Genomic DNA, 57,671 nt, shown 5'->3' with positions numbered 1-57,671 from the left:
GACGGAACAGGCTACAGCGGCAATATCTTCCGCACCTATTATGGCGATAATTCCAGCATGAACCGCGCCGATTTCTCCGGCGTCGACAAGTTTGACCTCACCTTTGGCTCCGGCGACGACATCATCCGCGTCGGCGACGGCGACGACAAGGTTTCCAGCGGCGCCGGCAACGACTTCATCGACACGGGCACCGGTGCCGACATCGTCGTCGGCGGGGCGGGCAGCGACCGCTGGAAGGCGGATCAGTCCGCCATGACGAGCGGTTTCACGCTCGATCTGACCGACACCACCAAGATAACGAGCTACACGGTGGCCGGACGGACGGGCTCCGTGACCGGCATCGAGATGCTGACGCTGATAACCGGTTCCGGCAATGACGTGATCACCACGCGCAGCCAGTTCTTCGAAGATCAGATCACAACCGGCCTTGGCGACGACCGCATCAAGATCGTGGGCGGCCGCGACATGGTCGATGCCGGCGGCGGTTCCGATACGCTGGTGCTGGACTGGGGCAGCGTTACTGAGAACATGGAGATCTTCAACCTCTCGAAGACGGCCGGCCTGGGCTATAGCGGCAATATCTTTCGGACATATTATGGCGACAACTCCTCGCTTAATCGGCTCGATTTTGCAGGCATCGACCATTTCGACCTGACATTTGGTTCCGGCAGCGACATCATCCGCACCGGGGATGGCAACGACCGGGTGATCGGCAAGGCCGGCAACGACTATATCAATACCGGCGCCGGCGCCGATATCGTCGATGGCGGCAACGAAACGGACGGGTCGGCCGGCCAGGACCGCTGGGAAGCGGACAAGTCTGCCGCGACTGTGGCGATGACGATCAATCTCAACGCCACGTCCTCCACCTACGTCATCGCAGGCCTCACGGGCTCCATCACCCGCATCGAGACCCTGACGTTGAAAACGGGCTCCGGCAGCGACACGATCACCACCCGCCGGGATTTCTTCGAGGACATCCTCACGACCGGCAACGGCAATGATACGGTCAAGATCGCCGGCGGCCGAGACGTGGTCGACATGGGCGCTGGTACGGATACGCTGGTCATCGACTGGTCGAATATTTCCGACAACATGGAAGTGTTCAACCTGACCAAGGCGATCGACGGGACCGGCTACAGCGGCAACATCTTCCGCACCTATTACGGTGACGCCAGTAACCTCAACCGCGCCGACTTCGCAGGCGTCAACACATTTGACGTCACTTTCGGGGCTGGCAACGACATCATTCGGACGGGAGACGGGGCCGACAGGCTTTCCGGCGGCGGCGGTGACGATAGTCTTTCGGGCGGCGGCGGGGCGGATACGTTCATCTATACCAGCGGCAAGGACACGATCACCGACTTCCAGCTCGGCGTCGACAAGCTGACAGGTTCGGGTTTCGCGGCCATCAAGTCCCTCGCCCAGCTGCTGACCATGGTCGACAAGACCGACCTGGCGAACACCGTCATCACGCTCTCCACCGGCAACGTAGTGACACTCGCAGGCGTCGGCTGGAAGTCGCTGACGGGTGGAAGCTTCGTCAATACGGCGCCGACGATCACCTCGAATTCTGGCGCTGCGAGCGTAGCGCTCAGCACGACGGAAAACAGCACGGCCCTGCTGGCTACGGTCAAGGCGACCGACCCGGAAAACCAGCCGATCACCTATGCGCTAAGCGGCGCCGACTCGGCATTGTTCTCCATCAACGCCTCGACCGGTGCTTTGAAGTTCAAGACCGGCGCGAACTTCGAAAAGCCGGCTGACGCCAACAAGGATAACGTCTACAGCGTCGTCGTCAGAGCCGTCGACGGTTTCGGCGCGAGTGACAACCAGACCTTCAACGTCACCGTCACCAATGCTGCGGATGCACCGGTCATCACCTCGAACGGCGGCGGACAGTCTGCAACGATATCGGTCGCGGAAAATGGCGCTGCGGTCACGACGGTCGTCGCGAAGGATGAAGACGCCGGGGCAAAGCTCGCCTATGCCATTTCCGGCACGGATGCCGCACTGTTTTCGATCGACAAGGCGTCAGGCAAGCTCATCTTCAAATCCGCGCCGGACTTCGAGACGCCGACCGACAAGGGCGGTAACAACATTTACGACCTGGTCGTGTCGGCAACGGACGACAAGGGCCTTGTCGACAAGCAGACGCTTGCGGTGAAGGTTGTTGACATCAAGGGCATCACCTTCAACGGACTGAGCAGCGGCGAAACCAAATCCGGCACCGTCGAAGCCGATACGCTGAAAGGCAATGGCGGCATCGACCGCCTCAAGGGTCTGGCAGGTAACGATGTTCTGGACGGAGGCGTGGGAAGCGATTTCCTCGAAGGCGGCACAGGCCGCGACACCTTCGTCTTCTCCACCGCCCTCGGAAGCAGCAATATCGATACGTTGATCTCCTTCATTGCCGCCGATGACACGATTCAGCTCAACAAGAGCGTCTTCTCGGCGATCACCGGGACGAAGGTCCTGAGCACCGACCAGTTCGTCGCGAATGTCGAGGGTGTGGCGACGGATGACAAGGACCGCATCGTCTATGACACGTCGGATGGCAAACTCTACTACGATGCCGATGGATCAAAGGCGGGTAAAGCCACGCTTTTTGCCATCCTCGATACGAAGCCCAGCCTTGCCGCGCTCGACTTCGCGCTTCTTTGAGGCCGGCCAGCGCCGTTGTAGTCCGCGGGCTCAGTCGGATCATATGGGATGAGCGACATCGGTGATGGCAATCATGGCGGATTGCACCGCCAATGCTGGACACCATGTTCCGACTGTACAATCTGCCGGACGAGACGGCCTGATTTGCCTTGACCGACCCCGCATGACGTTTGAGCGAAATCCATTGCGTCACATTGGAGACAAGCGGTCGAGCCAGGCGCAAATCGTCAACAAAAAGCGCTAGCTGGCGCTGGCGCTCGACCTGATCCGGCAGACGCAGCAGGAACGACGGGTGGATGGCAGGGTAGAGCATGCTGTGGCCCTGCATGTGGATCGGCTTGCGCTCAGCTGCACGCGCTACCGATTGTCCCCGAGCGCCGGCATTTTGGCCGGTATGGAGCAGCTGCGCCTTCGCGCAGCCGAGGTCGAAGCGCAGCGACAGGCTGCCCTGTTTGGCCGCGACATCAGCCACACCGGGATCTTCCGTGGCGCAGAGGCCGGAATGCCGATCGGACCGGCGCGCGGCTGATCTCCATCATCTGGTCGAGCACGATGGCTGGTTGCTCGCCGCCCGCATGGCCGTGGCCTCGAAGCCGACGACGTCGGCGATCATGTCGCCCAGCCTGCCGCTCTTCGAAAGGTCGATGGGCTCAAAACCGACCCGGGCCGCGCGGGCGAGACGATCCTTGTTGAAGTCGCCGATCATCACGAAGGGCGCGGGCGGAGGCCGCCGCCGCAAGGTCGACGGGGCCGGCACCTGCCACATAGACTGTTGAGCCGACGTCGACACCGGCACGCACGGCGTGAAAGCCTGTCGGCAGGATATCGAGCGGCATGGTGAGGTCGCGGATCTTGGCCGTCGCCTTGTTGTGATCCGGGACCTTCAGCAGGTTGAAGTCAGCATAGGGGATCGTGACATAGTGCGCCTGTCCGCCGATCCCGTCGCTGAGGCGACCCGTGAAACGTCTCGTGACGAAGGATGGCTGGTCTCCTGACTTCGGAGCCTACTCCCGGACGCCCTCGATGCCTTCCCGGCCTTGGCCAGTGGCATGCGTCGAGATGTTGTTCCCCTACCGTTGCGGGCAGTATCGGATTTAGACCGGTTTCCCAACTACCCTCCTCGGCGATGCCGGGATTTCTCCCGGCATCGTGTTGCTTTCGTCAGAAAAGCTCACTGCGCGGCCCGGCGCAGTTCACCGGCGGCGGCGACCATGTTGACGAGCGCCGGCCTGACCTCCTCCCATTTGCGGGTCTTCAGGCCGCAATCGGGATTGATCCAGAGCTGCCGGTCGTCAAGACGTTTCCGGGCGAGCGACAGGAGGTCGGTCATCTCCTTGACCTCAGGCACGCGCGGCGAGTGGATGTCGTAGACTCCAGGGCCTATCTCGTTCGGATACTGGAAGTTCCTGAAGGCATCGAGCAGCTCCATCTTCGAGCGGGACGTCTCGATGGAGATGACGTCCGCATCCATCGCGGCAATCGCCGAGATGATGTCGTTGAACTCCGAATAGCACATATGAGTGTGAATCTGGGTCTCGTCCGCCACGCCACTTGCGCACAGCCGGAAGGATTCCACCGCCCAGTCGAGATAGTGCCGCCAGTCCTTGTGGCGAAGCGGCAGGCCTTCGCGCAAGGCCGCTTCGTCGATCTGGATCATCTTGGCACCGGCCTTTTCGAGGTCGGCAACCTCGTCGCGGATGGCAAGCGCGATCTGGCGGCAGGTCTCGCTGCGCGGAATATCGTCCCGCACGAACGACCAGTTGAGGATCGTCACCGGCCCTGTGAGCATGCCCTTCACAGGCTTGTCGGTGAGGGACTGGGAATATTGCCACCAGCGCACGGTCATCGGATTCGGCCGTGACACGTCGCCGAAGATGATCGGCGGGCGCACGTAACGCGAGCCGTAGCTCTGCACCCAGGCATGCTGCGTGAAGGCGAAACCCGAAAGCTGCTCGCCGAAATACTGCACCATGTCGTTGCGCTCGAATTCGCCGTGCACCAGCACGTCGAGGCCGATCTCTTCCTGCCAGCGGATGGCGGCCTTCGTTTCCTCCTGCAGGAAGGCCTCATAGTCCGCGTAGCTTAAGGTGCCCTTCGCGTGGGCGGAACGTGCCTTGCGCACCTCGTCCGTCTGCGGGAAGGAACCGATCGTCGTGGTCGGGAAGAGCGGCAGCCGGATCGCCTCCGCCTGAACGGTACGGCGCGCGTCGAAGGCGCTCGCGCGTGCCTTCATGCTCTCGTCGATGCCGGCAATGCGGCCCTGCACGAGCGGGTCGGTCACTTTCGGCGAGATGGCGCGGGCGGCGACAGCCTGCGAGGCATCGTTCAATGCCTCCTGCACGGCATCCCTGCCCTGCGCAAGGGCCTTGCCGAGGGTCGAAAGCTCGCCGAGCTTCTGTGTCGCGAAGGCAAGCCAGCTTTTGAGGTCGGCGTCGAGTGCGGTTTCTTGTCCAAGGTCGATCGGCACATGCAACAGGGAGCACGAGGCCGCGACTTCCACCGCATCCGCGCCGCGTGTGGAAACAACCGGCGCCAGCCGCTCGAGAAGGGCGGCGAGGTCCGCCCGCCAGACGTTGCGCCCGTCGATCACGCCGATCGACAGGATCTGATCGGCCCGCACCGCCTGAACGACAACGTCGAGCTGGTCCGGCGCGCGCGCCAGATCGACATGCAGGCCGGCGACCGGCAGGGCAGTCACGGCGGCGAGGTTATCGGCCAGCGCGCCAAAATAGGTCGCCAGCATCACCTTGAGGCCGGGCGCGGCCTTGTCGAGGGCTTCATAGGCGACCTTGAAGGCATGGCGCTCGCCTTCGGTGAGGTCGAGCGCGAGGATCGGTTCGTCGACCTGAACCCAATCGGCACCCGCCGCCGCGAGCCGGCGGAACAGCTCTTCATAGACCGGCAGCAGTTTCGCCAGGAGATCGAGCGGCTTGAACGTAGACGGTCGCGCCTTGGCGAGCTTGAGGAAAGTGACGGGGCCGAGCACGACCGGCCGCGTGTGGATGCCGAGCGCCTTGGCTTCGAGGAAATGATCGACCGGCTTCTGCGACGTCAGGGTGAAATCCTGGTCCTCGGTGACCTCCGGAACCATGTAGTGGTAGTTCGTGTCGAACCACTTCGTCATCTCAAGCGCCGGAACGCCGTGGCCGTGATGCGCATGGCCGCAATCGGCATGGCCGTCCCCCTGGCTGCCGCGTGCCATGGCAAAATAGATGGATAGCGGCACCGCACCGCCCTTCCAGCGGTAGGCCGCAGGGATAGCGCCGACCATGACGGCCATGTCGAGCACATGGTCGTAGAGGGAGAAATCGTTGGAGGGAATCCGTGTGACACCCTGATCACGCTGGAGTACCCAGTTTTCGGCACGCAATTTCGTTGCCGCTTCGAGGAGGTCGTTTTCCGCGATTTTGCCGGACCAGAAGCCTTCGAGCGCGAACTTCAATTCGCGGTGGCGACCGATGCGCGGGAAGCCGAGGGAGGCGACCGGGAGAGTTTGCTTGGACATTGTCATACCCCATTGGTTTGTGGGGGCATGGGTAAAGCGGACGCGTGCGAACGCCGCCATTATGGACGGGCTTGCAGCAACCACCGGGACACCCCGCCCGTGGACGTTATTTTGTCCTGGCAGGTCTCCTGGCTCGCGGGTCGTCGCTATTGTCCGTCTTCCCAAGGCTTTCGCCTCAGTGACCACGCTGGACAACAACTCGCCGCTTACAGTTGCGGGGGCAGCCCCGGTTTTGCCGACGGATCGACGCACCGGATTCCCTCTTAGCCCTGGAGCGGCAAACCACCCCAGGGAACCATGACGCTGGGATTTCGTCCCACAACAGCGTCAATGTCAAGCGATATAAAGAAATGTTTATATCTTTATTTTCATGCCCGGCTGATTTCGTCGAGATACCAGTCGATGTAGCGAAGCTCGTTGTGCTCCATCGGCGCGATGGGGCCAGGCACGAAATAGTGCGACTGCACGCCGCGCGCCGTGTGCTCGATGATCGCCTTGTCTTCCGCCGTCGTGACTTTCCACAGCCAGGTGAGCTTTTCGAGGTCGTAGTCCGTGCCCTCTTCCGCCTTGCCGTCGACGAGCCAGATCAGCTCCATCTCGCAGGTCTCCGCCGTCTTCGGAATGAAGCGGTAGATCATGCCGTGGTCCGGGTAGCAGACGAGGAAGGTCGTGCCGCCGAGATGGATGGAGGTGACGCCGCCGTCGAAATCGGTGAAACGGCCCATCAGCGGCGCGACCGCCTTACCGTCCTCGCTGCCGCTCTCGACGCCTTCATAGAGCGCGTAGCGGAAGGCATGGATCGCCTCGCGCCCTTCGCGCGAGGTCTGCCAATGGTTGCCAGAGCCCACTTCGATGCCGAGCTCGCAGGTGCGCTGCTCCATCGCGGCATTCATCGCCTCGATCATGTGCAGCGGCTGCTCCAGTGCATGGGTCTGCGAATATTCCGGGTGCGCGGGGCCGCAGTGATAACACTCGACATAGTTTTCCACCGCCAGCTTCCAGTTGGCCGCGACCGGATAGGTTTCGCGATAGGCGACCTTGGCGTTTGCCCAGCCATATTGGCCGCAGGTCGCATGCAGCAGGTTCTGCACTTCGGAAAAATCCAGCGGCTGGTCTGCGAAGCAGATGAAGATCAGGCCTTCGACCACGCGCACATGCAGCGTCTTCAGACCATGGTCCTCGCGCTTGAAATCCTTCGGCATCAGGCGCGCGGCACGCAGGCTTCCGTCATTGCCATAGGTCCAGGCATGATAAGGACAGACGAAAACGCGCGCATTGCCCTTCTGCTTGGTGCACACCTCCGCGCCGCGATGGCGACAGACATTGAGCACGGCATGGACCGAGCCGTCCGGCGCACGCGTGACGATCACCTGTTCGGTGTCGATACGGAAGACCTCGAAGTCATTGGCGTTCGGGATCACGCTCTCATGCGCGATGCAGTGCCAGTGCCGCCTGAAGACACGCTCCATGTCGCGCCGGTAGATATCCGCATCTTGGTAGAATGATCGGGCAAGCCCGTGACCCGGTCGGTGCTCTCCAACAAGGCGATCGATTCTGTCATTTGAGATGTCGATTACGGATTCGGCCGTCTGTACCATGCGCGGGGACCCTAAAATACTTTTTCTGCAACACAGTATTTATGGGTGCCCGCCCGCCGACAAGAGAGCGAAATCACCTCGATTAATCGATGATGTCAATTACTGGCTTGCGCCCAGGGCCGGTTCATGTCGCGAATGAGCAATCGCGGCCTTGGGCGACAAGCCGCGCCGCGGCTAGGCCTCGTCGAGCGCCAGAGTCAAATCGGCAATCAGATCATCGGGATGCTCGATGCCGATCGACAGGCGAACGGTGGATTCCAGCACGCCGATGCGCTGGCGAACGTCGACCGGGATTCCTGAATGCGTCATCGTCGCGGGATGCGATGCCAGCGATTCCGTTCCGCCGAGGCTGACGGCGAGTTTGAAAATCTTCAGGGCATTCAGGAACTTGAACGAGGCCGGCTGGCCACCCTTGATGTCGAAGGAGAAGGTCGAGCCCGCACCGCTGCACTGGGCGGCAAAGGTGCGGCCGGCGGGCGATTCCGGGTCGTTGAAGGGCAGATAGTGGATCTGCTCGACCTTCGCATGGTCGCGCAGGAATTCCGCGACGGTCGCCGCATTGCTGTTGGCCCGTTCCATGCGGATCTGCAACGTTTCGAGCGAGCGCCCGAGCATCCAGCAGGAATGCGGATCGAGCTGCGTGCCGATGGCGCCTCTCAGCGCCTTGACCTGCTTCATGACCGCCTTGCGGCCGAGTGCGGCTCCGGCAATGAGGTCGGAATGGCCGCCGACATACTTCGTCAGCGAGTAGAGCGAGATATCCGCGCCGAACTCGATAGGCCGCTGGAAGACCGGCCCGAGCAGCGTGTTGTCGCAGGCGACGATCGGCACATGGCCCTGCTTTTCCCCGATCGCATCGGCGACCCGGCGGATCATCGCGACATCGACGAGGCTGTTGGTGGGGTTTGCCGGCGTTTCGATGAGGATGACGGACACGCGGCCCTTCTGCATGGCGACGTCGGCCGCGGCCTCTATCGAGGCCTGGTTGGTGCCATCGGCAAATCCGACGGCGGAAACACCGAGATTGAGGAAGGTCTTCGCCAGCAGGGTTTCGCTGCCGCCGTAGAGCGGCTGGGAGTGCAGCACCGCATCGCCCGGCCGCACGAAGGCGAGCAGCGTCGTGGCGATCGCCGACATGCCCGAGGAAAACAGCGCGCAGCTTTCCGTCCGCTCGTAGACGGCCAGGCGATCCTCGACGATCTCGCTGTTCGGATGGTTGAAGCGAGAATAGACGAGACCGGCGCCACGGCCTTCCGGCGGCTCCTTGCGGCCCGACACATAGTCGAAGAAATCCCGGCCGTCTTCCGCCGACTTGAAGACGAAGGTCGAGGTCAGGAAGACCGGCGGCTTGACGGCGCCCTCGGAAAGCTCGGGGTCGTAACCATAGTTCAGCATCTGCGTTTCGGGGTGCAGGGCATGATTGCCGATATGGGTTCTCGGCGGATGCGGTGCGGTCATCGGGTATCTCCCTTGCTGAATGGCGCGAATGCGTGACCGCAATTTATATCAATATTCGCGGCGTGTTCTTGCAATCTACCCCGCCATGACGTTGTCTAATGACAAATTATTGCGGAGCGAAGCCATAAATGCCGCAGAAAATTGCAGACGAAATCGACCGCCGCATCCTGCGGGAACTGTCCTGCGACGCACGTATCACCAACAATGAACTGGCCGAACGCGTCGGCCTTTCCGCCTCGGCCTGCCTTCGTCGCCTGCGACGTCTCGAGGAGAGCAACATCATCCGCGGTTACGCCGCCATCATCGACCCTGCCGTCGATGGCTGGACGATGACCGCCATCGCCTCGATCCGTCTTAGCCGCCAGCATGAGGACGAGATTCGCATGTTCGAGGAGGCCGTTCAGGGTTGGGATGAGGTGCTGGAATGCCGGCTCGTCACCGGCTCGCGCGACTATGTACTGACCGTCATGAGTGCCGGGCTCGATCACTATGAGCGCTTCATCAAAGACAAGATCGCCAAGCTGAAATGCGTCGATACCATCGAGACCAGCTTTGTGATGAATACGATCAAGGCCCGGCGGTTCTGACACGCATCACCCGGTCGCATCGCGACAAGTCAATCGAACCGTCATCGACGATGAGATCGGTACCGGCAACGGTGGCGAGGCAGCGCGCGATAGATCTCGATGATCGAGTCCATGATTCCCGCGCAGGAGCCCTTCGAGAAAGTGGATTTGGCGCGTGACGCAAACGTCGAAGGCAGCTTCGAGCGCCCGCGAATGACGATTGTGACCTTGGGCCGGGTTGCCCTCAGCCCCCGCCGCGATCGCACGGCGGGGGGCTTCTTCGTCGATGCCGCGTTAGGCGGCCTTAAAGCAGGAAATCCGAGCTGGAGACGCCGTTGATGCCGATCAGGTCGATCCGGAAGTCGGCCGTACCGTCGCCGTTGAGGTCACCGAAGACCGTCGTGTTGCCGTTTGCCTTGGTCGTCCACAGGGAGCCGGCGGAAGCGTCTGCCGGTTTGGCTGCCGTGAAGCTGAAGGCGTTGTTGCCCGCGACGGTGAGGTTGGCATCGATCGAAGAGAGGTCGATCTTGTCCAAGCCGCGTTCGAAGTCCTTGATCGTGTCCCATCCGCTGGTCGCACTGTCGGAGACGGATTTGAACTTGAACGTGTCGGCACCGGTGCCGCCCCAGAGGCTGTCGCCGAGCGCACCGCCGACCAGCGTGTCGTTGCCCGCGTCACCGTGCAGGGCGTCGATGTCGGCACCGCCCTCGATCTTGTCGTTTCCGTCGCCGCCCCAGAGTTGGTCGATGCCGACGCCGCCATTGACGAAATCGTTGCCAGCGCCACCGTATACTTCGTCATAGCCGTTTTCGCCGTTGAGGACGTCACCGCCGGCACCGCCGTCGATCTTGTCGTTGCCGGTGCCGCCCCAGATGAAATCGACGCCGTCCTGGCCATAGAGGGCATCGTCGCCGTTTTCGCCGTAGATCATGTCGTCGCCGGTGCCGCCACCGATACCGTCGTTGCCGTCGCCGCCGTGCAGCATATCGTTGCCGCCGATGCCGAAGATCGTGTCGTTGCCGGCACGGCCGTCGATGTAGTTGTTGCCATTGCCGCCGGAGAGGCTGTTGTCGTAGCGATTGCCGTAGCCGCTCTGGTCGCCGGTACCGCCAAGCGAGAGATTTTCGATATAGTCGCCGATCGTGTAGCTCGCCACCTTGGAGATGATCCTGTCGCTACCGCCGCCGCCGTTTTCGATTGCCTTGTCCGAGAGGGTATCGATGACATAGGTGTCGTTGCCGAGGCCGCCCCACATCGTATCCGCGCCGCTGCCGCCGTCGATGATGTCGCTGCCATCGCCGCCGTCGATACGGTCGGCATCGCGCCCTCCGTTGAGGTGGTCGTTGCCGGCGCCGCCATAGAGATTGTCTTTGCCGTCGTCACCCAGGAGCGTGTCGTTGCCGCTGTCTCCGAAAAGGTTGTCGTGTCCGTCCTTGCCGCTGATGTAGTCATTGCCGCCAGCACCACGGAAGGTCTCGCTGCGTCCGGCACCCGTCATGCGGTTCGCGAGATCGTTGCCCTTCAGCTCGCCGCCGCCATCCGGCGTTTCGAAATCGACGAGCGTCATCGTGGTTTCCTCGTAGACGTAGCCGTCTACCTCGAGGTTCTCGACATTGGCGCCGAGCTTGTAGTCGACGCCCAGCAGCACGCGCACGGTGTCGGTGCCGCCATTGGCGTCCTCGTGGATATGGGTGGTGAAGTCGCCGCCGACGTCGATGTAGTAGTCGTCGCCGGCACCGCCATAGAGGTCCATGGCGAAGTTGCTGCTCACGTCAGCAACGTCGAACCTGTCGTTGCCGTCACCGCCATAGGCCTTGCCGTAGCCGCCGAGAATGAACTTGTCATTGCCACCCTCGCCGTAGAGCTTGGCGCTGCTGTCGGTGTTGTTGGTGATGGTGTCGTCGCCGTTGCCCGCATAGACGATACCCTGCCCGGCCGGGAAGAAATATGCGTAGTCACCAATCTGGATGTCGTCGTTGCCATCGCCGCCATAGACCCTGTCATAGCCGTCGCCGGATTTGATGATGTCATTGCCGATGCCGCCATAGATGTAATCGTCGCCGTTACCGGTGGTGATCGTGTCGTTTCCGCCCTCCCCTTCAATGTAATAGTTGTCGTCGTCCGGTGCTTCCCACTTGTTGTCGCCGGATCCCAGTTTGATTTGATACTGACCCATCTGAAATTCTCCTTCCCATTGGTTTCGAAGATCCGCATGTCGGTTCACGCCGATCGGATGGGAGGGTTATCGTTCGTTTTTGTTTCTGTTCGAGTTCGATTCGAGTGCGAAATTGTTTCAGTTGTTTCAGTAAACATCGAATGGGACGAGCCGAAACCGTGCGGCTACACCAAGGGTTCATTCCGTAACGATCGTCGCGAGCACGCTGACGCAGTCACCGGATTTCACGAGACCCGGGAAGTGGCGGGCAACAAGGATACCATCCATCTTCGCCTTGATATCCAGCGGCTCCGCACCGGTGCGTCCGACGGGATGGATACGGGCGACGGCGTCACCGTTCCTCACCGCGTCGCCGAGATCGAAGAGAGGCTCGATCAGGCCGCCGTCCTCGGCGAAGGAAAAGCAGTTTCCGTCGGGCATGTCGAGCCACGTGGTTTGCGCGCCCTCCACGGCACCCTTCAGGATACCCGCGGCCTTCAAGACATTCGCAACGCCTGTCTTGGCGATGCCGGCGCTCCTGGCTGTCGCCGTGCCGCCGCCGCCGAGTTCGGTGGTGACGAAGACCTTACCCATTTCCTCGGCCGCCGTGTCGTACATGCCGACTGCATCGATCTCCAGCATCTTCATCGACCAGGGGGCGCCGAAGGCGCTGACGAGTTCGAAGGCCTTTGCCTCCTGCTTCTTGTCCGGCAGAATGTGGGCGGCGCAGAAGGGCAGGAAATCCAGCGTCTTGCCGCCCGAATGAAAGTCGAGAACGATATCGGCGAGCGGCAGCAGCGTGCGCTGGAAGTAGTCGGCGATCTTTTGCGTGACCGTACCGTCCGGCGCGCCGGGAAAACTGCGGTTCATATTGCCCCTGTCGATCGGCGAGGTGCGCGTGCCGGCAAGGAAGGCCGGATAGTTCATCGCCGGCACGATGATGACGCGGCCCGTCACGTCCTCCGGCTTCAGCGTCCGGGCGAGGTCGAAGAGCGCGATCGGTCCCTCATATTCGTCGCCGTGGTTGCCGCCGGTGAGAAGGGCCGTCGGCCCCTCCCCGTTTTTCACCGTCGTCACCGGGATCATCACCGAGCCCCAGGCGGAATCGTCCCGGCTGTAGGGCAGGCGCAAAAAGCCGTGCTGCACGCCCTCGGCCGAAAAATCGACCGTCGGGCTGATGGGAGAGACACGCATGGCTCAATCCTTCACGAAAAGCTTGCGCGGTACGTTGGCAAGGCACTCGACGCCGGTTTCGGTGATCAGGATGCTCTCCGTCGTCTCGAAGCCCATGTCCTCGAGCCAGAGGCCCGTCATGAAGTGGAAGGTCATGCCCGGCTTCAGCTCGCTCCGGTCGCCGGGGCGCAGGCTCATCGTGCGCTCGCCCCAATCCGGCGGATAGGAAACGCCGATGCCGTAGCCCGTGCGGTTGTCCTTCACGATGCCGTATTTCCTGAGCACCGCGAAGAAGGCATTGGCGATATCCTCGCAGGTATTGCCGGGCCGCGCCTTTTCGAGACCGGCCTCCATGCCTTCGAGCGTGGCCTTTTCCGCATCGAGAAAGGCCTGCGTCGGCTTGCCGAGAAAGACGGTGCGCGACAGCGGCACGTGATAGCGATGATAGCAGCCGGCGATCTCGAAGAAGGTGCCTTCGCCTGACTTCATCGGCCGGTCGTCCCAGGTGAGATGCGGTGCGGACGCCTCGACACCGGAGGGGAGCAGCGGTACGATCGCCGGATAGTCGCCGCCGATACCATCGACACCGCGCGTGCCGGCATCGTAGATTTCTGCGACGAGATCGCATTTGCGCATGCCCACCTCGATCGTGTCGAAGATGCGCTCGTGCATCTTTTCGACAATCCTCGCGGCATTGCGCATGTATTTGATTTCCGTCTCGCTCTTGATGGCGCGCTGCCAGTTGACGAGCGCGGTGGCATCGACGAAGCGGGCATTCGGCAGGTGTTTGACGAGTGCGGCGAAGGCGGCGGCGGAAAACCAGTAATTGTCCATTTCCACGCCGATCGTCAGCGTGTCGAGACCCCGCTCCGAGAGCTTTGCCGAAAGGTAGTCCATCGGGTGCCGCTCGGTGGACTGCACATAATGGTCGGGATAGCCGATGATGTTCTCGTGCTTCAGATAGGCGGTGAACTTTGCGCCGCTGGCGTCCTGACCGCGACCGTACCAGATCGGTTCGCCCGTCGGCGGCACCACCACACACTGGTGCACGTAGAAGGACCAGCCATCGTAGCCCGTCAGCCAGTTCATGTTCGAGGGATCGCTGACGATCAGCACATCGATGCCCTTGGCCTCCATGGCTTTCCGCGTTTTTTGCAGACGCGTTTCATACTCCGGAAGTGAGAACTTCAGGTTCGCTTGTTTCATCGGTTTTTCCTCTGTACCCGGCGAAAAGCCGGTCTCAACTCTCGAAGGTCGTGCCGGCGCCCGCCGCTGCCGCCCGGGCGGCAGCGAGCGTTGCGATGGCCGTGTCCTGGATGCCCGTGCCGGTAAGGTCCGCCACGGTGATCTGATCGGGGCCGCTACGGCCCGGTTTACGCCCGGCGACGATCTCGCCGAGTTCGGGGAAGACCGCGCCGTCCGTCACCAGGCCAGCTTCGATGGCATGGTGCAGTTCGCCGAGACGACGGGTCTGTTTCAGGCTGTCGGCGACATAGAGGCCGGCACCGGTGATGACGGCCGGCTCGATCTCGTTCTTGTGCTCGGCATCCGAGCCCATCGCGGTGACGTGCTGGCCGGGCTGAAGCCATTCGGCCTTGAGCACCGGCGTTTCCGACGGTGTAGTGGTGACGATGATGTCGGCACCATCGACCGCAGCCTTGCCATCGGCCTCGGCCCCTACCGGGAAGCCCAGCTTTACCGTCAATTCCGCCGCAATCGCCTCGGCCTTCGCCAATTCACGTGCCCAGATGCGGGCTTCACGGATGGAGCGCACGAGGCTCAGGGCCTCGAGCTGCAATTTTGCCTGCATGCCTGCGCCGAAGATAGTGGCGACCGAGGCGTCCGGGCGCGAAAGGTATCGCGCGGCGACGGCGCCGGCCGCGGCCGTGCGCACATCCGTCAGATAACCGTTGTCGAGCAGCACTGCCTGCACGAGGCCGGTCTTCGTGGAAAACAGCACCATCAAGCCATTGGTGCTTGGCAAGCCGAGCTTCGGATTGTCGAAGAAGCCGGGGCTGATCTTTATGGCGAAGCCGTCGAGACCGGGCACATAGGCGGTTTTCACATCCACCTCGGCGCGTTGCTCGGGCATGTCGAGCCGCAGGATCGGCGGCATGACCACGGCCTTGGTGGCAAGCGCATGAAACGCCTCCTCCACGCAGGCGATGGCTTCGAGGTCGAGCGGAACGATGCGCCGCAACTCCGCCTCGGTCAGTATCTTCATCCTCGTCATGCCGCCTCCTCCCGGAACGGATCGGCGTTCCCATTGATGACCCGCAGATGTTGCGCCATGTCCACGTTGCGGCCGGAGAGGACTACGGCCACGGGGCCGTCCAGCCGGCCAAGGCGGCCCGAAAGCAAGGCGGCGATGCCGACCGCCCCCGCCCCCTCGATCACCTCGCGCTCTTCGCAATAGGCGTGCCGCATGCCGGCCGCGATCTCGGCTTCGGAGAGCAGGATCACGTCGTCGAGCAGGGCATGGCAAATCGCAAAGGTCACGGCATTGCCAAGGCCGATGCCACCGCCCAGGGAATCGGCGAGGCTTGCGACCTCCTCGACCTGAACCGGCCTACCGGCATCGAGGCTCGCCTTCATCGCCGCGCCGCGTTCCATGGTGAGACCGATGACGCGCGTCCTGGGCGCTCGTCCCTTCACCGCCGCAGCGACACCCGCCGCGAGCCCGCCGCCCGAGAGCGGCACAAGCACCGTCGCCACGTCAGGCATGGCCTCGAAAATCTCCAGCCCGAGCGTGCCCTGTCCGGCGACGATGGCGACATCGTCGAAGGGCGGCACCATGACGAGGCCGTCTTCCGCGACCAACCGCTCGACTTCCGTCTGCGCCTCATCCTGCGACCCGCCGACGATGCGGACGTCAGCGCCCAGTCGGCGGATTTCGGCCACCTTGTTTTCGGGTACGAGCGTCGACATGCAGATCGTCGCGACCGAACCTTCGGCCCTGGCGGCATGGGTGAGCGCCCGGCCGTGATTACCCGTGGAGGCGGCCACGACACCCCGCAGACGCTCTTCCGGCGAAAGCGAAAGCACGACGTTTGTGGCCCCGCGCAGCTTGAAGCTGCCGGTCGTCTGGTGATGTTCTAGCTTGAGGCCGACGGGCACGCCGCAGCGCTCGGTGAGCACAGCCGAAAGCACGAAAGGCGTGCGCAGCACGCGCCCTTCGATGCGCCGGGCCGCGCGCTCGATGTCAGGCAATGTGACGGGAAGGTCGATCATGATTTAGCGCCCCGAATAGGCAAGCGTCATCAGCCGGCCAAGCTCCGGCCGGACAGCCTGGTCGCCGCACAGGCGCAGGCATATCCAGGCCGTTGCGAGGTTGCTGGTGACGACGGGCTTGCCGATGGCGGCCTCGATCTCCGCCGCCACACCTGCTGCCCGTACCGCGGTGCAGGAAATGAACAACGCATCGCTGTCAGGTGCGGTCGCCTCCTTCGCAAACGCGACGATCTCTTGCGGAGAAATCCGCGCCATCTCGCGATCATCCGTTAGGCCAAGGCAGGTGAAGCGGGCGATGTCGAAGCCGAGCGCCAGGAAGTAATCGGCCATCGGCTTGCTGGTTTCGATCGTGTAGGGCGTGAGAACCGATATGCGTTTCGCGCCGAATGCCTTGAGGCCAGAAACGGCGGCGGCGGTGGGCGTCACGACCGTGGCGGTGGGCTTTGCCGCCCTGACCGCGGCCTTGACCTCGGCATCGCCGATCACAACGGAGGCGGACGTGCAGGAATACATGACGACATCGAGCGGCTCATCCGGCAGGATGAGCGCGGCACCGGATGTCAGCGACGGCTGCATCGCACGCAAATTTTCTGGCGTCACCGGGTTGGCATAGGGGATACGGGTCGCGTAGACGCCGATCCTGTCGCTTGCCACCATGCGATGAAAATCCACTTCCGTCGTATGGTCGGTCGCAAGAATGATCAGGCCGATACGCTTTGCCAGCGGCCGGTCGTCCAGTTTTGGCGCATGCGAGGCCAGCGTAAGATCGAGCGTCTGCATCAGCGTTCCTCCATTCGGGCGTATCGTTCCTCCAGCCAGCGCAGGAAGACGACGGAAATCAGGCTCATGACCAGGAAGAACACCCCGACCAGCGTCATCGGCTCGATGTAGCGGTAGCTGCTGTTGGCGACGCTCTTCGCCTGGTTCATCAGTTCCAGCACGGTAATAGCCGAGAGCAAGGGCGTCTCCTTGAACATGGCGATGAGATAGTTGGCGAGCGCGGGGATCATCGGCGGGATCGCCTGTGGCAGGATGACGTGGATCCAGGTCTGCCGGCCGGTGAGGTTCGTCGCCTTGGCGGCTTCCCACTGTCCGCGCGGCACGTTCTCGATGCCGGCGCGGTAGACTTCCGCCGCATAGGTGCCGTAGTGCAGGCCGAGCCCGATGACGCCGGCAAGCAGTGCCGGCAGGCGGATGCCGATGTCGGGCAGCACGTAGAAGATGAAATAGAGCTGCACCAGCAGCGGCGTGCCGCGAATGAACTCCACGATGAAGCTCGTTACCCTCGCGATCGGCTTCGGCGCGGTCATGCGCAGGATGGCGAAGAGAAGGCCGACGACCGCTGCGACTGCGGCTCCGAGCACGGTCGCCAGAATGGTGATCTTCAGCCCGTCGATGAGGGTCGGCATGATCTGCCAGACGAAATTCCAGTCCCATTCCATCGTCAGCTCCTCACACCATCGAGACCGCGGGTGACCCGGCGCTCCAGCCAGCGCATGCCATGGGAAATGGCGAGTGCCATCAGGAAGTAGAGCATGAGGATGACGGCGAAGGGGATCAGCGTGCTGCCAGTCTGCGCGCGCACCACCTGCGCCTGGAACGTCATGTCGGTCAGCGAGATCAGCGAGACGACGGCCGTGCCTTTCAGCAGTTCGATTGCATTGTTGCCGAAGGTCGGCAGCATCAGCGGCAGCGCCTGGGGCAGGATGACGTGGCGCATCGCCTGCCCACGCGTCAGGTTGAGCGCGATGCACGCCTCGCGCTGCTCGCGGCCGATTGCCTTGACCGCGCCGCGCACGACCTCGGCGCCGTATGCGCCGACATTCAGCCCCAGGGCCAGCACGCCGGCCTGCAACGGCGACAGCGTGACACCGGCAAAGGGCAGCACGAAATAGACCCAGAAGAGCTGGACGAAGATCGAGGTGCCCCGGAAGAATTCGATATAGGTCGTGGCCAGCACCCGGACCGCCGTGAAGCGGCTGACGCGGCCGAGACCGGCGAGAAACGCCATGATGACGGCGAGCACCGAACCCATGACGGTGAGCTGCAACGTCACGAGCGCGCCTTGCAGTATCAACCCTATGTAGCCGGACCAGTCGGTCATGGTGTTTCCGTGTGCAAAAGGATTGGCTGTCCCCTCCCCGCACCGGGGAGAGGACGGTTTGCGGTGCGGCGCCTATTTGGCAGCGCAGAGCTTGTCGCGGCTCGTCGACATCGCAGCCTTGGCGGAAAAACCGTAGGGCTCGATGATCTTGGCGAACTCGCCGCTCTCCTTCAGCTTGGCGAGTTCCACGTCGAAGGCGTCACGCAGCGCCTCGTCACCCTTCCTGAAGGCCGCGCCATCGCAGTAGACGGGAGCCCCCTCGACGGGAGCGACGACTTCGATTTCAGGATCGTTCGCCTTGGCGACGAGGTCGTTGATCGAGAGAACCGGCAGCGAATAGGCATCGATGCGGCCATCCTGCAGCATTTTCAGGCCACTCTGGCCATCGGGCACGACGATGACGCGGTCGCGGGGTACGCCGGCCTCGAGCGCCAGCTTTTCTTCCGTACCGCCGCCCGGCGCGCCGATCTTGGCATCCGGATTGTCGGCGATGTCCTTGTAGCTCTTGAGCTTCAACGGATTGCCCTTCTTCAGTGCAAACGCCTCGGCGTCGCAGAGGATCGGCTCGGAATAGGCGACAGCCGCGCAGCGCTCCGGCTTCATGAAGAGGCCGGCGGTGATGACGTCGTGACGACCGGCCTGAAGGCCGGGGATCATCGCGCCGTATTCCGAGATCGATGCGACGATGTCGGCGACGCCGAGGCGCTTGAACACTTCGCGGGCGACATCGGGTGCCGCACCCGACACCTTGCCGTCTGCGGCAACCGCCGTGAAGGGCGGCTCGTTGGCGATGGCGACACGCGCAAATCCCTGCGCCTTCAGTTCTTCCAGCTTCGCGTCATCGGCGAAAGCGGGTGTGGCGGCGATTGCTGCCATCAGCGCGGTCGCGCCGGCGGCCATGGTCAAAATTGTCCTGATGCTCATTGTTGCGAACTCCTCTGGCTGTTCCCTGGTTGTTGCTTGGAGCAGGTTTCCGAAGGAAGCCCTTCAGACGCGGTGCCCGGCCGCGATGATCTTGCGCAGGAACGTCTGTGTTCGTTCCTGTTTGGGATTGCGGAAAATCTCGTCCGGCTTGCCTTCCTCGACGATCCTGCCGCGGTCGAAGAACAGGATGCGGTCGGCAAAGTCGTGGGCGAAGCCCATTTCGTGGGTGACCAGCAGCATGGTCATGTCGGTCTCGGCGGCGAGCTTGCGCATGACGTTCAGCACCTCCTCGACCAGTTCCGGGTCAAGCGCCGAGGTCACCTCATCGAACAGCATGATTTTCGGCGAAAGCGCGAGCGCGCGGGCGATGGCTACACGCTGCTTCTGTCCGCCGGACAGCTGGGCGGGCATGCTCTTCGCCTTGTTGGCGAGGCCCACCATGTCGAGAAGCTCCATCGCCCGCTTCTGCGCCTCGGCCTTCGGTACGCCCTTGGTCAGCATCGGTGCGAGCGTGACATTGTCGAGCACGCATTTGTGCGGAAACAGATTGAAGTGCTGAAAGACCATGCCGATCTTCTCGCGCATCCGGTGCAGGTGGCGGTCGTCCGCCGGCACAAGGCCCCCGTTCTTGGGCATATGGTAGAGCTGGTCGCCCTCGACCTCGATATGGCCGCCGCTGATCGCCTCCAGCGTCATCAAAATGCGCAGGATCGTCGTCTTGCCCGAGCCGGATGGGCCGATGAGCGCGAGCTTTTCGCCCGGCAGCACCTCCATCGACAACCCGTCGAGCACGGTCAGCGGGCCGTAGCGCTTCGTGATGTTGTCAATGCGAATGATGGGTGCGGCCATGCATGTCTCTCCCTGTTGAGACAAGTGATGGCCTAACGATGCGCGGCGATAGAAATCATGTCAATCCGAATAATAATATCAGTACAATTATTCTTCGGGCGCCCAATTGGCGAGCATTTCCATCAAATCGCAAGCAGCAGTGCTTCGGGATTTCCGCTGGCCAGCGAGGCCAGAATGCCCAGCCCCGTGCGAAGTTCCTGCTCGGTGGTCGAGCCGAGCGAAATCCGCACTGCCGGATGCCAGGGCTGATCGCAGGTGCGGAACGACGAGCCGGGGGCGATCGCGACGCCGCGCAGCCGGGCCTGCGAAACGAAGCCCTCCTCCGTATGGCCCTCCGGCAGCGGCAGCCAGACATGAAGGCTCTGCGGATGCGCGTGACAGGGCAGGCCGGCAAATGCCTCCTCCGCGATGGCGTGGCGCACGGCCAGCGCCCGGCGCTGCCAGTTCACGAGTTCCATGGCCGTGCCGTCGCTGACCCAGCGCGTGGCGATTTCGGCGATCGACGGCGTCGCCATCCAGTTGGAGACGAGGTGGCGGTTGGCGACGGCCGCGACATAGCGGTCGGGAGCGGCGAGATAGCCGATGCGAAGGCCCGGCACCGTGATCTTGGTGAAGCTGGTGATGTAGAGCGTGCGCTCCGGCGCATAGGCGGCAAGCGGAGGCGCCTCGCGCTCCACGAGCGGCCCCAGAATATCGTTCTCGATGATCGCGATGTCATGCCGCCGAGCGACATCGGCCAGTGCCTGCCGGCGCTCCGCGCTCATCAGCGTGGCGGTCGGATTGATGACGGAAGGCTGCAGAAAGACCGCGCGAATGACGCCCGTGCGGCAGGCTTCGTCCAGTGCTTCGGGGATCATGCCGTCGTGGTCGATCGGCAGGCCTTGGAGATGCAGGCCGAGATAGGTGGAGAGCGGCACCAGCGTGTGATGGCTGATCGCCTCCGTCGCGACGGTGGAGCCGGGGGGCGCTACGCTCATCAGGGCGACCGTCATGCCAGAGGTCGCGCCATTGGTGAGGTTGATGTTGAGCGGTGAAATATCGAGGCCGCAGCGGGCCAGCCATTCGGCTGCAACGGCCTTGTGGCGCGGGAAAACCATGTTCGGCCGGAAGGAAAGCGCCGAACTCGACGGCAGGTTTTCCGCAAGCCACCCGAAGGCCTCGCGCATGCGCTCCAGATGGAGCTGCTCGCAGACGGGCTTCAGGATCGACAGGTCGACCAGTTCCCCGAGACGCTCGGGGAGATAGGGCGGCTCCGGCTCCTTCGGCCGGGTCTGCACGAAGGAGCCACGGCCGATTTCGCCGGAGATGAGGCCGCGGCGGATCAGCTCGTCATAGGCGCGGCTCACGGTCTGCACGGAGAGTTTGAGGTCGTCGGCGAGCTTGCGATGTGGCAGGAGGCGTGTACCGTTCGGCAACAGCCCTTCCTGGATGGCGCGGGCGATCTGCTCGGCGAGGGAGAGGTAGGCCGGCCGGCGCAATTGGGATATATCGGGACGCCAATTTGTCATGATTTCGACAGTGCTCAAATTCAGTTCAATTGACAACGCAAAAATGCCTTTCCATTGTCTTTTTCCCTCATTTGACATGATATCCGCCCGGAGGGCGACCGCATGAAACTCGACGCCATAGACCTGCGCATCCTGGAAGCCATCCAGGAGAACGGGCGCATCACGAAGCTGGCGCTGGCGGAAAAGGCGGGCCTGTCGCCGACGCCTTGCTGGCTGCGCCTGCGCAAGCTGGAAAAGGCGGGCATCGTCTCGGGCTATCATGCAAGGGTCGCGGTGCGGCGCCTGGCGCCGGTCGCAAGCGTGATGATGGAGGTGACGCTCGCCAACCACCGTCAGGCGGATTTCGAGCGATTTGAACGCGCGGTCGCGGCAACGCCGGAAATCGTCGCCTGTTGGTCGGTCGGCGGCGGCGTCGATTACATTCTGAAGATCATGACGGCCGATATCGACGCCTATCAGCGCCTCGTCGACAGCCTGCTCGACCGCGAGCTCGGCATCGACCGCTACTTCACCTACATCGTCACCAAGACGGTGAAGGAGGAAACGGTCCTGCCGCTTGCAAGCCTGCTTCCCACCGCAGGATAGAGAGATTGTCTACGGCCGCCGGCACCTTTGGTCAAAATCTCTGCCCTCAGCCGCTGCAATAGAGAATCTGCCGCCCGTCCTCTGACAAACTCCTCCCCATCCCAGAGGAGGCCGACATGACCGCTCTATTTGCCCGCACGACTTTTCACGACGCGCTTGCCCGCCTTGCCGACCCGCACCTGCTGCGCGAACTCTCCTATGCCGGCGGTCGCTGGATCGCCGGCCAGGATGGTGCGAGTTTCGAGGTCAAGGACCCCGCGTCGAATGCCGCGCTCGCCTGGGTCGCATCCCTCGATGCCGAGCAGACGGGCGAGGCCATCTCGGCCGCAAGCGAGGCCTTTCCCGCCTGGCGGGATATGCTGCCGCAACAGCGCGGCGCGATCCTGCGCAAATGGCACGGCCTGATGCTGGAGCATCGCGAGGATCTCGCGCTGCTGATGACGCTGGAACAGGGCAAGCCGCTTGCCGAATCCCGCGGCGAGATCGACTACGCTGCCTCCTTCATCGAGTGGTATGCCGAGGAAGGAAAGCGCCTCAACGCCGAGAGCGTCACCAGCCACCTGCCCGGAGCTGAAATGATCGTGCGCCGCGAGGCGCTCGGCGTCGTGGGCATCGTCACGCCTTGGAATTTCCCCTGCGCCATGATCACCCGCAAGGCCGCTGCGGCACTCGCCGCCGGCTGCACCGTCGTCGCTCATCCTTCCAGCGAGACGCCGCTTTCGGCTTTGGCGCTTGCCGAACTCGGTGAGCGCGCCGGCCTTCCCGCCGGAGTGTTCAACGTCGTGACCGGCGATGCAGCAACCATCGTCGGCCGCATGAATGCCGATGCACGCATCCGCGCCATGAGCTTCACCGGCTCGACGGAGATCGGCAAATTGATTGCCGCCCAGTGCGCCCCCACCATGAAGCGGCTCGTCATGGAGCTCGGCGGCCACGCGCCGCTGATCGTCTTTGCCGATGCTGATATCGACAAGGCGGCCGATATTGCCGTCAACGCCAAGTTTGCGACATCAGGCCAGGATTGCCTCGCCGCCAATCGCATCTATGTCGAACGCCCCGCCCTCGCGGCCTTCACAAAGGCATTCAAGGCTCGCATCGAAGCCCTGAAGGTTGGCGCCGGGCTGGAGGCCGGCGTCGAGATCGGCCCGCTGATGCATGAACGCGCCATCGCCAAGGTGGAGGAACAGGTCGCCGACGCGCTAGGGCACGGGGCGAAGCTTCTGACCGGTGGCAAGCGCCACAAGGCCGGGTCGCTCTTCTTCGAGCCGACACTGCTGACAGATGTTTCCGACGATGCGCTGATTATGCGTGAAGAGACCTTCGGCCCGGTCGCGGCCATAGCTGTCTTCGACAGCGAGGCGGAGGTGGTCAGCCGCGCCAACGACACGGAATACGGCCTCGTCGCCTATGTCGTCACCGAAAATGGTGCACGCCAGATGCGTCTTGCCCGGGCGCTGGAATACGGCATGGTGGCAGTCAACCGCGTGAAGATCACCGGCGGCCCGATCCCCTTCGGCGGCTGGAAACAATCCGGCCTCGGCCGCGAGGGCTCGCGCCACGGCATGGAGGCCTTCACCGAACTCAAATATCTCTGCATCGATACGGCAGCCTGATTCCGGCGCCAACGAACACGCGAAAGGAAAGACCATGTCCGACGGAAACAACGAACTCACCGCCTGGGACCGCGACCACTTCTTCCACCCCTCCACCCATATGGGCATGCACGCCCGCGGCGAGACGCCGACGCGCGTCATCGGCGGTGGCGAAGGGGTCTACATCACCGACACGACCGGCAAGACGAGCCTCGACGCCTTTGCCGGGCTCTATTGCGTCAATGTCGGCTACGGTCGCCAGAAGATTGCCGATGCGATCGCCGAGCAGGCGAAAAATCTCGCCTATTACCACGCCTATGTCGGCCACGGCACGGAAGCCTCGATCACTCTGTCCAAGATGATCATCGACCGTGCGCCCGAAGGCATGAGCCGCGTCTATTTCGGCCTCTCCGGCTCGGATGCCAACGAGACGAACATCAAGCTGATCTGGTACTACAACAACGTGCTCGGCCGGCCGGAAAAGAAGAAGATCATCTCGCGCTGGCGCGGCTATCATGGTTCGGGGGTCATGACGGGATCGCTGACCGGTCTCCACCTCTTCCACAACGCCTTCGACCTGCCGCGCACACCGATCCTGCATACGGAAGCGCCCTACTTCTTCCGCCGCCCGGATCGCTCCATGGACGAGGAGCAGTTCTCGCAATATTGCGCCGACAAGCTGGAGGACATGATCCTTGCCGAAGGGCCGGAGACGGTCGCAGCCTTCATCGGCGAGCCGATCCTGGGCACGGGCGGCATCGTGCCGCCGCCCAAGGGTTATTGGCAGAAGATCCAGGCCGTGCTCGACAAATACGACATCCTGCTCGTCGCCGACGAGGTCGTCACCGGCTTCGGCCGCCTCGGCACGATGTTCGGATCGGACCATTACGGCATGAAACCGGCGCTGATCACCATCGCCAAGGGCCTCACCTCCGCCTATGCGCCGCTTTCCGGCACCGTCGTTTCCGACAAGGTCTGGCAGGTGCTGGTGCAGGGTTCCGATGAACTTGGCGCCATCGGCCACGGCTGGACCTATTCGTCACATCCGATCTGCGCCGCCGCCGGTGTCGCCAATCTCGAGCTCATCGACGAACTCGGTCTCGTGGAGAACGCCGGGTCGACGGGGGCCTATTTTCGTGGCGAACTGGCCAAGGCGCTCGGCGATCACAAACATGTCGGCGACGTGCGCGGCGATGGCCTGATGGCGGCCGTCGAATTTGTCGAAGACAAGGACGACCGTGCCTTCTTCGATCCTGCAAGGAAGATCGGCCCGCAGGTATCGGCCGCCCTCCTCGAGCGCGGCGTCATCGGCCGCGCCATGCCGCAGGGCGACATTCTCGGTTTCGCACCGCCGCTCTGCCTCACCCGCGAAGAGGCCGACATCGTCGTGAAGGCAGCGGCGGACGCCGTGAAGGCCGTTCTCGGCTGAGACTTGAAACGGACGGGGCAGCGGCTAGGTTGCCCCGTCAGCCAATATCCTGCAATTCCATCCAAGGCCCGCCATGACATCCGCGCACGACCGTATTCTCAACGCCGTCGATCGGCTTTTCGACGATCAGGTCCTGTTTCTGGAAAGATTGGTTCGCTTCAAATCCCTGCGCAACGAGGAGACCGGCGCGCAGGATTTCATCGAGGCGGCGCTGAAGGAACGCGGCTTCGACGTCAGCCGCTTCCGCACCGATGCCGCCCAGATCGGCCGGCATCCGGCCTTTTCGCCGGCGACGGTCGGTTATGACGAAAGCTGGAACGTCGTTGGTCGCAAGCCCGGTGCGAGCGGGGGACGCTCGCTTGCCTTCAATTCCCATGTCGATGTCGTTCCGGCCGGAAGCGAATACCGGTGGACATCCAAGCCTTTCGAACCGCGACGGGATGGCGACTGGCTTTACGGGCGCGGCGCGGGCGACATGAAGGCGGGGCTCGTCGCGTCGATCTTCGCCCTCGACGCCATTGCGCAAGCCGGTCTGTTCCTGCTTGGCGATGTTCAGGTCCAATCCGTCGTCGAAGAGGAAATCACCGGCAACGGCGCCGCTACGGCTTTCTCCCTCGGCTTCACCGCGGACGCGGTACTCAGCCCCGAGCCGACCGACGAACAGCTCGTACGCGCCAATGCCGGCGTCATCAAGTTCCGGCTGGAAACACGCGGGCGCCCCGCCCATCCGCGCGAACCCGAATCCGGCCAGAGCGCCATCGATTTGATGGTCCGCCTCATCGGCCACCTGCGGACACTCGAAGGTCAGTGGATCGCCGAACGGAAAGGCAAGCGCTGGTTCGAGGACCTCGCCAACCCTGTCGCACTGACGATCGGCACGATTTCAGGCGGCGACTGGATCGCCTCGATCCCGAGCGACTGCGTCGCTGAAGGGCGGATAGGTTTCTATCCCGGCGAGGACCCGAAGGCCCGTGCGGCCGAAGTCGAAGCATTTCTGGAACGGATACAAACCGAAGACCCGGCCTTCGCCGGCGAGCGCCTCGTCACCCTCACCTGGGTCGGCGTGATGCATGCGGGCTACGAGCTTGCGGAAGGCACCGCCGCCGAAGAGGCATTGCGTAGTGCTCACGCCGCCACCCATGCCGGCGCGAACCTCAGCGCCTATGTCATGGCCTGCTATCTCGACGCGGCCGTCTTCTCTGTTCACGGCAACATCCCCTCGCTCGTCTATGGTCCCATCTCGGAAAACATTCACGGCATCGACGAGCGTGTCAGCCTCTCTTCCCTGAAGCGCGTCACAAAGACCCTTGCCCTTTTCACCGCGGATTGGTGCGGCGTTACCGAAAGGGTGTGATGTCCGCCCTCTGCCGATGAGGACGGCGCACTTTCCTCAATGTTCGGGCAGCAGAGCCCAGAAGGCGAAGAGCGGTTTGTCGACGGAGCGCATGGCATGGCGGATGCCGGGCGTGTTGTAGAACGAGCCGCCGATACCGGGCGAAAACCAGCCGGAATCGCCATGCATGAATTCACCTTCGGAGAGAACGAGGTAGGTCTCTTCGGGCGGATGATCGTGGTCGGGGTAGCGCACATGCGGGGCAAGCAGCGAGGCGCCAAACCAGACGTCTCGACGATCCTCGAGCCCGCCCGGACCGACGATCAGCGCATTGGCATGTCCCGCGGCAAAATTCTCGCTCGCCGATCCGTCGTTGTTCGAGCGCACCGTCCATTCCAGCCGTGGCTCGATTGCCCGGAAGCGGTAGAGCAGCACGGCGAGCGCCGGCTCGTTTGCGCCATTCGACAGCGCCTCCTCAAGATGATCGCAAACCGGCAGACGCTTGCCGATATCCCGCCGCGCCGGCTGCGGCGCGTCGAGCAGGATCGTAATACGGTCAACCGAGCGACGCGCCTCCTGGCCGGGCGAAACCCGGCCGAACGCGGCGATTGCCGCATCCAGAAACCCCTGAAGAGCCGCATCGCGCGCCATGATCAGAGATCCTTCGCGAGACGCAGCGCGTCGTAGATGGCCGCATGCGTGTTGCGTGCGGCTACCGCGTCGCCGATACGGAAGAGCTGGTACGCGCCATCCGGATTGCGCTCGACGGTCTGCGGCGCGCCGGACAGCAGTTCGTCGTAGGAGACTTCGCCAAGGTTCTTCGAGAAAGGCTTCAGCTCGAAATAGAGATCGTCCAGCGGGATAGTGCCGTGGTTGACGACGATCTGATCGACCGTCCGCTGCCTGGAGACGCCGCCGTAGTCGCTGCCGACATGGGCGATAAGCTGGTTGCCGCTCTTTTCCGCCGCTTCCAGCTTGTAGGTGACGGTAAAGGTCGTATCGAGCTTCTGCAGCGAGCGCATATAGGGCACGAGGTTCATGGCCATGACTTCCGGCGCGAAAGACCGATCCGGCGTCATGATCTCGACCTTGCCGCCCGCCTTGGCGATGAACTCGGCGGCCTGCAGGCCGGCATGGTCGCCGGCATCGTCATAGATGAGCACGTTGGTGCCCGGCTTAACGTCGCCCGAAATAATGTCCCAGGACGAGACGACCAGGTCGTTCCCCTTGGTGAGCACATCCGTATGCGGCAGGCCGCCCGTGGCGATGATCACGACATCGGGGTTTTCCGCGCTGATCGTGCCGGCATCCGCCCAGGTGTTGAAATGGAAGGTCACACCGCGTTTTTCGCACTGGCTCATGCGCCACTCGATGATGCTGATCATTTCGCGCCGGCGCTCGCTCTGCGCCGTCAGGCGGATCTGGCCGCCGGGATTGTTCGCCGCCTCGAAGACAACGACCTCATGGCCGCGCTCGGCAGAGACCCGAGCCGCCTCCAGGCCGGCTGGACCGGCGCCGACGATCACGATCTTCCGGCGCACATCCGCCTTCGGAATACTGTGCGGCATCGTCTCTTCACGGCCGGTCGCCGCATTGTGGATACAGAAGGCAAGACCGCCCTGGTAGATACGGTCGAGACAGTAGTTGGCGCCGACGCAGGGGCGGATATCGTCCTCGCGCTTTTCGATGATCTTGCGCAGGATGTGCGGATCGGTCATGTGGGCGCGCGTCATGCCGATCATGTCGACCTTGCCGGCGGCGATGGCGTGACGCGCGGTCGCGACATCCTGGATTTTCGCCGCATGGAAAGTCGGGAATTTGGTCGCGGCACGCACGTCGCCCGCGAAATCAAGATGCGGCGCGCTGGCCATGCCCTGGATCGGAATGACGTCCGTCAGACCCGGATCCGTATCGATGTGGCCGCGGATGACGTTGAGATAGTCGATGAGACCGCTTTCCTTGAGACGACGGGAGATTTCCAGGCCCTCGGCCTTTCCGGTCCCGCCGGGAAGACATTCGTCGGCCGTGTAGCGCACGCCGAGAATGAAGTCGTCGCCGACCCGTTTTCGCATCGCCCTGAACACGTCGAAACAGAAGCGCATACGGTTGTCGAGCGAGCCGCCATAGGGGCCGTCCAGCTCGTTGGTGAGCGGCGAGGTGAACTGGTCGATGAGATGGCCATAGGCCTCCAGCTCGACACCGTCCATGCCGCCAGCCTTCATGCGTTCGGCCGCATCGGCGAAATCCTTGATGATGCGCTCGATATCCCAATCCTCGAGCTTTTTCGGGAAGGCCCGGTGTGCGGCTTCGCGATGATGCGACGGGGCGACGACGGGCAGCCAGTCGCCCTTGTCCCAGCGCGTGCGCCGGCCGAGATGGGTGAGCTGGATCATGATCGCCGCGCCCTCTTCGTGCACGGCATCCGTCATTTCCCGGATCCACGGAACGATCTCGTCCTTGTAGGCGAGCAGGTTGTTGAAGACCGGTGGGCTGTCCTTGGAGACGGCGGCGGAACCCGCCGTCATGGTCATCGCCACGCCGCCTCTCGCCCGCTCGACCGTATAGGCGCGATAGCGACCCTTCGGCATGCCGTCCTCCGGGTAGGCCGGCTCGTGCGAGGTGACGATGATGCGGTTGCGGAGGGTCAGATGCTTCAGCTGATAGGGCTGCAGCAGGGGATCGTTCGACATGCGCCGGGCTCCGGTTTATGGGATTTCCACGCCACGGTAAGCAGGGTGTACATATGTGTCAATGATCAAAAACAGTATAGTCCGGAATATCGACATAGGTGTACATTTCGCTTGCGAGGGCAAGGCGGATTTGTTAGGAGGACATCATGGAACAGGCGACGAGTGACAGCGGCTGGCGCGGCTCCCAGGAGGGATGGCTGGAGGCTGCCTACGAGGCTCTGCTCGAATCCGGCGTGGAATCGGTGAAGATCCTGCCGCTTGCCAAGCGACTCAATCTTTCACGAACCAGCTTCTACTGGTTCTTCAAGGATCGGGAGGAACTGCTGAGCGTGCTGATCGCGCGCTGGAGAGACAAGAACACGGGCAACCTCGTGCGGCAGTCCGAGGCCTATGCGGAAACTGTCGCCGAAGCGATGCTGAACGTCTTCGACTGCTGGCTGAACAAGGATGTGTTCGATTCTCAGTTCGAGTTCGCTGTGCGCAGCTGGGCCCTGCAATCGCCGGAAATTCAGGCGGAAGTGCATGCAGCCGACCGGACGAGAATGGAAGCGATCAGCCGCATGTTCATGCGGTTCGGCTATGACGAGGGCCCGGCGGACGTTCGCGCCAGAACGACCTACCTGGTCCAGATCGGATACATCTCGATGCAGTCCGAAGAGGATCTCGCGCTCCGCATGAAGCGCATCCCGGAATATATCGCGATCTATACCGGAAAGGTTCCCCAGCAGCGGGAGCTCGACCGTTTCTTTGCACGGCATGGCTACAAACCGGAGTGACGACACGTTGGAAGCAGCAGGCAAGGGGTTGAGGATTGGCATTGTCGGCGGGGCCGGCTGGCTCGGCGGAGCGATCGCCGCGGCCCTGCTGGATGCCGGCATCGCCTCGCCTCAGGATCTTGTGCTCTCGTACCGCAACCAGCAGCCCGACCGTTTCCCCGGCGCTCTCTGGACGCGGGACAATCAGGCGCTTGCCGACCGCTCGGACGCCATCGTTCTCTGCGTCCGCCCGGCCGACTGGCCCGATCTGGATGTCGCTGTCGAGGGTAAGCTCGTCATCTCCGTGATGGCCGGCATCCGCCTCGCCGCGCTCTGCGCGCATCACCAGACCCGCCGCGCCGTCCGCACACTGCCGAACGCCGCCGCTGAGGTGCGCAAGTCCTATACGCCCTGGATTGCCACCGGCGATATCGACGACACGGACCGGGCGGTCGTTCGCGCGATCTTCGACGCCTGCGGTGTGCAGGACGAGGTCCGTACGGAGGCGGAGATCGATTATCTGACCGGCCTCACCGGGTCCGGCCCGGCGTTTCCGGCACTGCTTGCAGAAGCCATGATGGCGGATGCGATCGCGCATGGACTGGACCGGCAGATCGCCCGGCGGGCGGTGAATGCGGTGCTTGTCGGCACTGGCAGGATGCTGGAGCAGCGGGACGACTGTCCCACCGAAACAGTCCGGACCTTCCTGGATTATCGCGGCACGACGGCGGCCGCGATCGAGGAAATGAGGACGGCGGGTTTTGACATCGCCGTCGCGCGAGGCCTTAAGGCAGCCTTCGAGAAATCGGTCAGCATGGGGGAAAGCTCCTGATGCCGTAAGGGCGGATTTTCGCGGCATCCCGCTCGACAAAACAAGCCGCATATAGAGGGAAACGATAATGAAAAGCTTGCTTGCATCGACATGCCTCTTCCTGGGAACCATCGCCGGCTCTGCGATGGCCCAAGCCGCCGACTGCGGCAGCGTCACCATCGCCAGCATGAACTGGCAGAGCGCCGAGGTGATCTCCAACCTCGACAAGATCATTCTCAATGAGGGTTACGGTTGCAGCGCCGAAATCACCATCGGCGACACCGTGCCGACGATCACCTCCATGGCCGAGAAGGGTGAACCGGATATCGCGCCCGAGGCCTGGATCGACCTGCTCCCCGACGTCGTCAAGAAAGGCACCGAGGAAGGCCGCATTGTGCAGGTCGGCTCGCCACTCCCCGATGGTGGCATCCAGGGCTGGTGGATTCCGAAATATTTCGCGGAAGCCCACCCTGACATCAAGACCATTCCCGACCTCCTGAAACATCCCGATCTCATCAAGGATCCGGAAGACCCGAGCAAGGGCGCGATCTACAACGGCCCGCAGGGCTGGGGCGGCACCGTGGTGACGGCACAGCTCTACAAGGCCTTCGAGGCCGAAAAGGCCGGCTGGTCCCTGGTCGACACCGGCTCGGCCGCCGGCCTCGACGGCTCGATTGCCAAGGCCTACGAGCGCAAGGAAGGCTGGGTCGGCTACTACTGGGCGCCGACGGCGCTTCTCGGCAAATACGAAATGGTCCAGCTCCAGGCCGGCGTTCCCTATGACGAGGCGGAATGGAAGCGTTGCGTGACGGTTGCCGATTGCGCCGATCCCAAGCCGAGCGCTTGGCCGGTCGACACGATCGTGACCCTGGTCGCCAAGCCCTTCTCCGAGAAGGCAGGCCCGGAGGTGATGGAGTATCTCAACAAACGTTCCTGGAGCAACGCGACCATCGCCAAGCTGATGGCCTGGATGACGGACAACCAGGCAAGCGGCGAGGATGGCGCAAAGCACTTCCTCGAAGAAAACAAGGACATCTGGAAGACATGGGTTTCGGCTGACGCCGCTGCCAAGATCGAGGCTGCGCTCTAACCGAGCCTTGCCGTTACAGGTGCGATGCCGCGACCTCGCGCGCATCGCACCAAACCCGCCGACAGAACGACAAGAAGACTTGGATCGGCTCTTTGATCAGGGGAACCGAATGGACTGGTTTTACAAATTTCCGCATATGGACGACGGCGCGCTGCGCGATCTCAAGAAGGCCATCGACGACGGTTTTCGCGGCTTCACGCGCAGCTATGGCGAGATCATCGAGGGCTTCTTCACACCCCTGCAGCACTTCCTCATCGCGTCCGAGCGCTTCATGCTCAAGACGCCCTGGCCCATCATCACGCTGCTTATCCTCGCCATCGCCTATGCGGCGACCCGCAGCCTTCGCATTGTCGCCGGCTGTCTCGCCACCCTCATGCTCATCGGCTATTTCGATATGTGGGAAGATACGATGCGGACGATCTCGATGATCTTCGTCTGCACGGTGCTGTCGATCGCCATCGGCATCCCGATCGGTATCGTCATGGCGCGCTCCGACCGCGTGCAACGGGTGATCAATCCGATCCTCGACGTCATGCAGACCATGCCAAGCTTCGTCTACCTGATCCCCGTCGTCATGCTGCTCGGCATCGGCAAGGTTCCGGGCCTCATCGCGGTCGTCGTCTATGCCATTCCACCGATGATCCGTCTGACCGACCTCGGCATCCGCCTCGTCGACAAGGATGTGCTGGAAGCAGCCGACGCGTTCGGCGCCGACAACAGGCAGAAGCTCTTCAAGGTTCAGCTGCCGCTTGCGCTTCCCACCATCATGGCCGGCATCAACCAGACCATCATGATGGCGCTCGCCATGGTGGTCATCGCCTCCATGATCGGCGTGCAGGGTCTCGGCCAGCCGGTGCTGAAGGCCATCGCCAACCAGTATTTCACGCTCGGCATGTTCAACGGCCTCGCCATCGTCGGCATCGCCATCATGTTCGACCGCGTCAGCCAGGCCTATGGCAAGCGCCTCCAGAAGCACCGGGAGATCGTCCATGGCTGACCATGTCTTCGGCGGCATCAAGATCCGCAATCTCTACAAGATCTTCGGACCCAATGCGGGCTCCCATATCGCGGCCGTCAAGAACGGCCTTACCAAGGCGGAGCTCAACGCCAGGCATGGTCATGTGCTCGGCCTTCGCGACATCAACATCGAAATGCCTTCGGGATCCATCCAGGTCATCATGGGCCTGTCCGGCTCCGGCAAGTCGACGCTGATCCGCCACATCAACCGGCTGATCGATCCGACGGCCGGCGAAGTCCTCGTCGACGGCGTCGACGTGGTGAAGCTGCCGGAAGCCGACCTGAGGGAGTTCCGTCGCCACCAGACGGCGATGGTGTTCCAGAAGTTCGCGCTGCTGCCCCACCGCACGGTGCTCGACAACACGATCTTCGGCCTCGAGATCCAGGGTATCGCGCGTCCAAAGAGCCTCGACACCGCCATGCGCTGGCTGGAGCGTGTTGGTCTCAAGGGGTTCGAGGAGAAATACCCCAACCAGCTCTCCGGCGGCATGCAGCAACGCGTCGGCCTCGCCCGGGCGCTGGCCAACGATGCGCCGGTTCTCCTGATGGACGAGGCCTATTCGGCGCTGGATCCCCTGATCCGCACGGACATGCAGACCGTGCTGCTCGACCTGCAAAAGGAAATCCGCAAAACCATCGTCTTCATCACCCACGATCTCGACGAGGCCCTTCGCCTCGGCGACCAGATCGCCATCCTGCGCGATGGCGAGGTCATCCAGCAGGGCACCAGCCAGGATATCGTGATGCGCCCGGCCGACGACTACGTCGCCAACTTCGTCAAGGAAGTGAACCGCGGACGCGTCGTGCATGTCGAGGCCGTCATGACGCCGAGCATGTCGTCCCCCTCGGGCAGGCCGACCGTCGCCGCCGGCACCACCGTCGAAGACACTCTGCGCATGCTCGCGCGCGACGTCTCCGACGAGGGCGTCGTCGTCTCCCCCACCGGCGAAACCCTTGGTATCGTCACCGTCCGGCAACTCGCCGGCGCAATGGTCAATGTCCACTAGCGCCCAAACATGATGACCGCCCACAGAAGGGCGGTCATCATCAATTCTCGGTACGCCATTCTCGATATTGCTGGCGCTAGAACAAGGCGGCAGTGTTCTTCAGCGTCACCCAGATTCCCCAGACGAGCGGGATGCCGACGACAGTCCAGGCGAGTGCGGCCCGAGCATCCAGCCCGCCCGTGCCGATGCCGAAGGAACCTGTTGGCCCGGCACTGGCTGCGGCGGTCTTGGCTTGTAGAGACGCCACCTCCTCGTCCGACATGAACCATTTCTCGGAGAGCGGCCGCACCAGAAGATTGGCGATGAAGCCGAGCGCCAGCATGCCGGCGAGGATGTACATCGTGCCGGTGTAAAGCGCCGGGCCGGGCTCGACGCCGGCGGCGATCTGCGCCTCGCGGATATAGTTCACCACGACGGGCCCGACGATACCGGCGGTGGCCCAGGCCGTCAGCAGGCGGCCGTGGATCGCGCCCACGAACTGCGTGCCGAAGATGTCGGCGAGATAGGCCGGGATGGTCGCGAAGCCGCCGCCATACATCGATAGGATGATGCCGAAGGCCAGCACGAACAGGGCCTTGCTGCCCATATCGGCCAGGGTCGGTGCGAGGGCATACAGTACGATACCGAGGATGAAGAACGTGTAGTAGGTGTTCTTGCGGCCGATCTTGTCGGAGAGCGAAGCCCAGAAGAACCGTCCGCCAATGTTGAACAGCGACAGCAGGCCGGTGAAGCCGGCGGCGATCGCGGCGATGGCCATCTTCTGCTCCGTATCGAGCTGACTGAAGCCCAGATCCGGCTGGCCGATGAGACGGCCGCCGAAGATTTCCTGCAGCATCGGCGATGCCATGCCAATGACCCCGATGCCGGCGGAGACATTGAGGCAGAGGACCAGCCAGATCAACCAGAACTGCATGGTCTTGTGCGCATCGCGCAGATGAACGTGCCGCGTGGTGATCATGGTCGATTTCGACACCGGCGGCGTCCAGCCTTCCGGGCGCCAGCCGGCTGGCGGAATACGGTAGCCGAAAGCGCCGCCCATCATGAAGCAGAAATAGATCGCCGCCATGACGAGGAAGGTCTGCCAGACGCCGGCCGTCGTGTCCGTCTTGAAGGCATTCATGAGGAGATTTGCAAGCGGCGCGCCGATCATCGCTCCGCCGCCAAAACCCATGATCGCCATGCCGGTCGCCATGCCGCGCCGATCGGGAAACCATTTGATCAGGGTTGAAACCGGAGAGATGTAACCGAGGCCGAGACCGACGCCGCCGATGACCCCGGCACCGAGCCACATCAGCCAGAGCTGATGGCTCATGACGCCAAGTGCCGCGACGACGATGCCGCCGCACCAGCAGCAGGCCGAAACGAAGCCCGCCTTGCGTGGGCCGACACGCTCCAGCCAACCGCCCCAGATGGCTGCGGAACAGCCAAGCAGCACAAAGAAGAGCGTATAGATCCACCCGAGATCGGCGACGCGCCAGTTGCAGCTCGTCGTGAAGAGCGCGGAAAGAAGATTAAGGTCGGCGCAGGCGGGATCCGGTGTTCCCGCAATCGCCTTCGACAACGGCAGCCAGAATACGCTGAAGCCGTAGGCCATGCCGATACAGAGATGGATGGCAAGCGCTGCTGGCGGAACGAGCCAGCGGTTGAAGCCGGGTTTCGCGATGATGCGCTCCCGGTCGAGGATGCTGCCGGAATAGGTGCCGGCATAGGTCTCGGTCGATACAGTCATGGGTCTCCTCCGCAGCGCACCCCTCCGATGCGCAGATGTAATCAAGCGGGAGATGGACGATGTCCTCCGGCCGAAAACCACCCGCACCTCCATGCGGACGGCAGCCGCCGAACCTCCCGGCCTGAAGCCTTGCAAGGCACGTGCCAAAGAGTATGATTATTTAAATCAGTGACTTAGCGGAGATGGGAGAAGGAAAGCGGACAAACTGTCCAGCCGGTCGGACAAACTGTCCGGTCATTCCGCCTCGGGCAGCCACACCGTGAAGGTGGCGCCTTCGCCGATTTGACTGGTCGCGGAGATGGCCCCGCCCTGCCGGGTCACCAGGGTCTGGCTGATGGAAAGGCCGAGGCCAGTGCCTTCCTGTCGTTTGGTGGTGAAAAAAGGGTCGAACACCTTTGCCGCGACATCCGGGTCCATGCCCACGCCCGTGTCGCTGATGACGATCTCCACGCCCGGCCGCCCTCCGCGATCGCCGTCGCGTGTCTCGATGCTGAGCCGGCCACCGTCAGGCATGGCATGAATGGCGTTCACAACGAGATTGACGATGACCTGCTGAAGCTCTGTCCGGTTCATCAGAACCAACCGCGCTGCCGTATTGGCGAGTTGCACGTCGATTGCCGCCTTCGTGAGAAGGTGCTGGACGAGCGGCAGGCAATCGGCCACCGCCGTGCCGGGTGCGTGCCGGTCGACAAAGCCGGCGAATTCTTCGGGCTTTGCGAATTGCAGGAGCTTCGTCACGATCTGGCTGATGCGCTGGATCTGCTCATCGAGCAATTGGAACTCCACCTTCGCCAGCTCCGCCCGATCGCCGACCACGGAGCGAACGACTTCCAGATTGCCCTGCATGACGGCGATGGGGTTGTTGATCTCATGCGCGACGCCGGCCGTGATCTCGCCGATGGCGGCGAGTTTTTCGGACATGATCAATTGCTTCGTCGTGGCCTCGAGCTGCCGGTTGGCGAGCTGGAGCTCGCGGGTGCGCTCGTCGACCCGCACGTTCAGTTCCTCGTTCCATCGCCGCAACTGTTGGTCGCTCCGCTCGAGCTGGTCGAGCAGATCATCGAGATGCACAGCGACGCGGCCGATCTCGTCCTGACTGTCGACGGGACCGGTACGCGCGCCCAGATCGCCGCTTTCGACTTTGGCGATGGTGGTATCGACACGTTCCAGTGGCTCGAAGATACCGCGCGCCCAGCGCAGGAAGATCGGTACGCTCGCTGCCGTTATCGCGAGGAAAGCGACGATGATGGTGAGTACTGTCTGGTGTTTCGCTGCGGTGAAGGGCGCCTCCAGAAAGCCGACATAGAGCATGCCGACATGCTTGCCGTGGCTGTCGGTGATCGGCTCGTAGGCGGAAATGTACCAATCGTTCACGACGAATGCGCTGTCGAGCCAGGTGCGCCCCTCCCCGAGCACCGCAGAACGCACGGCCGAGGAAACACGCGTGCCAAGCGCGCGGCGTCCCTCGAACAGGCGTACATTGGTGCTGATGCGCACATCGTCGAGAAAGAGCGTCGCCGTGCCCTGGCTACCCTCGGGCAGGCTCGCCTCTCGATAGACGAGGTCGTTGATCGTATCGATGAAGACGAGGTTCTGGTTGAGCAGGATACCGCCGACGAGCACGGCCTTGCGCCCGTCGCCGAGCGTCACGGGGCTGGCGCTTTGGACAACCATGCCGCGCGTTTCCTCCGTTCGCTCGGTCGGCACGGCATTGGGCGTGGAGACGAGCGGCAGGCGCGCGCGGGACGCCAGATCCGGCGAGAGGTCCTGGAGATCGGCATTGTCGAAGATATCGATCCCCGTGGCCGGCTTTCCCGCAAGCGCATCACGTATGACCGGCCAGTCCGTGCGCAGCGACGCCGCAGTCTGTGCGGTGACCGAGGTTACAAGCTTTCCATCCGGGTCGATCACGTAGAGGAAATCGAGTTCCAGCCGCGCGCGCGCTTCAGCAAGGAAGGCCCGCAGTGCGTCGTCATCGTCGGCGACATCCCGGAACCGCGCGGAGCCGCCAAGGGCTGTGACATGCTCGCCGGTATTGTCGAGGATATGGGCGAGATACTGATGTGCTATGGTGAGGTCGCCGTTGACCTTGGAAATCAGTGTCGCATCGAACTTCTCGTTCCAGCGATAGACGGTGACGCCGAGCAGCAGCGGCAGGATGACCAGCATGGGCAGAAGCGCGATGGCCAGCAACCGGTAGCGCACGGAGCGCACCGGCCGAATGCTGCGTCCGGTATCAGCCATCCCAGGCGGCCAGTTTTCGGTCGATGGTCTTCCGCGAGATGCCGAGCTGGCGCGCCGCCTCGTCGCGCTGTCCGTTGCAGGCGGCCAGCACCGACAGGATATGCCGACGCTCGACATCTGCCAGCGACCCGCCGTCCCCGGTAGCCGGCGCAGACATGGCGGATCCGAATCCACCCGGGAAGCGGCCAAGGATCAGCGTGCGCTCGATGAGATTGCGCAGCTCCCGCACGTTGCCCGGCCAGTCATAGGCGGCAAGCGCGCGCCGCGCCGCCGCATCGATCGGCACGGCGGGCATGCCGAGCTGCGCCGACAGTTTCTTCATGAAGAGGGTGGCAAGCTCCAGAGAGTCGCCATCCCGCTCCTTCAGCGGCGGCAGATGGATCTGCATCACATTGATGCGGAAGAAGAGGTCGGCGCGGAATCGTCCGGCCTGGACCTCCTTTTCCAGTTCCGCATTGGTGGCGAAGATGAAGCGGAGATCGACCGGCACCTCGCGCTCGGAGCCGACCGGCCGCACCTTGCGGTCCTCCAGCACACGAAGCAGCTTGCTCTGCGTCGCTGGCGGCATTTCGCTGATCTCGTCGAGGAACAAGGTGCCGCCCTGCGCATGCAGGAACAATCCTTCACGCGCCCGCTCGGCGCCCGTGAAAGCGCCTTTGAGGTGGCCGAAAAGCTCGCTTTCGATCATATCCGGCGGGATCGCCCCACAGTTGACGGGAACGAAGGGTTTTGCCGCCCGGTCGGAAAGCGTATGCAACGAGCGCGCGGCCACTTCCTTGCCCGTGCCCGACTGGCCCGTCAGCAATACGGATGTGGGAAGCGGCGCAACCCGCGCGATCGTTTCGCGCACGCCGGCAATGGCGGCCGATTCCCCGATCAACCGGTCGCGCAGCAGAATATGGTCCGACGTCGCCTTCAGCTCGTACCGCAGCACGTAGTTTTCGCGCTGGAGGCGGCTACGGTCGAGACAGCGCGCGACGGCATTCAGCAGCTGGTTCGAGCGGAACGGCTTCAGGATGAAATCGACAGCGCCGGCCCGGAGCGCCTGGATCGCCGTTTCGAGATCGGCATAGGCCGTCATCAGGATGGCATCGGCGAAAAAGCCGATCGCGCGTTGCTCGGCAAGCCATTCCACGCCGTTCTTTCTCGGCATGATGTTGTCGAGGATGACGACGTCGAAATGGTGCTGGTCGAGCTTCTGCGAGGCCTCATCCGTGTTGGCCGCAAGTTCCAGCCGCTGGCAGCGCGGCCCCAGCGTGCGCATCAGGAAATTGCGCATGCCCGGCTCATCGTCGACGACGAGAATGGAGGCCTGCGCCAGCCAGGGGCCGAATTCCGGATCGGCGGTCGTGTCGCGGAGCGCCCGGACGGCTTCAGTCGGCACCTGGTCTCCTCCCCCGGTGTTGATCAAACAGACGCGCACCATAAGAAGCCACCTCCGCAAGCACAAGGCGGCCGGAGACGCGCCGTGCCGCGTTTGACCTCCTAAAAAGGCATCGCGATACGCGTGTTGTCGCCGACCATTCGTTATTTTAGCTTCCCCTTACTCTTTGGGCGCGATAAAGTAGCAACGCAGAAAAATGCTCGTGGCAGAGGCTTGGCCCTGCCGCCCGTCAAAGCCGGACATAGCAGGCATCGTCACCATTTTGCGCGCTGGAGGCAGCCATGATGGCATTCAATATCGTGCGTTTCAAAATCAAACCCGGCATGGAGAAGGCCTTTCTCGATGCCCATCGCAATGTTGCCGCCGACTGGGCGGGCTTGCGCCATGCCAGCATCATCAAGACCGGCGATTCGCGCTATTGCATCGTTGCCGAATGGGAAAGCATGGATGCGCTCGCATCCTGCCGGCCGCAAATGATCGCCACGCTCGACAGTTTTCGCGATACGCTCGAAGACCTCGGCAATGGCCTTGGCGTCACGGATCCTGTGGCTGGCCCGATCGTTCTGGCGCTGAAATAAACGCCCGGGCCGAAACGCACGTTCCCCCCGCAGCAAGGGGCTGATGTCGGTCGTCACACCGGCAAGGGTTCCGTCATTGTCCCATCGATTGCCCGACGGCACATCGTCGCCTGAACCTGTGGAGGTCATGGGCTCGCCGGCTGGCGCTGCCTACACTGCGCGGGTCTCCATCCCCTGCCTATGTCATGCTGATGTCATCACAATCTGATGAAACGCTCCCCCATGCCATCGGGCAATTGTGACAAGCGCGATCAGCGACTGTCCTTTGCATGGGGCGCACGTGCCGCCGGCTTTCGTGGCGGCGCGATGGATACGGACATTCCAGCACAGGAACCCTGCCCGATGATCGAAACGGCCGCTTCTCCCGCCCTCTCCCCCGTCACAGCGCGCAAGGAGGCGGTCGGCAAGCGCCTGAACCGGGCCGTGCGCCGCAATCCGCTGCTTTCGGTTTCCGGCATGTCCGAATATGTCTTCTCGCGGCTGTTCCGTAATCTCGTCTACGCGCAAATCTGGGAAGACCCTGACGTCGATATGGCCGCGCTGCAAATCGAGCCGGGCAATACGATCGTCACTATCGCCTCGGGCGGCTGCAACGCGCTGTCCTACCTCATCGCCGACCCGGCCCGCATCGAGGCCGTCGATCTCAATCCGGCGCATGTCGCCTTCAACCGCCTGAAATTCGCCGCCGCCAACCATCTGCCGGACTACGAGGCCTTTCACCGCTTCTACGGCAGGGGCGACGACCGGCAGAACCTCGCGGCCTACAGGCTGCACCTGCGCCCGCATCTCGACGACGAGACGCGCGACTATTGGGAAGGGCGCACGCTGACCGGCCGCCGCCGCATTTCCATCTTCCATCGCCGGCTCTATCGCCATGGCCTCCTGGGTGGGTTCATTGGTCTCGGCCATACGATGGCCCGCCTCTACGGCGCCGATCCGCGGGGTCTGCTGCAGGCGCGCACGATGGAGGACCAGAGGCGCTTCTTCGAAGAGACGCTGTCGCCGCTGTTCGACAAACGCCTGATCCGCTGGGCGACGGGCCGCAAAAGCTCGCTGTTCGGGCTCGGCATTCCCCCGCAGCAATACGAGGCCCTGTCGGGGGCCGGCAACGGCATGGCGGAAATCCTGCGCGCCCGCGTGGAAAAACTCGCCTGCGGCTTTCCGCTCTCGGAGAACTACTTTGCCTGGCAGGCCTTCGGACGCGGTTATGGCAATGACGAGCACGCGCCGCTTCCGCCCTATCTCCTGCGCCGGAATTTCGAGGCCGTTCGCAGCCGCGCGTCGCGCCTCTCCATCACCAATACGTCGCTGACCGAGTTCCTTGCCGCCAAGGCCCCGCAGACGGTCGATCGCTTCATCCTGCTCGATGCTCAGGACTGGATGACGGATACCCAACTCAATGCATTGTGGGGTGAGATCACCCGCACTGCCACACCCGGCGCCCGCGTCATTTTTCGCACCGCGCCGGCCGAAAGCCTGCTGCCCGGCCGCGTCTCGAATACCATCCTCGACCGTTGGATCTATCGCGAGGCAGAGTCGCGCGCCCTGCATGAGCAGGACCGCTCGTCGATCTATGGCGGCTTCCATCTCTACGAATTCAAGGGCTGACCCGAATGAGCGCCGCATCCGACCACGCCCTGCTGATGGACCGCATCTACCGCTGGCAGCGGCGGTTCGGCATCTATGACGCGACCCGCAAATATTATCTGCTCGGCCGTGATCCATTGCTCGCGGGCCTTGCTCCTCCTCCCGGCGGCTGCGTGCTGGAAATAGGCTGCGGGACGGGGCGTAATCTGGTGCAGGCTGCGAAGCTCTATCCGCAAGCCCGCTTCCACGGCATCGATATTTCCCAGGAAATGCTTGCCGCCGCCGGGGCGGCCATTTCAGGCGCAGGGCTGAAGGACCGTGTCCGCCTTGCCCGCGCGGATGCCGCCGGCTTCGACCCGCAGGTCGTGTTCGGACAGGCGACCTACGACCGTATCTTCATTTCCTATGCCGTCTCGATGATCCCGCCATGGCAGCGTGTCATGGAGGCCGCCGTCGCCCGCCTTTCGCCGGGCGGTGAACTGCACATCGCCGATTTCGGCGACATGCGGGAGCTGCCGCGCTGGTGCAAGAATGCCGTGGATACGTGGCTCGGCTGGCACCACGTCACCCCGCGCGCCGACCTCTTCGACATATCGTCTCAGCTGGCGGCAACCCACGGCAGCATAAGCGAAGAACGGCGCCTTCACCGCGGCTTCTCGTGGCTCGCGACGATCCGCAAAGGCTGACAGCAGAATATCCCTCTTGTAATACGCCTGTCACGGAGGCTTCTTATCGCAGGAGGGCAACGCACCGCTCAAGAGAGGCACTCCCATGCGTAAACTTCTCCTCGCCCTGGCATCGGCCACGATGCTCGCAGGCGCCGCCCAGGCCGCCACCGTCTATCCGCTCGATCGCGCGACGATCCTCGTCGGCTCTCCCTTCGACTTCAAGGTCGAGTTCGACGCCGTCGTGAAGCCCGAAGATGTGAAAGTGACCGTCAACGGTCAGGACTACGAAGCCATCTTCGGCAAGAAGGCCGAATTCGTCGCCGAAGAAAAGGGCAAGGAAGACAAGGTGCTGGGTTCGGCGCTTGTCCTGCGCGGCCTGACGATCGGCACCGCCGGCGCCTACAAGGTCGAAGTCTCCGCCGGCAGCGAAGCCAAGTCTGTTGCCTGGGACGTTTACGAGACCGTCGCTGAACCGAAGGCCAAGAACATCATCTTCATGATCGCCGACGGCCTCTCGGTCGCTCACCGCACCGGCGCGCGCATCATGTCCAAGGGCATGACCGAGGGCAAGGCGAACGGCCGCCTGGCCATGGACGACATCCCGCCTGTCGCCTTCATCGGGACCTCCTCCACGCATTCGATCGCGACCGACAGCGCCAACACCGCTTCGGCCTACATGACCGGCCACAAGTCGCGCGTCAACGCGCTCGGCGTCTATGCCGACCGTACGCCCGACAGCCTTGACGACCCGAAGGTCGAGACGATTGCCGAAGCGCTGCGCCGCACCACGAAGAAGTCCGTCGGCATCGTGACGACCGCCGAGATTGAGGATGCCACCCCGGCTGCCCTCGTCTCCCACACGCGCAAGCGCGCCGACAAGGCCGAGATCGTTGGCATGATGTTCGACGTTAAGCCGGACGTGCTGTTCGGCGGCGGCTCGGCCTATTTCCTCGGCAAGGACATTCCAGGCTCCAAGCGCAAGGACGACAAGGACTACATCGCCGAGTTCAAGAATGCCGGTTATGCGCTGGCAACCGACAAGACGGAACTGGCCGCTGCCGCAGGCTCGAACCAGGAGAAGCTGCTCGGCCTCTTCCACACCGGCAACATGGACGTGACGCTCGACCGCGAATTCCTCAAGAAGGGCACGGTCGAAAAGTTCCCGAACCAGCCGGGCCTCGTCGACATGACCAAGGCTGCGCTCGACAAGCTCTCCAAGAACCCGGAAGGCTTCTTCCTGATGGTCGAGGCCGCCTCGGTCGACAAGATGAGCCATCCGCTAGACTGGGATCGCGCGCTCGTCGAAACCATCGAATTCGACCAGGCCGTCGCCGTTGCCCGCGAATTCGCCGACAAGAACCCCGATACACTGATCGTCGTCACCGGCGACCACACGCATGGCGTCGCCATCATCGGCACGGTCGACGACGAGAAGCCCGGCACGGAAATGCGCGAGAAGGTCGGCACCTATGATAATGCCGGCTTCCCGAACTACGAGGACAAGGACGGCGACGGTTACCCGGATCGTGTCGATGTCTCGCGCCGCCTGTTCATGGCCGCCAACAACGGTCCGGACCACTACGAAACCTTCCGTCCGAAGCTCGACGGCCCGTTCGTTCCGGCCGTGCAGAACGAGGCGAAGGAATATATCGCCAACGAAGCCTATAAGGATGTTCCCGGCGCGGTCTTCGTGCAGGGCAACATTCCGAAGGACGAGGACAGCGGCGTGCATGCCGTCGACGATATCGTGCTGCAGGCGGCCGGCCCCGGCTCGGAAGGTTTCCGTGGCTATATGGAACAGAGCGATGTCTACCGCGTCCTCGCCGATGCTTTCGCGCTCGGCACCGCGAAGGACTAAGAGGCTTTTGCCCTTGGTGGACAGGCGGCTTTCGCCGCCTGTCCACAATCGCGTGAATGAAGAAGGAACCCTGGCATGACGGATGCCCCCCGCACGTTTCTCACCCGGCGGCGGATGCTCGTGGCGCTTGCGGCCCTGCCCGCTCTTTCGCTTGCCCGCCCCGCACGCGCCGATGAAAAGCTGGGCTTCGGCGAACTCTACAAGAGCTTCGGCGTGCTCGGTCTGGAGTTTTCCGACAAGGTGAAGCGGCTGAACGGCCAGGACGTCACCGTCAAAGGCTTCATGGCTCCACCGCTGAAGGCCGAGGCGAATTTCTTCGTGCTGACGGAAATTCCGATGTCGCTCTGCCCGTTCTGCTCTTCGGATGCGGACTGGCCGGACAATATCCTCGTCGTCTATCTCGCCGAAAAGCAGACCTTCGTGCAGTACAATGCCCCCATCGAGGCGCATGGCGTGTTGGAATACGGCCCCTGGACCGACCCGGACACCGGCTTCCGCAGCCAGCTTCGCCTGCGCGAAGCGGCCTTCAATACGGTTTGATCATGCTGGCGCTCGATATTTCCGGCCTGGAGATGCGTTTTCCAGGCCTCGACACCTCCGTTCTCTCCATTCCCAGGCTGCATGTTCCGGCCGGCACGCAGCTTGCTGTCACCGGCGCCTCCGGCTCTGGCAAAAGCACGCTGGTCAACGCCATCACCGGGCTCGAAACGACGACGAGCGGTTCGGTCTCCTGGGGCGATACGGATATCGTGCGCCTTTCCGCCGGCAAGCGCGATGCCTTCCGCGCCGCCCATATCGGCTTGGTGATGCAGGATTTTCACCTCTTTCCCGGGCTCTCGGCCTTCGAGAATGTCGTGCTGCCCGTGCGCCTCTCCCGCCGTCTGACGCCGGCCGAACGCCAGCGTGCGCTTCATCTTCTCGAAACGACAGGCATTGCCCGTCCGGACCAGCCTATCGAGACGCTGTCGCGTGGCGAGATGCAGCGCGTCGCGGTGGCCCGGGCGCTGCTCTCCAAACCGGGCGTGATCGTCGCAGACGAGCCGACCGCCAGCCTCGACCGGCGTACCGGCACGGAGGTTGCCGAACTGATCGTCCGGCTCGCCCGGCAGGACGGCGCGACGCTCGTCGTCGTCACCCACGACCCGGTTCTCATGGAACGGCTCGACCGGCGCATCGCCTTGGAAGGCGGCCGCATCGTCGAAGACAGTGCGGAGGCGCGGGCCGCATGATCCGTTTCATCCTTGCCGATCTCAACCGCTTCAAGGCGGGCGCGCTCGCCGTCGTCGTGCTAATCGCGCTTTCCGTCGCGCTCAGCGTTACCGTCACGCTTCAGGAGCGCGCCGTCCGCCTCGGCAGCGCCCGCGCTGCGGAAAAATTCGACCTGCTGATCGGCGCGGCCGGCAGCGAGACGCAACTTGCTCTCTCCGCCGTCTTCCTGCAGCCCTCACCGCTTCCGCTGATATCCGGCACCATCCTGGCAAAACTTTCAGACGACCCCCGCGTCGCGTTCGCCGCCCCGGTCGGCTTCGGCGATTCCGCGGATGGTCACCCCGTCGTCGGCACGACGACCAGACTGATCGCCGCCCTCTCCCCGGCCCTTGCCGAAGGCGCAGTCTTCGCCCATCTCGGCGATGCCGTCATCGGCGCCGATGTCGCCAAGCGGGTCGGTGCCGAGATCAAGCCGATGCACGGCGCGGCGGACGAAGGCGGCCATACCCATACCGAGATCGTCTATAAGGTGACCGGCCGCATGGCGCCGACAGGCACGGCCTGGGATCGCGCGATCCTCGTGCCGATCCAGGCTGTCTGGCAATTGCACGGCATGACCGCGCACGAACACCACGATCATGCCGGCGAAGCAGCCGAAACGGTTGCGGCGAACGAGCACGACCATGACCATGAGCCGCATGTCGAAGCCGAGGCTGGCATAGACGAGCATTTCGACGCCGAAACGCCGGGCATTCCCGCCATCCTTGTCAAGCCGAAGACCATCGCCGATGCCTATCGTCTGCGCCAGGAATATCGCGGCGAGACGACGCTCGCCGTCTTCCCCGCCGAAGTGCTGACCCGTCTCTATGCGACACTCGGCGATGCGCGCAGCCTGCTGCTCGCCATCGCCATCGGCACGCAGGTCATCGTCATCGCCGCCGTGCTGCTCGTCACCGTCATGCATGTCGGTGCCCGCCAGCGGCAGATCGGCGCGCTCAGGGCCTTTGGTGCGCCGCGCCGCGCGGTCGTTGCCATCGTCTGGGGTGAACTCTTCCTGCTCTTCCTCCTGGGTCTGGCCCTCGGCGTGCTCCTCGGCTACGCCGCCGCCCAGCTCATATCGGCCACGCTCACCGCCAGGACCGCCATCCGCATGCCGGTGGAGTTTGCACGGCAAGATCTGTCGCTGGCATTGTGGTTCGTCGTGCTCGCCGTCCTCGTGTCGGTTGTTCCGGCGCTCTCGACGCTCCGCCTCAGCCCCGCGCGGGCCCTGAGAAGCTGAGCGAGACGATGGCTGGACCTCGGCCGGCAGGCCGGGGTCGATACCTCGAAACATCGTTTCCCTGATCATCCCATCGCCCCGCCGCGACTCTTTGCCCGTTGTCAGCGGATGACAAGCGTCAATGCATGCAATATACAGTCAATATCCGCGCAGCTTGGAAACCCCGGCATGAAGAACTGGCATCCCGATCTCGGCAGGAGCGACAGCCCGCTCTACATGGCTATTGCCGACATGATCGAGCTGGATCTCCGCAGTGGCCGGCTCTCGGCCGGCGACAAATTGCCGACCCATCGCGATCTCGCCAAGCGCCTCGCGATCGATGTCACCACCGTTGCCCGAGGTTATGTCGAGGCGCAGAAGCGCGGGCTCGTCCAGGCGCATGTCGGCCGCGGCACCTTCGTGATGGGAGCCGCACCCAGCACGCCTGTGGCGATGGATGTCCAGCCGGATGCACGCCGCGCCGCCATCGTCGATCCCTCCATGAACATGCCCCCGGAACCGAACGATCCCGACCTCATCGCCAGGATGCGCGAGGGGGTTTCAGCGCTTTCGGCGGATCTGGTGCCGCTTCTGCGCTACCAGACATTCGGCGGCGCGCCGATGGACAAGGAAGCCGCCGCGTTATGGCTCGGACGGCGCGGGCTGACGCCGTCGCAGGAACGTATCTTCATCGCGCCGGGCGCTCATCCGGCGCTGCTTGCCATTCTCGGCACGCTGGCAAAACCCGGCGAGACGGTACTTTCCGAAAACATCACTTATCCCGGGATGCGCTCGATCGCGGCACAGCTTCGCCTGCGGCTTGTCGGCCTGCCGATGGATGACGACGGTATCCTGCCGGAGGCTTTCGCCGTGGCCTGCGAGCGCGAAAAACCAAAGGCGCTCTACCTCAACCCAACGCTGCAAAATCCCCTGACCCTGACCATGCCGGCCGCGCGGCGGGCCGAGATTGCTGCCGTGGCGCAAAAATACCGTGTGCATGTTGTCGAGGATGATGCCTATGGCTTCCTCCCTTCGAACGGGCCTGCGCCGCTTGCCGTGCTGGCCCCTGATCTTACCTGGCATATCGGTGGACTGTCGAAATGCATCGGTGCGGGCCTGCGCCTCGCCTATGTCGTCGCGCCCGAAGACGGCCGCGCCCTCTGGTCCTTCGCCAGCGCGATGCGATCCGGCAATGTCATGGCCTCGCCGCTGACGACGGCGCTGGCCACCCGCTGGATCGACGACGGAACGGCGGATGCGATCCTCGATTTCCTGCGCGGCGAAGCGGCGGCACGCCAGGCGCTCGTCGCCGGGCTGCTTCTCCCCGGCAGCTATCGCGCCGATATGCTCAGCTTCAACATCTGGCTGCCTCTGCCGCATGGCTGGACGCGTTCCACATTCGGCGCCCATATGCGCACCGCCAACCTCGGCACCGTTGCGAGCGATGCCTTCGCCGTCGATGGCACGCCGCCCGAGGCGGTGCGTGTCTGCCTCGGCGGCCCGATTTCCCGCCCCCAACTCCAGACGGCGCTCGAATTCATGGCGCACGCGCTGGAAGGCCCGCCTGAAATGGCCGGCACCTTCTTCTGATCCCCACTTCTGTTCCGGAGAGCGGACAATCCCGACCGCATGTGCCTGCGTCAGTATGTCTGCTGGACATATTGACTGCATAATTGCATCTATATTTCAGCATTGAATGAGTGGATTGATCGTGCACGAAAGGTGCAAGCCATGGACAAGGACTATCCCGCACTGCCCCCGATGCAAACAGGCATCCGCGGCCGCTGCCCGCGCTGCGGCCAGGGCCATCTCTTCAAGGGCTTTTTGACGCTCGCCCCGAAATGCGAGGCCTGCGGGCTCGACTATTCCTTTGCAGACCCGGCGGATGGTCCCGCCTTCTTCGTCATCTGTTTCGCCTGCGTGCCGAGCGCGCTGCTCGCCGTCTGGCTGGAGGTCACTTTCAGCGCATCGCTGCTGACGCAATTCCTGGTGACCGGGCCCTTCATGCTCCTGACCTGTATCCCCCCTCTCAGGCCACTGAAGGGCTGGCTCGTTGCCAGCCAGTATTTCTACAAGGCGGAAGAGGGCAAACTGGTCCGCCGGAGCCCGGAACCCAGCTGATCTCCAAACCCGGATGGCCGTGATTTCTCGACGAGGGCGCCGGCAAGGCTTGTGAATGCTTTGCCGATTCCGGTGGCCTGGATTTGCTTTATCTGGTACCTCCAGCAGACAAGCATCAATCCTCGCCTGCCTACATAGAATGCGCCCCGTGCTCCCCTTCCCTTTCTCCGAATCCGACCCCATTCGTCATCCCGGTCCACCGCCGCAGGCGTCTGACGTGGTGATCATCGGCGGCGGCGTTATTGGCGTCACAACGGCTCTCTTTCTGGCGAAGCGGAATATCTCCGTGACGCTCGTTGAAAAAGGGCGGATCGCGGCGGAACAATCGTCGCGAAACTGGGGCTGGATCCGCAAGCAGGGACGCGACGCGGATGAGCTGCCGATCGTGATCGAGGCCTGCCGCCTGTGGCAGCAACTGGCAGAAGAATGCGGTGAGGATATCGGCCTTGCGGAGACGGGGGTGACGTATCTTGCCCGGTCCGAAAAGGACATGGCAAAATTCGACACCTTCATGAAGATCGCCGCCGATCACGCGCTCGATACCCGTCTGCTTGCTTCCGAGGAAACGGCAAGGCTCTTCAAGGGCATATCCCAGCGCTATGCGGGGGCAATGACCACGCCCTCCGACCTGCGCGCGGAGCCCTGGATTGCGGTGCCCGCACTGGCCCGCCTGGCCGCCCGCCTTGGCGTGACGATCGTGGAAAACTGCGCCGCCCGCACACTCGATCTTTCGGCCGGCAGGGTTAGCGGCGTGTGGACGGAGAAAGGCCGCGTTGCGACCTCCACGGTGCTGGTGGCCGGCGGCGCCTGGTCTTCGCTCTTCCTGCGAAAACATGGCGTTTCCATTCCGCAATTGAGCGTGCGCGCAACGGTCGCCGCCACCGGACCGCTGCCGGAAATCCATGCGGGTGCCGCAGCCGACGCGCATGTCGCGTTCCGGCGCAGACAGGACGGTGGGTATACGCTCGCACCCGGCGGCAGCAGCCTGCTTTATCTCGGGCCGGATGCGTTCAGGCACTCGATAAAATATCTCCCTGCCCTGATGGCCAACCCGTTCGGCGTGTGCTATCTGCCCGCCGCCCCGGCATCCTACCCCGACAGCTGGTCCACGCCGCGGGAATGGACGCCGGATTCGGTCAGCCCCTTCGAGAAAATGCGCATTCTCGATCCCGCTCCCGAGCGCTCGGGTCTGCAATCGATCGAACGCGGCTTCAGGCAGCTCTTCCCGCAGTTCGAAACCGTTCCCATCAAGGCAAGCTGGGCCGGAATGATCGATGCCATGCCCGATGTCGTTCCGGTCGTCGATCGTGCGCAGTCGATCGCCGGCCTGTTCGTGGCAACGGGCATGAGCGGTCATGGTTTCGGCATTGGACCCGGCATCGGCCGCGTCGTCGCCGACATGATCCAGGGCAACGACATCGGCCACAACCTGCACCGCTTCCGCCTCTCCCGTTTCAGCGATGGAAGCACCCTACGGCTGGGCCCCGCCCTTTAGTCCGTTCAGCGGACGTGACATATCGCATCTTGAGGCCATCATGAGTTCCGGATTGATCGACACGAAGCCGCTGGCGGGCATTGCGCTCGCCTCTGCCGGCTATGCCTGCTTCGCCCTGCAGGATGCCCTGGTGAAATGGATGGTCGCCACCTATGAGGTGCCGCAGATCCTGTTCATGCGAAGCCTTGTGATCGTTCTGATCTCCGGCGTCCTCCTGCGGTTCTACCGGCACCCCTCCATCCTGAAGAGCCCGTACCGCGGCACCGTCGTGCTGCGCGCCGCGCTGATGCTCGTTGCCTGGCTGCTCTACTACAACGCGGCGCGCTATCTAGGCCTTGCGGAACTGACCACGCTCTATTTTTCCGCACCGATCATCACGGTCTTTCTGTCGATCCTCGTCCTGAAGGAGGCCGTCGGTGCCGGGCGCTGGATCGCCTGCGTGGGTGGTTTCGTCGGCGTGGTGATCGCCGCGAACCCGTCACATTCGCCAAACCTCATTCCGGCTGCCATGTGCCTCGTGGCCGGATTCTGCTGGGCGTGGAGCACGATCCTCATCCGGCTCGTCAGCCGCAGCGAAAGCACGCTGACGCAGATGTTCGCGACCAGCCTGCTCTTCGGCCTCGCCTGTGCAGCCTCCTTCCCCTGGATATGGAAGACGCCCGACGCGGAAGGCTGGATTCTGATGCTCGCCCTCGGCCTCGTCGCAACGCTCGGCCAGTTCCTGCTTTACGAGGGGTTTCGTTACGCGCCCGCTTCTGCGCTGGCGCCCGTCGAATATACCGGCCTGATCTGGGCCTTCGTCTATGGCTACACGATCTGGGCGGAAGTCCCGGCAGTCAACGTGTTCGTCGGTGCCCTCCTGATTGTCGCCTCCAGCATGGTGCTCGTCTTCTGGGAGCGTCGCGGGGAAATCGCCGCGAGAAATCGTGCGGTTTCATAGCCCGAACGACGTTGAGGCGAATTCTAGCCTTTTGCCGGTCGCTGAGTGCCGCAAGGGTTGACTATCTCCTTTCATGCCCATCTTGAGTATCCATTGGCCGAAGCGGCCAGGGACTGTGATCGGACTGCCAGAATGAACGAGACGACCCGTGTGAACGAAACCCAGGCGACGGCCATCACCCTGTCGGAGCCGGAAAAGAACGTCATCATCGCGGGCGTGCTGCTGTCGATGCTTCTGGCGGCGCTCGACCAGACCATTGTCGCGCCCGCCATGCCGACGATCGGCAAGGCGCTCGGCCATGCCGACTACCTGCCCTGGATCGTGACGGGCTACCTCCTCACCGCAACCGCGATGGCGCCGCTCTATGGCAAGATTTCCGATGTCTATGGACGTCGTCCGACGATCTTCGGTGCCATCGTCATCTTCCTCGCGGGATCGCTGATCAGCGCGCTTGCGCCCAACATGCTAACGCTCATCCTCGGTCGCGCCGTGCAGGGCCTGGGCGGCGGGGGGCTGTTCGCGCTTGCCCAGATCGTGATCGGCGACCTCGTGCCACCGCGCGAACGCGCGCGCTATGCCGCCTGGATTTCCGGCACATGGGCCGTGGCCTGCATTGCCGGACCGCTGATGGGCGGCACCTTCGCCGAACATCTCCACTGGTCCGTGATCTTCTGGGTCAACATTCCGCTCGGCATCGCGGCGCTTATCATCATCAACAACCCCCTGAAGAAGCTGCCCGTCGTCGGCCGCGCGCACAGCATCGACGGCGCAGGCGCCGCCCTCCTCGTCACCGCCACCGCCCTTCTGCTGCTCGCGCTCAACTGGGGCGGTAGCCGCTATGCGTGGCTGTCGCCCGAAATCCTCGGGTTGCTCGGTTGCTCGGTGGTTTTCTGGGCGCTCTTCGCGCTTCGGCTGCGCCGCGCCGCCGAGCCGCTGATCTCGCTGGATGTTCTCGCCAACCCGATCGTGCGTTACGGCACGCTCGCCATGTTTCTCGGGCAGACCGCCAATGTCGGCCTTGCGGTCTATATTCCCGTCTATGGACAATCCTTCCACGGGCTTTCGGCCAGCAGTTCCGGAATGGTGATGCTCGGCCTGCTCCTCGGCACCGTCGTCGGCGCGACCATCAGCGGGCGCACGATCCCGCGTTTCACCCACTACAAGCGGCTCGCGATAGGCGGCGGCGCTTTCAGCGTTCTCTGCCTCGTCGCACTGGCATTCCTGTCCGGGCGCACGACGCTGTTCACGCTGGAGCTTCTGACCTTCGGCGTCGGCTTCGGCTCCGGCATGACCTTCCCGGTCGCCACCATCTCGGTGCAGAACGCGGTCGACCAGGCGCATCTCGGCGTGGCGACCGGCGTGCTCACCTTCCTGCGCTCGCTCGGCGGCGCACTGGGCGTCGCCATGCTCGGCGCCATCGCGCTCAGCAACGGCCTGCCGCTCGGAGGTGAACATCTCCAGGTCGTCGGCAGCGGCGTCTTGGAAGCCCTGCCCTTCACCTATATCTTCATCGCTTGCGCCGCCGCGACCGCCCTGTCGCTCGTGCTTTTCCAGCTGATGCCTGAAAAACCGCTGCGCGGCCGGGCCGAAAACGAGATCACGGCCATCGTCGAGTAGCTTCCTGCTTCAGGAACCTGTCTCCTGAATCCGGTACTGACGCTCGATTTCCAGCAGACGCTGCTTGCGCCAGAGGCCGCCGCCATAGCCGGTGAGCGCACCGTCCGCGCCAAGCACCCGGTGGCACGGCACCATGAGCGCGATCTGGTTCGCACCGTTTGCCCGCGCCACCGCACGTGTGGCGGCGGGACGGCCGATGTGCCGCGCGAGCTCGGCATAGCTGCGCGTCGTGCCGGCGGGGATGCGGCGAAGCTCGGCCCAGACCTCCTGGCTGAACGGGCTGCCGGCCTGGAACAACGGCGTTTCGAAATCGGCGGAACGGCCGGCGAAGAAGGCGTCCAGTTCGGCGCTCGCCTGTTCCGTCACGCCCGTCCGGCCGATCCCGATGCCATCCTTCGTCGCAGCGCGCAGTTTGCGCAGTTCGGCTGGCAGGGCCTTGCGGCCGATGAACTCAAGAAGATGCAGGTGGTTTTCGCTGGCCACGGCGACCATGTCGCCGAGCGGCGTGGCGATCCAGCTTGCCCGCAGCAGCCCGCCCTGCTTGAGGGCGGCCGGCGCACAGCCGAGGATTTTCGCGAAGGCGGCGCGGAAAGCACTGGCACTGTCGAACCGCGCCTCCTGCTGGGCCGCGATGACGCTGCCGCCGTCCGAAAGGGTTTCAAACCCCTCACGAAGGCGCCTTTGCCGCGCCATTTCAAGGAAGGTCATGCCGAACTGACGCTTGAAGCTGCGCCGCACCGTCGAGAGGTCATAACCCAGCCGCTCGATATGCTCCTCCGACCAGCGGGTATCCGGCCGCTCGTCCAGCGCCGCCAGCAAGGCGCCGATCGCCGGATCGGCGTTCGCGGCGGCCTGTAGAGGATGGCATCGCTTGCAGGCGCGAAAGCCTGCCTCGATGCATTCGCCAATCGTCGCGCGGAAAGTGCAATTGCCCGGCAGGGGTTTGCGCGCCGGGCAGGTCAGACGGCAGAAGATGCCGGTGGAGGCGACGCAGACATAGGCCTGGCCGTCATAGCGCTCATCGCGGGCGACAAGCGCCTGGTAGAGAGTGTCGTGGTCGGGAAGGGTAAACAGCATGACACCTTGATAGCATTGCGCCTGACGGCAGTCGGTCGAAAATCGGGCGTCTATTCAAAGAACCTGGATTGGTTCGCCGCGCATCTCCGCACCCGGCTGCGGCCACCGCGCCAGCGCCTCGCGGCCGGCGTCCGTCAGACCGTAAACGCCGCGGTCGACCCGCTCGAACCAGCCGTAGACATTCGACTGCAGGATCTTGCCCGCCTCGGGGACGCTGGCGCGGATGTCGCGGACACGCAGCGGCCCGTCGACCAAGGTTACCGCGCAGCCGAGCGCCTGCTGGCGATAGGCCGTCATGAGGGGCGTACGCGTGCTGCCGCCGAGGGCTGGATCGCCGCGCCGTTTCTGGTGCTCGCGCATGAGCCGGGACCGGCGTTTCGGATTGGTTCGCGGCATGGGGGTCACGGAGCCCACGATCACGCTGACATCGCCCGCATCGGAAATTCCAAGCATGCCGATGCCAAGCCGGCGGCAGAGATCCCGGTAGCGCTTGTCGGCTTCCCGGCCCCGCCCCTTTGCTGAAACCTTCGCGGCGATCCAGACCTCGTCGGAAACGGCCGCCCGGTCGACGGCTTGCAGGATGAGTTCCAGATTGAAGGTCATCTTGAGTTCGCAGACCACCACGACGGGCGGATCGTCCTCGCTGAGGCCGACCAGATCGCAGCCGCCGATTTCGCCCTTGACGACGTAGCCCGCCTTTTCGAGAAAACCTTTGACGGGCAGGTAAAGCGACGTTTCCATGGGCCTAGAGATCGAAGCGGAGAATCATGCGCCGACTATAACGATCGTGCTGCGCGGGTCACCTCCCCGCCACCGCCTGCTGCTTGCAAGGCGCAGGCCGAAAAATGCAAATCAAGGATTAACCGGCAGCAAGCAACTTTAAATGTATATTAATGCAAGTTTAATGATCTGCCCCCGGCCATCGACATTTCCCTTGGTTTTCCAGCGCCTTTGCCCGCAGGCTTCCTTTGCCGGATGACGGGACACGCCGTTCGGCGGGTTTGCGTTTTCGGGCAGGTGGGAAATGATCGCTTTCATCATGCGGCTGAAAAGCCGCGCGCATTTCGTCGTCGCCCCGCAACACGGCGCAATCCTGCTGGGCACCAACGCCCGCCGGCGGAAGCAAGCGCGCCAGCGTCTCGCCATCATGATCGGCCTGTTCACCGTCGCCTATATTGGCCTCGGTGCGCGGCTGATCCAGTACGGCCTGTCTGACCCTATCCAGTCCGCCTCGATCGGCGCTGGGCATGCTGTCGCCTCGCGCCCCAATATCGTCGACCGCAATGGCCTGCTGCTTGCGACCGATCTCAACATGGTCTCGCTCTATGCCGAGCCGCGACGGATCATCGATGCCGACGAGGTGGTGGAAAAGCTTGCCATGGTCGTGCCGAACCTCGACTGGAGCGAGACACATAAAAGGCTGCGCTCGCAGAGCGCGTTCCAGTGGCTCCGGCGGCAGCTGACACCCAAGCAGCAGGCCGATATTCTGGCACTCGGCCTGCCCGGCATCGGTTTCCGGCCGGAAAAGCGGCGCATCTATCCGGGCGGTGTCACGGCCGCCCACGTTGTTGGTCATGTCAATGTCGACAACCAGGGCCTCGCCGGCATGGAGCGCTATCTCGACCAGCAGGGCCTTGCGGACCTTCGCGCCGCCGGCCTGACCGACGACACGCGGCTCGAACCCGTCAAGCTTTCCATCGATCTGCGTGTCCAGAACATCGTGCGCGAGGTCGCCGCCAAGGCGATGGTCGACTACAAGGCGGAAGCGGCAGGTGCCGTCATCATCGATGTCGAGACCGGCGAGGTGCTCGCGATGGCCTCTGTTCCCGACTACGATCCGAATGAGCCCTCGCGCCGGCTTTCCGACGGCAGCATCGACAAGGAATACGAGAAGGGCTGGTTCAACCGCATCAGCAACGCGACCTTCGAGATGGGCTCGACCTTCAAGAGCTTCACGCTCGCCATGGGTCTGGACGAGGGCAAGATCAATCTCAATTCCGTTGTCGATGCTTCCCGTCCCATCCGCATGGGCGGTTTTACCATCCGCGATTTCAAGGGCAAGAACCGCCCACTCTCCATCCCGGAGGTGTTTCAGTATTCCTCCAATATCGGCACCGCCGCGGTGGCCGACATGGTGGGCATCGAGGGTCACCAGCAGTTTCTCACCCGGCTCGGTCTGCTTTCGAAGATGGATACGGAAATGCCGGGTGTCGCCACGCCCACGCAGCCGCGAACCTGGAAGAAGATCAATTCCGTGACGATCTCCTTCGGCCATGGCGTTGCGACGACGCCTCTGCAGACGGCCGTTGCCGCCGCCGCATTGATGAATGGCGGCTATCTCGTACCGCCGACCTTTCTGCCACGCACGAAAGAGGCGGCGCAGGCACTCGCCACCCGCGTCATCAAGGACAGGACGAGTGCCGACATGCGAACGCTCTATGACTGGAACGGCATCAAGGGTTCCGGCCGCCACGCGCAGGTGGAAGGTTTCCATGTCGGCGGCAAGACCGGCACTGCCGACAAGGTGATCAACGGGCGCTATGCCAAGGATATCAATTTCAACGCCTTCGTGGCGGCCTTCCCGATGGACAAGCCGCGATACATCGTGCTGTCGATCATCGACGCGCCCCGGACCGGCGAAAATGGCGGGCGCACCGCCGCCTCCACCGCAGCCCCGATGATCAAGGCGATTATCCGCCGTGTCGCGCCGTTGCTCGGCGTGCAGCCGCGGTTCGGCGAGCCGGATGAAAACATGCAGCTCGTCGATTACTGACCGCGTTCACAGCCGGTCTGTTCCGTTCTGGAGCAATCCACGTCGCCCGGAGTAACGTCGGAAGAATGTCGTCTAAGACTTTGTTTATTGGTCGCCTCTAGATTTCCAGCGAGAATCATCCTGAGGACATGAAGCCCTTGGCCGCCACGGAAATGATGCTGCAATTGACGCAGCTGATGGAACACGCCGGCAATCTCATCGCTGTCTTCGACCCGGAGGACCGCCTGCGGTTCGCCAACCGGGCCTTTCGCGCCGCCTGGTTCATCGAGGATGACGAGGAGCTTCTCTGGTGCGATCTCATGCGCCGCAATTATCACGCCCGGCGCGGCACGATCGTCGAGACCGCGAACTTCGAAACCTGGCTGCATTCCACACAGGCAAGGCGCGGCAAAAGCGGTTTTCGCGCCTTCGAGACGGATCTTCATGACGGGCGATGGCTCTGGATGGCGGAAACGATGCAGCCCAACGGGTGGATGCTGTGCGTGGCGAGCGATATCAGCTCTATCCGCCCGGACGAGCGGTCCCTGCGGCAGGATCGCGATATCGCGATCAAGGCCTCGCAGACGGACGAGCTGACCGGGCTGCCCAGCCGCCGCTATGTGATGGGCAAGCTGGGTGAAATCGTCGGCTCGCCGGGCGGGGCCGATCAGGACGTCGGTTGCCTTGCGGTGCTGGACATCGACAATTTCAAATATATCAACGACCGCTTCGGCCACGGCGTTGGCGATGCCGTGCTCAAGGATTTCGCCGTCACGCTTCAGCGCCATGTGCGCAAGACGGATATTCTCGGCCGCGTCGGCGGCGAGGAGTTTCTGCTCATCCTGCCGAATACGACGATGGAGGATGCCGAGGCCATCGTGCAGCGCATGCTGGTCGCCGTGCGCCACTCCCGGCCCGTGCCCGATCAGGCAAGCTTCCGCTATACCTTTTCCGCAGGCCTCGCCTGGGTCGCCCGCGGCGACGATCCCGCCTCCGTCTATCGGCGGGCCGATCTCGCGCTCTATGCCGCAAAGATGCGCGGGCGTGACCAGATCAGCATCGAAATCCAGCCCGAGCGGCGCCTTGCTTCGACGAACACAACGTCTTCGG

46 protein-coding genes, 1 pseudogene and 2 riboswitches (2 of these 49 cut by a window edge) are annotated in these 57,671 nt (G+C 63.3%); of the genes and pseudogenes, 25 read left to right on the top strand and 22 right to left on the bottom strand.

Annotated features, from left to right (window positions below; all coding sequences use genetic code 11):
• Nucleotides 1-2,664, top strand: the final stretch of a protein-coding gene (locus MUO32_RS04945; protein ID WP_308311251.1) for a hypothetical protein. Its footprint begins 5,382 nt before the window's first position; only the last 2,664 of its 8,046 coding nucleotides appear in the window; its start codon lies beyond the left edge, outside the window; the stop codon is at nucleotides 2,662-2,664.
• A 385-nt stretch (nucleotides 2,665-3,049) separates the two neighbouring features.
• Here the strand turns inward: MUO32_RS04945 and MUO32_RS04940 are convergent.
• The 4 genes and pseudogenes from MUO32_RS04940 to MUO32_RS04925 all read right to left on the bottom strand — a co-directional run.
• A pseudogene (locus tag MUO32_RS04940) lies at nucleotides 3,050-3,602 on the bottom strand (formaldehyde dehydrogenase, glutathione-independent); the annotation flags it as partial.
• A gap of 25 nt (nucleotides 3,603-3,627) precedes the next feature.
• A riboswitch (cobalamin riboswitch) is annotated at nucleotides 3,628-3,813 on the bottom strand.
• 22 nt (nucleotides 3,814-3,835) lie between these two features.
• Nucleotides 3,836-6,169: a 5-methyltetrahydropteroyltriglutamate--homocysteine S-methyltransferase gene (gene metE, locus MUO32_RS04935; protein WP_257947104.1), complete on the bottom strand. Its 2,334-nt coding sequence runs from the start codon at nucleotides 6,167-6,169 to the stop codon at nucleotides 3,836-3,838.
• A 100-nt stretch (nucleotides 6,170-6,269) separates the two neighbouring features.
• Nucleotides 6,270-6,484: riboswitch (cobalamin riboswitch) on the bottom strand.
• A gap of 53 nt (nucleotides 6,485-6,537) precedes the next feature.
• Nucleotides 6,538-7,767 (bottom strand): aromatic ring-hydroxylating dioxygenase subunit alpha, encoded by a 1,230-nt coding sequence (locus MUO32_RS04930; protein WP_257947103.1) that lies wholly within the window; start codon nucleotides 7,765-7,767, stop codon nucleotides 6,538-6,540.
• Nucleotides 7,768-7,941: 174 nt separating this feature from the next.
• The gene (locus tag MUO32_RS04925) at nucleotides 7,942-9,225 is read right to left on the bottom strand and encodes a cystathionine gamma-synthase family protein (protein WP_257947102.1); all 1,284 of its coding nucleotides are present in this window, start codon (nucleotides 9,223-9,225) and stop codon (nucleotides 7,942-7,944) included.
• 128 nt (nucleotides 9,226-9,353) lie between these two features.
• Here MUO32_RS04925 and MUO32_RS04920 point away from each other — a divergent pair, with 128 nt between their 5' ends.
• Nucleotides 9,354-9,812, top strand: coding sequence for an Lrp/AsnC family transcriptional regulator (locus tag MUO32_RS04920; RefSeq protein WP_257947101.1), 459 nt, complete (start codon nucleotides 9,354-9,356; stop codon nucleotides 9,810-9,812).
• Between the two features lie 283 nt (nucleotides 9,813-10,095).
• Here MUO32_RS04920 and MUO32_RS04915 read toward each other — a convergent pair whose 3' ends face one another.
• The 11 genes from MUO32_RS04915 to MUO32_RS04865 form a co-directional block, all read right to left on the bottom strand.
• Nucleotides 10,096-11,967 (bottom strand): calcium-binding protein, encoded by a 1,872-nt coding sequence (locus MUO32_RS04915; protein ID WP_257947100.1) that lies wholly within the window; start codon nucleotides 11,965-11,967, stop codon nucleotides 10,096-10,098.
• Nucleotides 11,968-12,144: 177 nt separating this feature from the next.
• Entirely contained in the window at nucleotides 12,145-13,140 is a 996-nt protein-coding gene (gene doeB, locus MUO32_RS04910; protein WP_257947099.1) for a N(2)-acetyl-L-2,4-diaminobutanoate deacetylase DoeB, read from the bottom strand.
• A 3-nt stretch (nucleotides 13,141-13,143) separates the two neighbouring features.
• On the bottom strand, nucleotides 13,144-14,325 hold the full coding sequence (gene doeA / locus MUO32_RS04905) for an ectoine hydrolase DoeA (protein ID WP_257947098.1): 1,182 nt from the start codon (nucleotides 14,323-14,325) through the stop codon (nucleotides 13,144-13,146).
• Between the two features lie 34 nt (nucleotides 14,326-14,359).
• A complete protein-coding gene (eutC, locus tag MUO32_RS04900; RefSeq protein WP_257947097.1) occupies nucleotides 14,360-15,352 on the bottom strand; it encodes an ectoine utilization protein EutC in 993 nt (330 codons plus the stop codon).
• Nucleotides 15,349-16,353 carry a hydroxyectoine utilization dehydratase EutB gene (gene eutB, locus MUO32_RS04895; protein WP_257947174.1) on the bottom strand — a complete coding sequence of 335 codons (1,005 nt, stop codon included), beginning with the start codon at nucleotides 16,351-16,353 and terminating at the stop codon, nucleotides 15,349-15,351. Before eutB ends, eutC begins: the two co-directional genes overlap by 4 nt.
• Entirely contained in the window at nucleotides 16,354-17,130 is a 777-nt protein-coding gene (gene eutA / locus MUO32_RS04890; protein ID WP_257947096.1) for an ectoine utilization protein EutA, read from the bottom strand.
• Nucleotides 17,130-17,792 carry an ectoine/hydroxyectoine ABC transporter permease subunit EhuD gene (gene ehuD, locus MUO32_RS04885; protein ID WP_257947095.1) on the bottom strand — a complete coding sequence of 221 codons (663 nt, stop codon included), beginning with the start codon at nucleotides 17,790-17,792 and terminating at the stop codon, nucleotides 17,130-17,132. Before ehuD ends, eutA begins: the two co-directional genes overlap by 1 nt.
• 2 nt (nucleotides 17,793-17,794) lie before the next feature.
• Entirely contained in the window at nucleotides 17,795-18,454 is a 660-nt protein-coding gene (gene ehuC / locus MUO32_RS04880) for an ectoine/hydroxyectoine ABC transporter permease subunit EhuC (protein ID WP_257947094.1), read from the bottom strand.
• A 72-nt stretch (nucleotides 18,455-18,526) separates the two neighbouring features.
• Nucleotides 18,527-19,378 (bottom strand): ectoine/hydroxyectoine ABC transporter substrate-binding protein EhuB, encoded by an 852-nt coding sequence (gene ehuB, locus MUO32_RS04875; RefSeq protein ID WP_257947093.1) that lies wholly within the window; start codon nucleotides 19,376-19,378, stop codon nucleotides 18,527-18,529.
• A gap of 63 nt (nucleotides 19,379-19,441) precedes the next feature.
• The gene (gene ehuA, locus MUO32_RS04870) at nucleotides 19,442-20,227 is read right to left on the bottom strand and encodes an ectoine/hydroxyectoine ABC transporter ATP-binding protein EhuA (RefSeq protein WP_257947092.1); all 786 of its coding nucleotides are present in this window, start codon (nucleotides 20,225-20,227) and stop codon (nucleotides 19,442-19,444) included.
• Nucleotides 20,228-20,349: 122 nt separating this feature from the next.
• Complete coding sequence (locus tag MUO32_RS04865; RefSeq protein WP_257947091.1) at nucleotides 20,350-21,771, bottom strand: PLP-dependent aminotransferase family protein; 1,422 nt, start codon at nucleotides 21,769-21,771, stop codon at nucleotides 20,350-20,352.
• 66 nt (nucleotides 21,772-21,837) lie between these two features.
• Here MUO32_RS04865 and MUO32_RS04860 point away from each other — a divergent pair, with 66 nt between their 5' ends.
• From MUO32_RS04860 to MUO32_RS04845, 4 genes are all read left to right on the top strand, one after another.
• Entirely contained in the window at nucleotides 21,838-22,320 is a 483-nt protein-coding gene (locus tag MUO32_RS04860) for an Lrp/AsnC family transcriptional regulator (protein ID WP_257947090.1), read from the top strand.
• A 116-nt stretch (nucleotides 22,321-22,436) separates the two neighbouring features.
• Nucleotides 22,437-23,933 (top strand): NAD-dependent succinate-semialdehyde dehydrogenase, encoded by a 1,497-nt coding sequence (locus MUO32_RS04855; RefSeq protein WP_257947089.1) that lies wholly within the window; start codon nucleotides 22,437-22,439, stop codon nucleotides 23,931-23,933.
• A 34-nt stretch (nucleotides 23,934-23,967) separates the two neighbouring features.
• Entirely contained in the window at nucleotides 23,968-25,341 is a 1,374-nt protein-coding gene (locus MUO32_RS04850; protein ID WP_257947088.1) for an aspartate aminotransferase family protein, read from the top strand.
• 73 nt (nucleotides 25,342-25,414) lie between these two features.
• The gene (locus MUO32_RS04845) at nucleotides 25,415-26,695 is read left to right on the top strand and encodes an ArgE/DapE family deacylase (protein ID WP_257947087.1); all 1,281 of its coding nucleotides are present in this window, start codon (nucleotides 25,415-25,417) and stop codon (nucleotides 26,693-26,695) included.
• A 36-nt stretch (nucleotides 26,696-26,731) separates the two neighbouring features.
• Here MUO32_RS04845 and MUO32_RS04840 read toward each other — a convergent pair whose 3' ends face one another.
• Both MUO32_RS04840 and MUO32_RS04835 read right to left on the bottom strand, forming a co-directional pair.
• Nucleotides 26,732-27,328 (bottom strand): dimethylsulfonioproprionate lyase family protein, encoded by a 597-nt coding sequence (locus MUO32_RS04840; RefSeq protein WP_374708598.1) that lies wholly within the window; start codon nucleotides 27,326-27,328, stop codon nucleotides 26,732-26,734.
• Entirely contained in the window at nucleotides 27,328-29,364 is a 2,037-nt protein-coding gene (locus tag MUO32_RS04835; RefSeq protein WP_257947085.1) for an NADH:flavin oxidoreductase, read from the bottom strand. The genes MUO32_RS04840 and MUO32_RS04835 overlap by 1 nt, the downstream gene beginning before the upstream one ends.
• A gap of 146 nt (nucleotides 29,365-29,510) precedes the next feature.
• Between MUO32_RS04835 and MUO32_RS04830 the strand changes: the two genes are divergently transcribed.
• From MUO32_RS04830 to MUO32_RS04810, 5 genes are all read left to right on the top strand, one after another.
• Entirely contained in the window at nucleotides 29,511-30,140 is a 630-nt protein-coding gene (locus tag MUO32_RS04830) for a TetR/AcrR family transcriptional regulator (protein ID WP_257947084.1), read from the top strand.
• Between the two features lie 7 nt (nucleotides 30,141-30,147).
• Nucleotides 30,148-30,951 (top strand): pyrroline-5-carboxylate reductase, encoded by an 804-nt coding sequence (locus tag MUO32_RS04825; protein ID WP_257947083.1) that lies wholly within the window; start codon nucleotides 30,148-30,150, stop codon nucleotides 30,949-30,951.
• A 67-nt stretch (nucleotides 30,952-31,018) separates the two neighbouring features.
• Nucleotides 31,019-32,020 carry an ABC transporter substrate-binding protein gene (locus MUO32_RS04820; RefSeq protein WP_257947082.1) on the top strand — a complete coding sequence of 334 codons (1,002 nt, stop codon included), beginning with the start codon at nucleotides 31,019-31,021 and terminating at the stop codon, nucleotides 32,018-32,020.
• Between the two features lie 109 nt (nucleotides 32,021-32,129).
• Nucleotides 32,130-33,017: a proline/glycine betaine ABC transporter permease gene (locus MUO32_RS04815; RefSeq protein ID WP_257947081.1), complete on the top strand. Its 888-nt coding sequence runs from the start codon at nucleotides 32,130-32,132 to the stop codon at nucleotides 33,015-33,017.
• Complete coding sequence (locus MUO32_RS04810) at nucleotides 33,010-34,044, top strand: glycine betaine/L-proline ABC transporter ATP-binding protein (RefSeq protein ID WP_257947080.1); 1,035 nt, start codon at nucleotides 33,010-33,012, stop codon at nucleotides 34,042-34,044. Before MUO32_RS04815 ends, MUO32_RS04810 begins: the two co-directional genes overlap by 8 nt.
• A 76-nt stretch (nucleotides 34,045-34,120) precedes the next feature.
• Here MUO32_RS04810 and MUO32_RS04805 read toward each other — a convergent pair whose 3' ends face one another.
• From MUO32_RS04805 to MUO32_RS04795, 3 genes are all read right to left on the bottom strand, one after another.
• Nucleotides 34,121-35,773, bottom strand: a complete 1,653-nt coding sequence (locus MUO32_RS04805) for an OFA family MFS transporter (protein WP_257947079.1) — start codon at nucleotides 35,771-35,773, stop codon at nucleotides 34,121-34,123.
• Between the two features lie 234 nt (nucleotides 35,774-36,007).
• Nucleotides 36,008-38,017 (bottom strand): cache domain-containing protein, encoded by a 2,010-nt coding sequence (locus tag MUO32_RS04800; RefSeq protein ID WP_257947078.1) that lies wholly within the window; start codon nucleotides 38,015-38,017, stop codon nucleotides 36,008-36,010.
• The gene (locus MUO32_RS04795; RefSeq protein ID WP_257947077.1) at nucleotides 38,010-39,401 is read right to left on the bottom strand and encodes a sigma-54 dependent transcriptional regulator; all 1,392 of its coding nucleotides are present in this window, start codon (nucleotides 39,399-39,401) and stop codon (nucleotides 38,010-38,012) included. The genes MUO32_RS04800 and MUO32_RS04795 overlap by 8 nt, the downstream gene beginning before the upstream one ends.
• A 281-nt stretch (nucleotides 39,402-39,682) precedes the next feature.
• Here MUO32_RS04795 and MUO32_RS04790 point away from each other — a divergent pair, with 281 nt between their 5' ends.
• From MUO32_RS04790 to MUO32_RS04735, 12 genes are all read left to right on the top strand, one after another.
• A complete protein-coding gene (locus MUO32_RS04790) occupies nucleotides 39,683-39,979 on the top strand; it encodes an antibiotic biosynthesis monooxygenase (protein WP_257947076.1) in 297 nt (98 codons plus the stop codon).
• Nucleotides 39,980-40,321: 342 nt separating this feature from the next.
• Entirely contained in the window at nucleotides 40,322-41,587 is a 1,266-nt protein-coding gene (locus tag MUO32_RS04785; RefSeq protein WP_257947075.1) for a DUF3419 family protein, read from the top strand.
• A gap of 5 nt (nucleotides 41,588-41,592) precedes the next feature.
• A complete protein-coding gene (locus tag MUO32_RS04780; protein WP_257947074.1) occupies nucleotides 41,593-42,252 on the top strand; it encodes a class I SAM-dependent methyltransferase in 660 nt (219 codons plus the stop codon).
• Between the two features lie 85 nt (nucleotides 42,253-42,337).
• A complete protein-coding gene (locus MUO32_RS04775; RefSeq protein WP_257947073.1) occupies nucleotides 42,338-44,092 on the top strand; it encodes an alkaline phosphatase in 1,755 nt (584 codons plus the stop codon).
• Between the two features lie 75 nt (nucleotides 44,093-44,167).
• On the top strand, nucleotides 44,168-44,632 hold the full coding sequence (locus MUO32_RS04770; RefSeq protein ID WP_257947072.1) for a hypothetical protein: 465 nt from the start codon (nucleotides 44,168-44,170) through the stop codon (nucleotides 44,630-44,632).
• 2 nt (nucleotides 44,633-44,634) lie between these two features.
• Nucleotides 44,635-45,321 carry an ABC transporter ATP-binding protein gene (locus tag MUO32_RS04765; RefSeq protein WP_257947071.1) on the top strand — a complete coding sequence of 229 codons (687 nt, stop codon included), beginning with the start codon at nucleotides 44,635-44,637 and terminating at the stop codon, nucleotides 45,319-45,321.
• Nucleotides 45,318-46,580, top strand: coding sequence for an FtsX-like permease family protein (locus MUO32_RS04760; protein WP_257947070.1), 1,263 nt, complete (start codon nucleotides 45,318-45,320; stop codon nucleotides 46,578-46,580). The genes MUO32_RS04765 and MUO32_RS04760 overlap by 4 nt, the downstream gene beginning before the upstream one ends.
• Nucleotides 46,581-46,748: 168 nt before the next feature.
• A complete protein-coding gene (locus tag MUO32_RS04755; RefSeq protein WP_257947069.1) occupies nucleotides 46,749-48,149 on the top strand; it encodes a PLP-dependent aminotransferase family protein in 1,401 nt (466 codons plus the stop codon).
• 141 nt (nucleotides 48,150-48,290) lie between these two features.
• Entirely contained in the window at nucleotides 48,291-48,680 is a 390-nt protein-coding gene (locus MUO32_RS04750) for a DUF983 domain-containing protein (protein WP_257947068.1), read from the top strand.
• Nucleotides 48,681-48,819: 139 nt separating this feature from the next.
• Entirely contained in the window at nucleotides 48,820-50,175 is a 1,356-nt protein-coding gene (locus MUO32_RS04745) for an NAD(P)/FAD-dependent oxidoreductase (protein WP_374708588.1), read from the top strand.
• Nucleotides 50,176-50,215: 40 nt separating this feature from the next.
• On the top strand, nucleotides 50,216-51,115 hold the full coding sequence (locus MUO32_RS04740; RefSeq protein WP_257947066.1) for a DMT family transporter: 900 nt from the start codon (nucleotides 50,216-50,218) through the stop codon (nucleotides 51,113-51,115).
• A gap of 132 nt (nucleotides 51,116-51,247) precedes the next feature.
• Entirely contained in the window at nucleotides 51,248-52,732 is a 1,485-nt protein-coding gene (locus MUO32_RS04735; RefSeq protein WP_257947065.1) for an MDR family MFS transporter, read from the top strand.
• 9 nt (nucleotides 52,733-52,741) lie between these two features.
• On the opposite strand, the gene MUO32_RS04730 is transcribed toward MUO32_RS04735, so the two are convergent.
• Both MUO32_RS04730 and MUO32_RS04725 read right to left on the bottom strand, forming a co-directional pair.
• Nucleotides 52,742-53,809, bottom strand: a complete 1,068-nt coding sequence (locus MUO32_RS04730) for a bifunctional transcriptional activator/DNA repair enzyme AdaA (RefSeq protein WP_257947064.1) — start codon at nucleotides 53,807-53,809, stop codon at nucleotides 52,742-52,744.
• Between the two features lie 54 nt (nucleotides 53,810-53,863).
• Nucleotides 53,864-54,550 (bottom strand): DUF2161 domain-containing phosphodiesterase, encoded by a 687-nt coding sequence (locus MUO32_RS04725; protein ID WP_257947063.1) that lies wholly within the window; start codon nucleotides 54,548-54,550, stop codon nucleotides 53,864-53,866.
• Between the two features lie 283 nt (nucleotides 54,551-54,833).
• Here MUO32_RS04725 and MUO32_RS04720 point away from each other — a divergent pair, with 283 nt between their 5' ends.
• Nucleotides 54,834-56,582 (top strand): penicillin-binding protein 2, encoded by a 1,749-nt coding sequence (locus MUO32_RS04720; RefSeq protein ID WP_257947062.1) that lies wholly within the window; start codon nucleotides 54,834-54,836, stop codon nucleotides 56,580-56,582.
• Between the two features lie 128 nt (nucleotides 56,583-56,710).
• Nucleotides 56,711-57,671, top strand: partial view of a GGDEF domain-containing protein gene (locus MUO32_RS04715; protein ID WP_374708587.1) — the 5' portion only. Its footprint extends 5 nt past the window's final position; 961 of the gene's 966 nt are visible here — the first part of the coding sequence; the start codon lies at nucleotides 56,711-56,713; its stop codon lies beyond the right edge, outside the window.

It is taken from the genome of Shinella sp. CPCC 101442 (genome assembly GCF_024704725.1).
Classification (GTDB): Bacteria; Pseudomonadota; Alphaproteobacteria; order Rhizobiales; family Rhizobiaceae; genus Shinella.
Note: the sequence above shows the minus strand (reverse complement) of the source record. Positions and strands in the feature narration are given on the sequence as shown.

Excerpts from the sequence above, each read along its gene's own strand:
- MUO32_RS04930 (WP_257947103.1), bottom strand. The coding sequence starts at position 7,767 with ATGGTACAGACGGCCGAATCCGTAATCGACATCTCAAATGACAGAATC.
- eutA (WP_257947096.1), bottom strand. The coding sequence starts at position 17,130 with ATGCAGACGCTCGATCTTACGCTGGCCTCGCATGCGCCAAAACTGGAC.
- ehuA (WP_257947092.1), bottom strand. The coding sequence starts at position 20,227 with ATGGCCGCACCCATCATTCGCATTGACAACATCACGAAGCGCTACGGC.
- MUO32_RS04735 (WP_257947065.1), top strand. The coding sequence starts at position 51,248 with ATGAACGAGACGACCCGTGTGAACGAAACCCAGGCGACGGCCATCACC.
- MUO32_RS04730 (WP_257947064.1), bottom strand. The coding sequence starts at position 53,809 with ATGCTGTTTACCCTTCCCGACCACGACACTCTCTACCAGGCGCTTGTC.
- MUO32_RS04775 (WP_257947073.1), top strand. The coding sequence starts at position 42,338 with ATGCGTAAACTTCTCCTCGCCCTGGCATCGGCCACGATGCTCGCAGGC.
- metE (WP_257947104.1), bottom strand. The coding sequence starts at position 6,169 with ATGTCCAAGCAAACTCTCCCGGTCGCCTCCCTCGGCTTCCCGCGCATC.
- MUO32_RS04740 (WP_257947066.1), top strand. The coding sequence starts at position 50,216 with ATGAGTTCCGGATTGATCGACACGAAGCCGCTGGCGGGCATTGCGCTC.
- MUO32_RS04725 (WP_257947063.1), bottom strand. The coding sequence starts at position 54,550 with ATGGAAACGTCGCTTTACCTGCCCGTCAAAGGTTTTCTCGAAAAGGCG.
- MUO32_RS04915 (WP_257947100.1), bottom strand. The coding sequence starts at position 11,967 with ATGGGTCAGTATCAAATCAAACTGGGATCCGGCGACAACAAGTGGGAA.
- MUO32_RS04920 (WP_257947101.1), top strand. The coding sequence starts at position 9,354 with ATGCCGCAGAAAATTGCAGACGAAATCGACCGCCGCATCCTGCGGGAA.
- eutC (WP_257947097.1), bottom strand. The coding sequence starts at position 15,352 with ATGACGAGGATGAAGATACTGACCGAGGCGGAGTTGCGGCGCATCGTT.
- MUO32_RS04770 (WP_257947072.1), top strand. The coding sequence starts at position 44,168 with ATGACGGATGCCCCCCGCACGTTTCTCACCCGGCGGCGGATGCTCGTG.
- MUO32_RS04815 (WP_257947081.1), top strand. The coding sequence starts at position 32,130 with ATGGACTGGTTTTACAAATTTCCGCATATGGACGACGGCGCGCTGCGC.
- MUO32_RS04835 (WP_257947085.1), bottom strand. The coding sequence starts at position 29,364 with ATGTCGAACGATCCCCTGCTGCAGCCCTATCAGCTGAAGCATCTGACC.
- MUO32_RS04850 (WP_257947088.1), top strand. The coding sequence starts at position 23,968 with ATGTCCGACGGAAACAACGAACTCACCGCCTGGGACCGCGACCACTTC.
- MUO32_RS04765 (WP_257947071.1), top strand. The coding sequence starts at position 44,635 with ATGCTGGCGCTCGATATTTCCGGCCTGGAGATGCGTTTTCCAGGCCTC.
- MUO32_RS04805 (WP_257947079.1), bottom strand. The coding sequence starts at position 35,773 with ATGACTGTATCGACCGAGACCTATGCCGGCACCTATTCCGGCAGCATC.
- MUO32_RS04820 (WP_257947082.1), top strand. The coding sequence starts at position 31,019 with ATGAAAAGCTTGCTTGCATCGACATGCCTCTTCCTGGGAACCATCGCC.
- MUO32_RS04855 (WP_257947089.1), top strand. The coding sequence starts at position 22,437 with ATGACCGCTCTATTTGCCCGCACGACTTTTCACGACGCGCTTGCCCGC.
- MUO32_RS04860 (WP_257947090.1), top strand. The coding sequence starts at position 21,838 with ATGAAACTCGACGCCATAGACCTGCGCATCCTGGAAGCCATCCAGGAG.
- doeA (WP_257947098.1), bottom strand. The coding sequence starts at position 14,325 with ATGAAACAAGCGAACCTGAAGTTCTCACTTCCGGAGTATGAAACGCGT.
- ehuD (WP_257947095.1), bottom strand. The coding sequence starts at position 17,792 with ATGGAATGGGACTGGAATTTCGTCTGGCAGATCATGCCGACCCTCATC.
- MUO32_RS04720 (WP_257947062.1), top strand. The coding sequence starts at position 54,834 with ATGATCGCTTTCATCATGCGGCTGAAAAGCCGCGCGCATTTCGTCGTC.
- MUO32_RS04745 (WP_374708588.1), top strand. The coding sequence starts at position 48,820 with ATGCGCCCCGTGCTCCCCTTCCCTTTCTCCGAATCCGACCCCATTCGT.
- MUO32_RS04780 (WP_257947074.1), top strand. The coding sequence starts at position 41,593 with ATGAGCGCCGCATCCGACCACGCCCTGCTGATGGACCGCATCTACCGC.
- MUO32_RS04755 (WP_257947069.1), top strand. The coding sequence starts at position 46,749 with ATGAAGAACTGGCATCCCGATCTCGGCAGGAGCGACAGCCCGCTCTAC.
- MUO32_RS04925 (WP_257947102.1), bottom strand. The coding sequence starts at position 9,225 with ATGACCGCACCGCATCCGCCGAGAACCCATATCGGCAATCATGCCCTG.
- MUO32_RS04810 (WP_257947080.1), top strand. The coding sequence starts at position 33,010 with ATGGCTGACCATGTCTTCGGCGGCATCAAGATCCGCAATCTCTACAAG.
- doeB (WP_257947099.1), bottom strand. The coding sequence starts at position 13,140 with ATGCGTGTCTCTCCCATCAGCCCGACGGTCGATTTTTCGGCCGAGGGC.
- MUO32_RS04760 (WP_257947070.1), top strand. The coding sequence starts at position 45,318 with ATGATCCGTTTCATCCTTGCCGATCTCAACCGCTTCAAGGCGGGCGCG.
- MUO32_RS04830 (WP_257947084.1), top strand. The coding sequence starts at position 29,511 with ATGGAACAGGCGACGAGTGACAGCGGCTGGCGCGGCTCCCAGGAGGGA.
- MUO32_RS04785 (WP_257947075.1), top strand. The coding sequence starts at position 40,322 with ATGATCGAAACGGCCGCTTCTCCCGCCCTCTCCCCCGTCACAGCGCGC.
- MUO32_RS04790 (WP_257947076.1), top strand. The coding sequence starts at position 39,683 with ATGATGGCATTCAATATCGTGCGTTTCAAAATCAAACCCGGCATGGAG.
- MUO32_RS04845 (WP_257947087.1), top strand. The coding sequence starts at position 25,415 with ATGACATCCGCGCACGACCGTATTCTCAACGCCGTCGATCGGCTTTTC.
- MUO32_RS04750 (WP_257947068.1), top strand. The coding sequence starts at position 48,291 with ATGGACAAGGACTATCCCGCACTGCCCCCGATGCAAACAGGCATCCGC.
- MUO32_RS04800 (WP_257947078.1), bottom strand. The coding sequence starts at position 38,017 with ATGGCTGATACCGGACGCAGCATTCGGCCGGTGCGCTCCGTGCGCTAC.
- ehuB (WP_257947093.1), bottom strand. The coding sequence starts at position 19,378 with ATGAGCATCAGGACAATTTTGACCATGGCCGCCGGCGCGACCGCGCTG.
- ehuC (WP_257947094.1), bottom strand. The coding sequence starts at position 18,454 with ATGACCGACTGGTCCGGCTACATAGGGTTGATACTGCAAGGCGCGCTC.